Source organism: Cupriavidus lacunae (assembly GCF_003353055.1).
GTDB lineage: Bacteria > Pseudomonadota > Gammaproteobacteria > Burkholderiales > Burkholderiaceae > Cupriavidus > Cupriavidus lacunae.
The window spans coordinates 1-41,142 of sequence record NZ_QKWJ01000064.1; the positions used below are offsets into that span (position 1 = coordinate 1).

Genomic DNA, 41,142 nt, shown 5'->3' on the forward strand with positions numbered 1-41,142 from the left:
TCGTATTCTGCCCCTGAAGGGCTGTGTCAGGCATGTTCATTTGCGTGCTCCTTTCGAGAAACGAGACTGCGAATCTTCGTTTTACTCCAGGGGCTTACCTTCGCGGCCCTTCATAGTATCTATTGCTTTAGCTTGTAGCGATTGCCGGCGTCGGCGCTCTTGCGTCCGATCGGCGTGGCCTGCCAGGGTCACAATGCTGCAATCGTTATCCACTCGATTTCCGTCCCGTCGGAGCTCTCATCGGATAGCTCAGGTGGCGGGTCGCATTTAGGAGACGCAAGATGACGCAGTGGTCCCCCGAGCAATTCATTAAGGTCCAAATGGCAGGCATTGAAACCTTGACCGGGCTGACCGGCAAGGCCTTTGAGGGCTTCGAGAAACTGCTGGAGTTGAATCTGCAAACGGTGAAGACGGCGCTGGCGGAGACACGAGAAGGCGCAAAGAAAGCGCTCTTCGTCAAGGACCCGCATGAATTGGTCGAATTGCAAATCGAATTACTTCAACCCGCAGCCGACAATGTATTGGCGTATCGCCGTCAACTATACGAAATCTTCGCTGCCACTCGGGCGGAGTTCGAGAAGGGCGCCGAGGTCCAATACGCGGCAGGCAAGCAGGGTCTGCAAGACTTCCTTGGAAGCGTGGTGAACATAACCCCAGCCGGCCCGGCGGCACCGTTGGCTGCTTGGCAGGAGGCCGTGAATGCGACCGCCACGCTCTATGAGTCGATGCAAACGACGGCAAAACAGGCCGTGAAATTGGCCGAGAGCAGCTTCAGTACTGCTGCAGAGGCGGCCTCGAAAGGCATGCAACGTCGTGCAACACAGGCCTCAAAGGCAGCTGTGTAAGTCGGCGTTGGCTCTCGGCATGCGGCTTCACGGTGCCGAGGGCCAACCAGATTCCTGGAGATATGGGGGACTCGGTGAGCAGGGCAGGGCGCCGCTTCTTCCAGGCGGTTGTACCAATGCTTAGGCTTAGAGACCATTTCAAAAAGACCCCGAGGGGGGCTGTTAACCCTTTCGGCAAGCTGTTAACCTTGGCCATCTGAACAACTGGAACCAAGGGGATGGGTGCGCCGATCATTGATGACGAGCTGTGGGCTTTGATCGAACCTTTGCTGCCGCCTCCGAAGCCGCGACGCAAGAAATATCCAGGCCGCCGCCCGGTTTCGGACCGGGCTGCACTGAACGGCATCCTGTTCGTGTTCAAGACCGGGATACGCTGGTGCGACCTGTCGACCAAGTTGGGATTTGGTTCGGGCCCGACCTGCTGGCGGCGCTTGCGCGACTGGCAGAAAGCCGGCGTGTGGGACCGACTGCACAAGCTGCTGCTCGCGAAGTTACGCGAGACCGGCCAACTCGATTTTTCACGAGCAGCCGTCGATTCGTCGTCGGTGCGAGCCGTTGGGGCGGGCGAAAAACTGGCCCGAACCCCACGGATCGCTCGCGACCCGGTTCGAAGCATCACATCCTCGTCGATGCGAATGGCGTCCCCATCAGCGCAATCCTGACCGGCGCAAACCGCAACGACGTCACCCAATTGCTGCCGCTCGTCGATGCCATTCCGCCGATTCGCGGCGTACGTGGCCGACCGCTTCAGAAGCCCAAAGTCATCTACGCCGACCGCGGCTACGACTCCGAACCGCATCGCCAGAAACTTCGCAAACGCGGCATCTAGCCGGTGATTGCAAAGCGCCGCACCGAGCACGGCAGTGGTCTCGGCAAATTTCGCTGGGTGGTCGAGCGCACTCATGCATGGCTCCACAACTTTCGTCGCCTTCGCATTCGCTTTGAGCGTCGGGCCGACATTCACGAAGCATTCCTCAAATTCGGTTGCTCCCTCGTCTGCTGGAACATTTTCAAGCGTACGGAGCAGTCTTTAGCGAATGGTCTCTTAAAGGATAGAGACATGACCAAGAAAGTTGCCGTAGTCACGGGTGGAATGGGCGGTCTGGGCGAGGCTATTAGCATTCGCCTTCATGATGCTGGTTATGAAGTGGCTGTCACGCATTCTCCTGGCAATACCAACGTCGCGAACTGGCTGGGGAAGATGGAGGAAAGCGGGCGCAGGTTCGAAGCGTATCCCGTTGACGTCGCCGAATACGAGTCATGTCAGCTGTGTGTGGCAGCAATTCGGGAGGAACTGGGCTCAGTCGACATTCTGATTAACTACGCCGGGATTACGCGCGACGCCAGCTTTAAAAAGATGGACAAGGTGAATTGGGATGCGGTCATGCGAACCAATCTCGACTCGGTGTTCAATATGACGAAGCCAGCGTGCGAGGACATGGTCAAGCGCGCCTGGGGGCGCATCATCAACGTGTCCTCCATCATTGGTTCCAAAGGCGGTTTCGGGCAAACCAACTACGCTGCGGCCAAAGCCGGCATGCACGGCTTCACGAAATCGCTGGCGCTCGAGGTGGCCAAGAGCGGCGTGACGGTCAACACTGTCTCGCCTGGCTTCCTTGCCACCAGGATGGTGACGGCTGTGCCACAGGAGATACTCGATACCAAAATCATTCCGCAAATCCCGGTAGGCCGTCTTGGGAAGCCAGAAGAGGTGGCGGCATTGATTGCGTATCTATGCTCGGATGAAGCGGCCTTCGTGACAGGGGCGAACATGGCCATCAACGGCGGGCAGCATATGCAGTGAGGTCCGATGCTCGGTCGAGTGCGTAGTTGGGCGGAGCATTGGATTTCGTCCGCTTGGAGTTGAGGGCGGGCGTGACCTCGCCTGGCCGCTGGCCTATGCCGGCCGGCCCCGGAAGCGCGCTGAGCATTCGTGATGCTCCGAGCCGCGGGGTAAGCACACCAATGGGCCGCGGTGATCAGTGAACAGCCCACAATATCAACGCATGGATAATTTTGTTTCTCCGTCGATCTCTTCACGCAAGGTCGAGAAACGGTCTTGTACATTTTCTCCAAATAAGGGATCGGAACTAGCCGGGACAGTGGTTGCGACCTCTGCCCAATCCTCTTCGGTCAGTCGTTGCGCGGCACGCGGCATGACGTGTTTTTCCTCAGTGGAGAGATGATTGCGATAGTAAGCAAGATACATGGCGGCGGCTGCTTCCAGGGCTGCTCGCGACGTTATGACATCTCTCTCTGCTTCACGTAGTCGGTTGACCAGTTCCTCGCCCACCGCGGCAATCACACGATGCTCCTGTAGAAGCCGGCTGACCACAATGTGCATGTCTGGATCTCGCTCAACGAGCAGGGCGTATGCAACATCCTCGCGCGGATGGTGAACACAGTCGCCATAGCTCCGCATATAATCGATGATCATTCGCATCAAGCCGTAGTTCGGCTGCTCTTCCCCGTAAAACGCGCTCACCTGCTTTTCCAGCAGGTCGAGCAGTCTGGCGAAATTGATATGGTCGGAATGCCAGACAGCAAGTTGGTTGGCCATGGCGCCCTCCAGGGGAAACTGGTCAAGTAGACCATTGAGTCCGATTCCACATCGAACTTCCGAGATCCTAGTGACACAATAGTCTTCCTTCACCAAGTGGGGCTGATATAGATCAATAAGACCTCTGATGCAATGACGGTTCACAGCCGAATCGCTTAGCATGTCGATGGAATCTTCAAGCCCGGGATGCGCGCTTCCTGCACCCTGCTACCCAATGTCAACACGGGAAGGGACGGCATGTTCTGGCGGACAACCTCAAGCGCCCTGAAGTGCTGTTCACTGCCACTTTCCGGAGCGGCAGTAGGCAACCGCATCATTGCCGACCTGCCGGTAATCGACGTGACTAGGGCGCCGGTCCCATCGCCCGGGAGAATAGCGCCGGGCGTTTCTAGGGATGTGCTGCCCAGGGCCGAGTCAACGTTGAGTTTCGATTGCCAGCCTTAGCGTGCGTCAGGTGTACCGTCTACCATGTGAGGCGCTAGGGGGCTCGAAGAGTGCGCCCATGCTGGGCGCACATGTAAAACGACCCGGCCGCTCATGCGACCGGATCGTCAAGTCCCGCCCTTCAAGCTATGCCGTTCGCTTCCGGAGCCTTAACTGAACAGCATTACTCCAGGGAGACCTCCCTGGATGCATGGGACACATCGCTTGCGCGCCGGCTGGTCGCCCGCACGCAATGTCATTGGGCCGTTCCGGCGAAATTGGACCCGTCAGGTGGGGAGTGGTTCGACAAGTTCGATCGCGTGTACAAGTTCGCCGTTCACCAAAGGTGGCGGGCGGCGTGCAATGCGGTGAGCATTTACTCGCTCATAAAGCGAGTAATGTGGCAATCTGTAGAAATACTAATGATTAGTTCTTGATGGATGTTTTAATGGAAAAATCAAGAAACTCCTGCTTCGAAAGTTTTGATAGCTTAAACTGTATAAATCCATAGCCCATTGCTGTATGGCAAGCATTGCAACCGTTTGTCGCTGCCGAGAAACGGTGATTAAATTGTTTGATGTCTTGTTTTTCGATAGCTTGCGCCAGTGGTGCGAGGTAAGTTTGCTCATTGGCCTTTAGCATTGCCGCGTGCTGTGGCCTAGTTATTTCCCCCACTTCCTGCGTCTCAAGCAACTCCTTGAGCTGATACTGCGCCAGTCCCCAATTGCCACCGTTTGCTGCCCAATAAATATTGGTGAAACGGTAAGCCATCTCATGCATCACGGCTCCAAGCCCCGGCTGAATGGATGCAAGGGCCTTAACTCGATTCTCAAGCGGCCCCTGCTCGATGCTTTTTTCTGGTTCTCCTCTGGTCTGTGCTGTAGACCAAGTTCCAAGGCCGAGTAAAAGGAGAGCGAATAGTCCGCGCAGCATGATGTTCCCTCACACGGGTGCCCAATCGGGGGTGTTTTTGGCTATGCCAGCCTCGTTGAGTTGGCGACGTGAACGCCAATTCACAATAGATCATGATGACGAAAAGACAAGACCGCGCCAGCAGATGTCCGCCGCCACGCAGAGAGGTCGGGCTTTTGCGAGATGCGGCAGAGCGTCGAGTCCGATCAACGACTCCCAGGTTAAAGCGGAACACCGAAGGGCTAACCTTGCCACTTATGCCAAGGTTAGCCTTGTCACGAGCAGTTCAGCATCATCGAGGCGTGTCGTCGCCGCAAGGCTGCTCGCGTCACACTGAGGCGGTCGCACCGGCGGTGCCGGTCTGATGCAGGGGGAGCACTCCCGTCGGATCTACCCTAAGCAGGTTCTCATGCCTGGCCCAGTGACCGGACGCACTCGTCCACGCTCAGTTCATGCAGCGACTCGCGCGGCAGGGTCTCGCTGGCCGCGCGTGTCAAGACAGCCAGCACGGGTGGCTTAAGCCGCACCAGCAGCAGGCGCTGGCCCTTGGCGGCCACCTCGGACGCGAAAGTATGCAGCGCCTCGATCGTCGAGCCATCGATGTCCGGCGTCTCCTCCAGGCTGAAAACAAGCGTATGGAGCCCCGGCCCGGCCGCCTCGCGCAGGTGTCGCGCCGTGGCCAGCATGCGTTCTGCATTGGCAAAGAACATCGGTGCTTCCGGTCGTACGATCAGCACGCCCGGCAGAGTCCGGGCCTCAGGGTGAGCCGCGATGTCAACGTAATCGTGGCTGGAGCCAAGGCGCCCCAATTCGCTGACTCTTGGCTCGGAGAAACTACGCAGTGTCAGCATCAGGCTGATCCCGATTGCCACCAGCAGTCCGTCGAGCACGCCGAGCAGGAGCACAGCGACACATGCTGCGACCACCAGCAACCGGTCGCGGCGCCATGTCCAGTAGGGCCTGAATGCATCGATACGCAACGTATGGCTCACGGCATGTATCACGATGGCCGCGAGCACGGGCTCGGGCGTTCGTGCAAGCTGTGGCAGCAGCGCGGCAACAATCAGCGCGATGACTGCTGCGGCGCACCAACCCGCCAGGCGAGACTGGGCCCCGGCAGCTTCATTAGCAGACGTAGCGGAATAGCCCGCCCCGACTGCCATGCCATGCAGCAAACCTGAGCCAATATTGGCCAGCCCCAGTGCGACCAGGTCGCGGTTGGGTGAGGTCACATCTCCGTACTTGAGCGCAAAGCTGCGGATCGAGCCGTACGACTCCGCATACAGGATCAGCACCAGCGCGAAGGCGAGTTCGCCAACGCGCAACCACTGTACGCGCTGCAGGTCGGGCAGGCCGATGGTGACGTCTGCCAGGTCGATCGTGCCGACTTCGGCAATGCCGTAGTGCGTCAGATCGGTGGCATAGGCTGCGGCGATGCCCAGCACGATCACCACCAGCGGTCCCGGCACCCGCCGCAAGCGCGCCAACGCGAACAACAAAGCCAGCGCCGCCAGGCCCGCGGCGAGCGCGTTGAGGTTCCATGCCGCCGATTCGTGCAGGAACTGGTAAGCGAAACGTGGCAGGTCGCTATGCGTCGGGTGGATGCCGGCTACGCCCGCAATCTGCTTGAGAATGATGGTGGCGGCCAGGCCGAACGTGAAGCCGCGCAGCACCGGCTTGGCGATGAAGTCGGTAATGCCGCCCAAACGCGCTATGCCCGCAAGCACCATGAAAACACCGGCAAGCGTCACGATCCCGGCGGCGAACGCCAGGCGCAGCGCAGCATTGGCACCGCTCGTTGACAGCGTGGCCGCGGCCAGCACCGCGGCGGAAGACGAGGTGGCCGACACCACCGCGAAGCGGCTCGCGCCCGCAATACCGTATATCACCAGCCCGACCAACAGGCCGACCAGGCCGGCTTGTGCAGGCAGATTGGCGATGCCAGCGTATGCAACGGCTTCCGGCAGAAGCAGGCCGGCAATAGAGCAGCCGGCGACCGCATCTCGCCCGAGCCGTTGGCTTCGCGTCAGCGCCGCGTCATTGGCCCTGGCGGAATCCGGCGGGGTGGACGAACCGGGGGCATCAGACGCAGGACACATAGTCAGTGTAGTTCGGGCGGTCGGCGGTCCGCCTATTCTGCCACTGATGGATGCCATCAGAATGACGCCGGCGTCGTTGTGCACGGGTCTCCCTTATGACAAAGCCCCGGTGGTGTCCGGGTGACTGGCGTCCTTCTGTGGCATCCATGATCGGTCTGACCAATGCCGACGCGTCAGCCAGAATCTGCTGTCTTGGGACAAGCCCAAATACAACAACGGGGTCATCCCTCTTTCAAGATCACATCATGCAATGCCCCGACTGTGGACAGGCCGAACTGGTTCCTGTCTCACTCCCGCTGCCCATCACTGTAAGGGCCGGATGCGATACGACGAATCATGTTGCCCATGTGTGGCGATGTCCCGTGTGTGAGACGGGGATCATCAGCGATGAGGAACTGCAACTAGCGATCTCCGCCGTTCCCGAGCATTGGCGGATGACCGGCACCGCGTAAGTCGTCACTTGACAAGAGCAAGACGGACGCGTTTCGCCACGCCGGGCTGACAGAAACATAAGCGGTTGCCGTCCGGTCGCCGATCTTCTTCGCCAAGTCGGCGGCGGACTGATGGACTGGCTTAGTGCTATTCGGCAAACAGGTCTGGGCCGAACACTTCATAGTGGATACGTGCCTCGCGAATACCCAAATGCTTCAGCGCGTCATGTTGCATCCGCATGAACGGGATCGGTCCGCAGATATAGTAATCGGCGTCAGGCAGCAGGATCGAATCCTTGATCGACTTGACATCAACAAGCCCTGCGTAATCGTAGTCCCGGCCTGCGACATCCTGCGGCAACGGCTCGTCATAGAACACAATCAAATCGAAGTTAGCATACGTCTTGGCGGCCTCACGCAGTCGGTCACGCATGGCGTGAACCCCACTGTTTCGTGCGCCATGAACGAACACCACTTGCCGTTGCGGGTCCTGTATTGCCCGCTTCAGCATGCTAATCATCGGGGTCAGACCCACGCCGCCGCTGATCAGAACAATGGGCGTCTTGGCGTTAACGTCGATATGGAAGCTGCCATATGGCGCGGCCAGCTTCACCTCGTCCCCCAAATTGACGTGATCGTGCAGCAGACAGGAGACATAGCCCGCTGGCTGTGTTCCGCCGCCTTCGCGCTTCACCGAGATGCGATAGCTGCGCCCGTTTGGCATGTCGGACAGGCTGTACTGGCGAATCTGTTGCAGCCCGAGTGTGGGCACATTGACCGCGACGCTGATGTACTGACCGGGTTCGAAGTTCACCACCGGCCCACCATCAGCAGGTTCTAGGATGAACGACGTGATCACGCTGCTCTCAGGCCGTTTCTCTCGAACGACAAAGGTACGCCAGCCCGTCCAGCCACCGGGTTGTTCTGCCGAACGCTCGTACAACTCGCTTTCCATGCCCATCAGGACATCGGCCAGATTCCCATAGGCTTGTGCCCATGCGGAAATGATGTCGTCGGTTGCAGCGTCGCCCAAGACTTCCTTGATGGCCGCCAGCAGGTGTTCCCCAACAATGGGGTACTGTTCCGGTTTGACGCCGAGACTGGCATGCTTATTGGCAATGTTCTTCAGCACGGCCATCAGGCTGCTCGGGTCCTCGATATTTTCCGCATACGCATAGACTGCACGTGCCAGCGCCTGCTGCTGCTGGCCCTGTTCCTGGTGGGCCATGTTGAACACATTCTTCAACTCGGGATGCGCTTCGAACATGCGTTTATAGAAGCACTTGATGATGTCAAAGCCGTGTTCGGCCAGAACCGGTGCCGTTGCTTTTACGATGTCCTTCGTCTTCTGGGTCAGCATTGCTTCTCTCCGTTGCGCGGGCATGGGGGTCGCCAAATCGGGAAGGCTAGACGATGGCCTACCTCGTCGCCTTGACCAACGTCAAGTCTAGGTGAGGCGGCCTTGATGGGGCAACGCGCAGCCGTTGTTGAAGGCTTGAACGCAGGCACTTCCATGGCGGAGATCAAAGTCGTCTACGCTGCGTCACTTCGTCGTTTCGCCATCACGGCTTTTTCCCAATAGGCGAACGTAAGCCGCTGCTCGTAGACTGGCCCCAAGTCGGAACGAATGTACCCAAAGGCGGCCACCCATACCGGGCCGCAACCCCACTTCTACTTCGTTCCGACGCCCTACCCACCAACCCGCTTCGGAGGGTTGCTTGTTTGTACTTCCGAATCGATCGATCAGGAGGGGCATCGGCGTTAAGACGTACATCAGTCGAGGCGGCCCTGTTCGGTCAACCAATCTTCTTTGCCAGTTCGGCGGCGGACGAGTGGTAGTACCTTTTGAGCACGGTCAGGCTGCGGTGCCCAAAGACTGCCGCCAGTTCGATCCGGTTCGGTAGTTTTGCCGCCAGTCGAGTGATCGCTGTATGACTAAGATCGTGCCAGGGAAGATCGGTCAGTCCCGCCTGTTTGCATGCTTTCTTAAAGGCGGTATGGTGGGCCGCTGCTTCAATCGGAAACACCCGTCCATCAATGCAACGCAGTAGGAACGGGTGCAGTCAGTGAGTAAGCCGGACAAGTGGCAGCGTCAAACTAAGTCTAATAAAACAATCACTTAGTGTCGCGCGCCACCCAGTCCCCCGACTTGCCCCATGCTTTTACAGCAACTTCACATTGCCGATGACCATCCCCCGATCCACCGCCTTGCACAGGTAAGTGAGAGCGGGTTCAGTGCTTTCCATCCGGTCCGGCAGGTCCACGGGGGCGTCTGACGACGGCGGCACTTCGACCCACTCGAACACCTCCGACGCTTCGCCAAGCGCGCGATCCAAGGTTTCGATAATGTCACCGGTGCAGCGGCGCTGTTGACCCGTACGCGGCAGGCGACGCGGATTGCCAAGCGTAAGGCGGGCCGCCGCTTGATCTTGCGCAAGCGCGCGCCCCTTATTCCTTGCTTTGAGCGGTGGGACAAATAGAGTCCTGAAGGAAGCGCTAGATAGTCGTTTGTCCAGGAGACATCTGCCATGACCTTCGCAAGCATTATGGTCCACATGGACACTGGCCGCCGCAGCCACCTGCGATTGTCGCTCGCGGTGAAGCTGGTGCACGAATACCAGGCTTCGCTGACCGGCTTGCTGGCGGTGTACGCGGCGGACCCGGCCTGGGTGCATCGGGTACCCGATGGAGGGCGCTACCTTGAAGCCTACAGGCAACGGATGGAGGAAGCATGCCACGTCGCCCAGTGTGCCTTTGACCGGGCGACCGAGGAACTGCTGGTACCGGTGGAGTGGCGGATTGCCGAAGGCCCGCCGCTGGTAGCTGTCCAGCGTGAGGCGCGGCTGGGCGACCTGCTTATCATGGGGCAGGACGATCCCGACGACCCGACGGCGTTTGTCGCCAGCCACTTCGTCGAGACGATCATCTTGGAAGCCGGCCGACCGGTGCTGGTCATCCCAAGCGCAGGCTGGTTCCGCCAGATCGGCAGGCGCGTCATGGTCGCCTGGAACGGCAGCCGCGAATCCACCAGGGCGATTCATGACGCCTTGCCGTTCCTGCGGCGTGCCGATTCAGTCGATGTGGTGTCATGCGCTGTCGTGGGCAAGCGCCGGGATGACTGGCTTGCGCCGGCGCAGTATCCCGTTGCCTGGCTAGCAAGGCATGGTATCGCCGCCCGGGTGCATGAAGTACCGGTGGGCGTGGATCTGAGCACCGGGGAGGCGTTGCTGTCCCAGGCCGCTGACCTTTCGGCCGACCTCATGGTCCTTGGTGCCTACGGGCACTCCCGGATGAGCGAGCTGGTGCTTGGCGGTGTGACGCAGACGCTGCTCACGTCGATGACCGTGCCGACGCTTTTCTCGCACTAGCCGTCGGCTCCCGCGGGACGACAGTACGCAAATCGTGCTGCCGAAGCGCCAGCCCGTTGACCTGTATCAAGTGCCCGTCGGCCTTGCTGTCTAGACTGGGCTTGTGGCTTGAGCAAGGGGCGAACATCGGGGCCGGAGGCGATCTGATGGATTACCGAACGATTCTTGTCGAGCTTGGGTCCGACGCCGGTTGCGCCGCCCGTATCCACATGGCTGCCGACCTGGCTTCGTGCTTTGGCGCGCATGTCATTGGCGCCAGCGCGACTGGACTTCGCATCGATCCCGTGCGTGGTGCCGGCGACGACGCGGCGCGGTATGCGGAGCTTGCACGCCGCCGCTTGCTGGGCCAGGTTGCATCGCACGGGGAGTTGCTGGGCAATACGCTGGCTGATACAGCCCCCGGGATCACGTTCTCGCATCACGTGGTGGAGGAAGAGACCGGCTGGGTCCTGGCGCAGGAGGCGCGTGTAGCCGATATCGTCCTGCTCGCACAGCCAGGCGCTACGGGGAGCGGCGTTCCATCGCTTGCGCCCGAGGTGGCCGAGTATGTAATGCTGAACGCAGGGCGGCCGGTGATTGTCCTGCCAGCCGAGGTTCGCCGCCTGCATGGCGGCCATGTCGTGATTGCGTGGGATGGCCAGCGCGAAGCTGCGAGGGCGGTAGCCGATGCGATGCCACTGCTTCTCCGCGCCAGGCAGGTGACAATACTCGCCGTTTGGGGCCGGCCCGGCACGCCCGATGGGAATTCGGAGCCGGTCGCAGGGCTGCGTCACTATCTGCAGCGGCACGGTATCGTCGCTGCCGTGCGGACCGAGCAGACTTCCCTGCCGGTTGGTCCTGTCATTTGCGATGTACTCGAAGAGCTTGGCGCAGACTTCCTGGTGGCGGGGGGCTATGGCCACTCCCGCATGCGCGAGCTTGTGATGGGCGGGACAACGCGGACGTTGATGCGTCAGACCAAAGTTCCTGTCCTGTTCTCGCACTGACAAGAGGACACTCGCATACCATTGCAATGCCTCGGAGGGACCGATGAAGGAACGGGCTGGCGCACGCCACATCTGGTTCCGAGGCCCATTCTTCAACCTGGCAGGATGACTCGATGACCTTCAGGACGATCCTCGTCGACCTTCGGGAAGACAGCGCGAGAGCGGCTCGCATTGAAGCAGCGGCAAGACTTGCCATGCTGTTCGATGGTAGCGTCGTCGGACTGACAGCGACGGGCACGCAACTGGAGCCTTTTCGTGGCGCGGGCGAGGACGCGGGGAAATATGCAGCGCTAGCGGCCGGGACGATCCGCAGGCTGGCAGCCGAGCACCACGCCGTCTTGCAAAAATTGGTGAAACAGGTGGGGCCATCTATACCAGCCAGGCAGGTTTTGATGGAAGCCGAAGCGGGCTGGGCACTTGCCACGGAAGGCCGCTTTGCCGACCTCATCCTTCCGGCGCTGCCATTGGCCGATGAGAGCGTGCCGGCCCCCATGGCCAAGGCCGCCGAGTATGCGCTGCTGAATTCAGGGCGGCCTGTAATGCTGGTGCCGGGCAAGGTTGGGTTGCATGTTCCGGGCCGCATTGTGATTGGCTGGAATGGCAGTCGGGAGGCGGCGCGGGCGGTTGCCGATGCGCTTCCAATGCTTCGGCTCGCGTCCAGGGTTTCGATAGTTGTCATCGCGACAGGCGAGGGCGAGTCGGACGACGACGGCGTGCGCCTGACAACCTGGCTGGCCAGCCATGACGTGGAGGCTGCGCTGCACGTGGAAGACGGGGGCGATCCAGATCATGCGCTGCTTCGGGTCGCCAGGGACTTACAGGCGGATCTGCTCGTCGCGGGTGGCTATGGCCGTCCTCGCCTGAGCGAGCTTGTCCTGGGCGGCACGACACGCGCACTGACGCGGCAATCAGAGATGCCCGTGTTCATGTCGCATTGAAGATCCGGTCGGGCGCACGAAAGCGTCGCAAAGGCGGGAACAAAAGGACATAGGTATGCGTTTGCAATGCCTCGGTGCGACTGATACGGTCACCGGCTCCAAGTACGTACTCGATACCGGTCACCACCGTGTCATGGTCGATTGTGGCCTGTTCCAGGGGTACAAGACCTTGCGGCTGCGCAACTGGGATCCGCTTCCGCTTGAGCCTGCCAGTATTGATGCGGTGGTGCTGACCCATGCTCACATCGATCACAGTGGCTACCTGCCGTTGCTGGTGCGAAACGGGTTCCGAGGTAGGGTCTCCTGCACCACGGGCACTGCGCAGTTGTGCGGCATCCTGTTGCACGACAGCGCCCATCTCGCGGAGGAAGACGCCGCTTATGTGAACCACAAGGGCTTCTCACGCCACCGACCAGCAATGCCGCTCTACACCAGTGCTGATGCCGAGCGCGCCCTACGGCGGCTGCAGCCGATCCAGTACGGTAAGCGCTTCACGGTAGTCCCGGGCGTGGAGGCCGAATTCTGCCGGGCTGGGCATATCATTGGCTCGGCCATTGTTACGCTGTTTGTCCAGGGCAAGCGCATCGTGTTCTCGGGCGACCTCGGGCGCCAGCAGGATCTTGTCATGCGCGCGCCAGAGACGGTCCGGCAGGCGGATTACCTGCTGGTGGAGTCGACCTATGGCAACAGGCGGCATCCGGACACCAATCCGCTTAACTTGCTAGGGGAAATCGTCAGTCGGACTATTGGTCGCGGCGGCAGCCTGATCATTCCCGCCTTCGCGGTGGGCCGCACGCAGAGCCTGCTGCATTGCCTGCACCGCCTGCGCGAACTGCAACGGATCCCGGACGTGCCGATCTACGTCAACAGCCCCATGGCGATCGACGCGACCACGATCATCTCGCTGCATCCTGAAGAGTTGCGCATTGACCGCACCGAGTGCGCCGCAGCCTGCAGCCTCGCAACACCGGTGCAGAGCATGGAGCATTCGATCCGGCTGAACCAGGATCACAGCCCGAAGATCATTCTGGCTGGCAGCGGTATGGCAACCGGCGGCCGGGTGGTGCATCACCTCGCGGCGTACGGACCGGATCCGCGCAGCACTATCCTGCTGTCTGGCTTCCAGGCGGCGGGCACGCGTGGCGCTACCCTGGCGTCGGGCCGGCGCGACATCCGCGTACATGGCAAGGACATTGTCGTGCGGGCGTCGGTCGAGCAGATCGAGAACCTGTCCGCGCATGCGGACGCGGCGGAACTCATGACGTGGCTCGGTGGCTTTTGCGAGGCGCCCCGACGTACATTCGTCGTGCATGGCGAGCCCCAGGCCAGCGATGCGCTGCGCCAGCGCATCGAGCGCGATCTCCACTGGGCGGTCACCATGCCGGAGTACCGGCAGACATATCAGCTCGACTGACACGCGAGGCCTGCAATCTTCGGTGACGTCAATCGACTTCGCCATCGACTGCAGGGCAATCCTTCTCGACCTTTGCAAAGAGGCCGTGAGGGCTGCCCCGTAGAAGCGGCGGCACGGCAGGCCATGGAATGTCAGGCGTGAGGCCGCGCGGGCGGTCGCCGATGCATTGGTGTGGAGTTCGCGCGCACTACCCCCAAAGGCAGTGCGTCTCGACTGAACGTTGGCTTGCCGACAGACGCCAGGCGTTTCCTCGACCACTATCAAATGTGCGGTCTAACGCGCGTCAGATTGTGCCGCCACGCGATTTGACACAAACAATTGTGCAGCGACCGTGGAATGGCGTCTAGATGTCTTGTATAGCATATTTGACGGCGGACACCATTGCCTTCTCAGGCACAAACTCTATAGTCCATTCGCAGGCCAACCGAAACGTGAACATGTCTCAGCAAGCGCCTTCCCTCGATACACATCCGAGGCGCCTGGCCAGTCCACACGCTAGGTGGCGGGCGGCGGACGTCGCCGTCGGCCTGAGTGCCGTGCTGCTTTGCGTTGGGCTGGCGTACTTGCTGCAAGCCGTCGTGGAGCGCTACCGCAATCTGGTACTCGGCCCGATGGTGCCCGTCCTGGGCGCAGGCAGCGGGCTGCTGCTGGGACTCTACCTGATCCGTATGCGCAGGCTCAGGCAGACAGCCGCGGACAACCTTCAGCGGGTTGCCGAGAGCGAGGCGCGGCTGGCCGGCATTATCCGGTCCTCGATGGAGGCAATCATCACGGTGGACAGCGAACAGCGGGTCCTGTTGTTCAATCCCATGGCGGAGAGCTTGTTCGCCTGGACGGCCGCTGAGGCGATCGGGCGCAAGCTCGGTGACTTCATCCCACAGCGCTTTCGCGCCGTCCATGAGGAGCACGTGCGGCGCTTCGGCATAACGGGCGTGTCGGAACGCCAGATGGGCACGCAGCGCACGCTGCGTGCCTTGCGCAGGGACGGTAGTGAATTTCCAATCGAAGCGTCGATCTCTCAAACGTCTGACCGGGGCGGCAAGCTTTACACCGTGATGTTGCGCGACACGACTGAGCGGGTCCGCGCCGAAGAAGCGCTACATCGCTCTCGGGAAGAGTTGGAACAGCTTTCTGACGGCATCCTGACGGCACGTGAAGAGGAAAAGCGCCGCATCGCCCGCGAATTGCACGACGACCTCGGCCAGCGCCTCAGTGCCCTGAAAATGGATCTCGCCATGCTGGAGGCCGATGTGGCAGAAGGAAGAAATGCTGCCGGCCTGTCGAAGGAAATTGCTGCAATGCATTCCGTCATCGACGACACGGTGGCGTCGGTCAGGCGTATCGCCACGGACCTGAGGCCAGCACTACTGGACGAGCTCGGGATGGTCCCGGCGATTGAATGGCTGGCCAACGATTTTTCGAACCGGTACGGCTTGGCCGTATCCGTGGTCGCCGAGGACGACGAGGTACCGGAAAAGGTCGCTGTCGCCGCGTTCCGTATCGTCCAGGAGGCGCTCAGCAACGTTATCCGACACGCCGATGCCAGTAGGGCAACGGTTTCCATCGGCAGCGAAGGACCAATGCTGCGGCTCGAGATTCATGACGACGGTACTGGGTGGAAGGAGCGGCCAGCGGGCGATGGACAGCGCAAATCGCTGGGGCTGCTGGGAATCCGCGAGCGGGCACGGCTTCTCGGCGGCGACGTACTCGTCCAGAGCGCGCCGGGTGAGGGGTTCCGCCTGATTGTTCGCTTTCCACGCGAACAGGGAGACCGTGCATGACACGCGTGATGATTGCGGACGACCATGCCGTGGTGCGGGACGGCCTGAGGCACATCCTGGAACGGGCGGGGGTGTTCCAGGTGGTCGGCGAAGCGGCTGACGGCGCGCAAGTGCCAAGAATGGTGAAGGAATGCAGCCCGCAGGTCTTGCTCCTAGACCTGTCTATGCCTGGCAGGAGCGGCCTGGAGTTGATCCGCCTGTTGCGCAGCGAAGCCCCCGCCGTGCGTATCCTCGTGCTGACCATGCATGCGGAGGAGCAATATATCGTCCGTGCGTTTCAGGCCGGAGCGGCGGGCTACCTGACCAAGGAAAGCGCGGCCACGGAATTGGTGTCTGCCATCGGGCAGGTAGCTCGGGGCGGTACCTATGTGAGCCAGGCGATTGCAGCCAAGCTGGCAAGCGGTCTGAAGGACCGGAGCGACGACTTGCCGCACCTACGGCTATCCGATCGCGAGCTGGAAGTGTACCGGCGGCTGGTGCTGGGCGAGCCGATCACGGCAATTGCCACGGCACTGTGTGTCAGCGCCAAGACCGTGAGCACCTACAAAATGCGCCTCATGGAAAAGATGCAGATGCCCAATGAGGCCATGTTGCTGCGCTACGCGATGCGCAATCATCTGTTCGACGACGACGCCGACGTGTAGCGAGTGTCGAGACCGAGCGAGGGCGCGCTTATCGTGGCGCGGCGAGCGCTGACAGGGCGAGTCGCAATGCCTGCAGCCCCAGTGTCTTGTCAAAGCAGTAGTTCGCCCCCGCCGTCAGGCAAGCGCGCCTGAGGGGTAGACCGACTCGGATCTGGCATGCCCGACCGCCGCAGTTGCCGCCGCGGCGTGGCCGGCGACGGATCGGGCTGGGCCTGCGTCGGCACCGTGCAGGCGCAAAGCAAGCCGCCAGCAGCAGGGTCCGGCAGCCAAATTCACGTTGAAGCTTCATGGTAGGACAGGTCCGCGCGGGTTCATGAAAGAGAGAGCCGCCTCCTCGCCTGCTACCAGCGTAGGCCAGGGCAGGGCACGCCAATTGCGATGGCGCAACCCTAAGCGGGAACGCCGGCATCCCCATCGCCCAGCGCAAGGTGCAGACTGACGCCATCATCGCCCGGTGCCGCGCTGGTCTTGAAACCGCAGGCGCGCGCCAGCGTCAGCATGGGCCGGTTGTTATGCATGGTGCAGCCCACCAGTACGCCGATGCCTTTTGCGCGCGCGTAGCGGATCATCTTCTCAAGCAGCAGCTTTCCCAGTCCTTGTCCCTGGCAGTCCGAGCGCACGGCGATGCCGAACTCTGCCTGCATATCGTCCGGATCGGCGACTGCCCGCACCTCTCCCAGGATGGAAGTCTGACCGCACGCATCGGTCGCCGTCGCGATGAACGCCATCTCACGCGCATAGTCAATCTGCGTGAGCCTTGCCAACTGGCCGTGTTCCGGCTCGCGGAACGTGCAGAAGTAGCGTGCATGGATATCTTCCGGCGTCAGCTGGCGGAAGTAGGCCTGGTAGGCCGCTTCGTCGGTCGGCTGCACCGCCCGCAGCACGATGATGCGGCCGTTCCGCTCGACGCGTTCCTCCAGCGACTCCGGATAGGGCTGGATGGCTAGCCGCAGGCGCGTGCCAGACACCGGCACCTTGATGGCGATGCGAGCATCGAGTGCGATGACGCCTGCCGCGCTCGCCAGCAGCGGATTGATATCGAGTTCCGCGATCTCGGGAACATCGCAGACCAGGCGGGATACCTGTACCAGGACCTGGAGCAAACCGTCCCCGTCGACGCCCGGGTGTCCGTGCCAGCCATCCAGCAGGCGCCCGATGCGGGTGCGCGACACCAGGTCTTGCGCGAGCAGCGTGTCGAGCGGCGGCAGCGCGACCGCATGGTCGCGAATGCGCTCGGTATTGACGCCGCCATGGCCGAACAGCAGGACCGGCCCGAACACGGGATCGGTGGTGGCGCCGACGATCAGCTCAAAGCCATCGCCGCGCCTGACCATCGGCTGGACGGTAAATCCTTCCACCCGTGCCTCCGGGGCTTGCTGCCAGATCCGACCCAGCATGGCGCTGCCGGCGCTGCGCACCGCGGCGGCGTCGGCGAGGTCCAAGGCCACGCCGCCCGCAGCGGACTTGTGTGTGATATCCGGCGACAGGATCTTGAGCGCTACCGGATAGCCGATCCGCGTGGCCTGGTCGACAGCGTCATCGACACTGGCGGCGGTTCTGGTCGCAACAACGGGGACGTCATAGGCGGCCAGCGCGGCCTTGGCCTCCGGCTCGGTCAGCAGCTCCCTGCCGGCGCGCAGGGCATTGCCGATGATCGTGCGTACCCGGTCTTTGTCTGCCGGCGCGTGCATGTCGGCGGCGGGCGGCGTGCGCATCAGCAACTGCTGGTTCCTGTGGTATTCGCAGGCCTGCAGGAAGCCGCGCACCGCTTGCTCCGGAGTGTCAAAGGTCGGCAGGCCGGCATGCTGGCACAAGCGCCGTGCCTGCTGCACGGCATCGGCCCCGAGCCAGGCGGTCAGCAGCGGCTTGCCGCCCGCCGGCGCGCTGACGAGCGCGGCAGCGATCTCCGCCGACGGCACGATGGCGGTGGGCGCGTGGATCATCAGCACGGCGTCGGTCTCCGGCGCCTCGCACAGGATGGCGTATGCCTGCAGGTAGCGCTCGACGGGCGCGTCGCCGATGATGTCGACCGGGTTCGCGCGCGGCCAGGTGGCGGGCAGCACGGCGTCCAACCGGGACAAGGTCTGATCTGATAGTCGGGCCACGGTCCCGCCGGCGCCCGCCAGCGCGTCCGTCGCCATCACGCCGGCGCCGCCGCCATTGGTCAGGATGGCCAGGCGCTCGCCACGCAGGCCACGCATGCGGGCAAGCATCTCGACGGCGTCGAACAGGCCCTCGGTGCTGTCCACGCGCAGCATGCCGGCACGGCGGATGGCGGCGTCATAGACGTCGTCAGCGCCGGCCATGGCGCCGGTGTGGGACGCGGCGGCACATGCTGCCTGCGCAGTGCGTCCGGCCTTGACGATCAGCACCGGTTTGTTGCAGGCGGCGGCACGCGCTGCGGACATGAACCTGGCGCCATTGCGGATCGCTTCCACATAGAGCAGGATGGCCTGAGTGTCGGCGTCGCCGGCCAGGTAGTCGAGTACGTCAGCGACGTCCACATCGGCGCTGTCGCCCAGCGAGATGAAATGGGAAAAGCCGATCTGCCGGGAACGCGACCAGTCCAGCACGGCGGTGGCGAGCGCGCCGGATTGCGTGGCGAACGCAAGCTTGCCTTGCCGGGCTGCGCCGGGCGCGAAACTGGCATTTAGGCCGATCCCCGAAGCGATCAGCCCGACGCAGTTAGGCCCGAGTATCCTCAGCAGCGAGGGCCGTGCCGCGTCCAGCATGGCTTGCCGCAAGGCGCCTTCGGCACTGTCCGGAGGGCCCTCGAAGCCGGCGGTGAGTACGATGGCCGCGCGCGTGCCTGCGGCGCCGAGCTCGGCGATGAGTCCCAGGATGGTAGTGGCGGGCGTGCACAGCACCGCCAGGTCCGGAGGTGCCGGCAGCACGCCCACGCGCGCGTAGCAGGGCTTGCCCGCCAGCGTCGCATACTTAGGGTTGACCAGATACAGCTGGCCGGAAAAGGCGCCCGCGCACAGGTTCGCCAGCACGGTCGCCCCCACGCTATGCGGCCGCAGTGTCGCGCCGATGAGCGCAACCGACCGCGGACGGAACAGGGCATCGAGGTTACGAACAGTCATGGCTGGCTCTCATGGCAACTGCCGGCAGCCCCAGCGTTCCGGGCCCGGTCGGGAGGGTCAGAGTTCACCTGGATGATGTTCGTCACCTCGGTGACCCCCCGGCGCCGCCCAAGAGGCCTCGAACGTGGCCTGAACCAACATCACGGTCTCCTTGTCGGGGCCGGGCTCAGCGCACCGTCACGCGCTGTTGGGGCGAGGCTTCCTTCTTGGGCAGCACCACCCGAAGCACACCATCCTGGAAGCTTGCATCGATCTTTTCCGTATCGATGTTGCTGTCCAACGTGAACGCGCGCTGCATTGAGCCGCTGTAGCGTTCCTGACGGATCACACGGTCGCCTTCCTTCACCTCGGTAGCCTTCTCGAGCTTGGCCGAGATCATCACCGTTCCACGGTCCACGCTGACGTTGATGTCTTCCTTCTTCACGCCGGGCAGGTCGGCGGCAATAGTGTAGCTGCTCTCGGACTCGCTGACGTCGACCTTGAACGGCAGTTCGGCGTATGGTGCAATCCGCCAGTTGCGCAGCATGCTCTGCAGCATGTCGCCCATCGGTTCGATAGAGAAAGGGTCGTAGCGCTTGATATTGCTCATCTTGGTCTCCTGGGATGCCGGCACGCAGCGCGTGCTGGATGCTTCTTACTTTGGCAAGTCGGGGCCATCGCGATTTGCTTTGCATCAAGAAGGCGGCTGATTGCCTCGTGCGTGGGCGACGGACACCGGCGTTGCGTCATATGCGATATATCCGGGACGCCGGATGTTCTGCATGGTTTGTCAGTCGATCCTGACAAACCATGCTGCATTCCTGACAGGCAACTCAGCACAGTCCTCTAGGCGCGGAGCCCGTGCCGGCCAATACTTCTGTCAAACACACAGCGGAGCGCATGCAGATGCGGACCGCCATACGAAGGGCGAATGAGGGTCGGAACCAGGGAGAGGGCCTGCGGGCCGGAGGCAAACCATGTTTGACATGCATACTGGGGTAGATGCCGCTTGGGACTCAACCGACATGTCCGGCACGTTCGCCAGGCGCGAAGATGCGATGCCTGCGGAGCAGGCGCCTAGCCATGCCCGGACCCGTTGCGCGACTTGCATGATGCGGAGCATCTGCATGGCCGCCAGCCTGGAGGCGAGCGAAGTCGCTCGCCTGGACAATGTCGTGCAGAGCTGGCGTTCGGTCAGGCAGGGCGAGCGGCTGTACCGGGCGGGCGATCCGTTTCGCAGCATCTACGCAGTCCGGGTCGGCTCGTTCAAGACCGTGGTGGCGCCCGCACGGGGCAAAGAGACCATCTCTGGCTTTTTCATGGCTGGCGATTCCCTCGGCATGGATGGCATCTGCCTGGAGACCCATAACTGCGATGCCATCGCCCTGGAAGACAGCGTGGTCTGCGTGATCCCGTTCCACTTGCTCGAGGCGCTTTGCCGCGAGATCAAGCCGCTGCAACGTCAGTTGCACAAGATGCTCAGCGCCGAGATCGTCAGGGAATCGCGCCAGATGATGCTGTTGGGCAGCACGTCCGCCGAACAGCGCGTGGCGGCATTCCTCCTGAGCGTCTCGGCGCGCTACCGGGAACGTGGCTATTCGGCAACGTCCTTTGTGCTGCGTATGACGCGTGAGGACATCGGCAGCTTCCTCGGGGTGACACTGGAAACCGTGAGTCGGACCCTGTCAAAGTTTCAGCAGGAAGGGCTGCTCACCGTGCAGGGCAAGTCCATCGAGCTGTTGAACCTGGACGCCCTGGATGCGCGGTAACACCGTCATACCCGACAAGGCATGATGTGAGCGATCCCAGCCCTGCGCCCGGATATTCTGGCCTGCCTGTCAACGCCGCGGTCGCCGCCACCCGCGAAGTCGGCGTACTGGTGTTTCGGCCGCTCGAAATAGATACCTGGCAGGAGCATGTTATCTACATGCATCCGGATTGCACGGTCTGCCGCGCCGAAGGATTTTCCGCCCAGGCGCGCGTACGCGTGCAGATTGGCGACAGGTCGCTGATCGCCACGCTGACGCTACTGGGGGCGCCGCTCCTGAGCATGTGCGAAGCGAGCCTGTCGGCGAGCGCGGCACGAACGCTGGCGGCACGTGCGGGCGATGTCGTGCATGTCACGCATGCGCCCGCGCTGGAGTCGGTGCGGGCACTACGCGCCAAGATCTATGGCTGCCACCTGGACAGCGCCCAGCTGGATGGAATCATCGGTGACATCAGTGCCGGACGGTATGCCGACGTACATATTGCAGCATTCCTCACCGCTTGCGTAAATGGTCGCATGAGCCTGCGCGAGACCGTCGACCTGACCCGGGCCATGGTCCGGTCCGGGGAACGCCTCAGCTGGAGCCGCGAGGTGGTTGCCGACAAGCATTGCGTCGGCGGGCTCCCGGGAAACCGCACCACACCGATCGTGGTGGCCATTGGCGCGGCGGCAGGACTGCTGCTGCCTAAGACCTCGTCTCGCGCGATCACGTCGCCCGCCGGCACCGCGGATACGATGGAAGCCCTGACCCGCGTGACGCTGGATGCAGCGGAATTGCGGCGCGTGGTGGAGCAGGTGGGGGCAGCGCTGGTCTGGGGCGGTGCACTGAGCCTGAGTCCCGCAGACGACGTGCTGATCCGCGTGGAACGCGCCCTGGATATCGACAGCGATGCGCAGTTGGTTGCATCGATCCTGTCGAAGAAAATCGCCGCCGGCTCCACCCACGTACTGATCGACGTGCCGGTGGGCCCCACGGCAAAAATCCGCGAAGATAGCGAACTGGAGCGCCTGCATATCGCCATGGTCAAGGTCGCGCACGCTTTCGGGCTGAAGATCCGGATTCTGCGCACCGACGGCTCGCAGCCGGTGGGCCGGGGCGTCGGGCCAGCGCTTGAGGCACTCGACGTGCTGGCGGTGCTGCAATGCCGGCCAACGGCGCCCGTCGATCTGCGCGAGCGCTCGCTGCTGCTGGCGGGCGAACTGCTGGAGTTCTGCGGCGTGGCGCCGGCAGGGCAGGGGCAGTTGCAGGCCGGCCGCCTGCTCGACAGCGGCGCAGCCTGGGCCAGGTTCCAGGCAATCTGTGAAGCGCAAGGGGGGCTGCGCACCCCGGGGCAGGCCGTGTTCCGCCGCGACCTGGCCGCGGCCCGCGGCGGCATCGTGACGTCCATCGACAACCGGCATATCGCGCGAGCTGCAAAGCTGGCCGGCGCGCCGCGCCGGCAGGAGGCTGGGCTGGAACTGCACGTCCGCACCGGCGACGAGGTCGCGGCCGGCTCGCTGCTCTGCACGTTGCACGCCCAAGCGTCTGGCGAACTTGAATATGCGTTCAGCTACGCGCTGGCGCATGACCCCTTCCGCATCCAGTAACCCGGCGGCCCATTCCCCTCCGTCCGCCTTAGCCCACCGGCACCCACCTTGCCAGCAGGCGGCGCGCGGCAAACGCAGCGCCAGCGTAGCCCAGCAGGATGGCCGCGAGCAGGGGCCAGTAAGCCGCCGGCAGTGGCTGCATGCCCAGGAACGCAGCTATCAGCGAACACGGCAGCCAAACGCCGACGAGGCAGAGCCCGATCGTGGTGGCCAGCAAGGCCTGGCTAGGCCGGCCCTCAATGAAGGGCAGCCTGCGCGTGCGGATGATTGGCCAGGGTTGCGAGCCAGTGCCGCCCCTGATTGGCGCCAATGCGGTTGGGGCCGCAGTTGCCCAGCCGCGCGGTAGCTTCGCGTTCGGTCAGCCCCGCCTCGGTCGCGGCCAGCCTGTCCAGGACTTCTATGGCTTCATGCGTGGCCGCCCATGATAGGGCAGGCGGCACGGACGCGGCGTGGGCGGTTCCTGGTCGGCGGCGGCCTGGCGGTGGTGCGCCGGTGGTCCGCCGCCGTCTCCGGGCCGGCGGCTTCATCCACATCGGCGAGTACTGCCATGCCTTACGCGGCCTGAGGTGTCCGCACCAGCAGCACCGGCACCTTCGATTCCCGCACCAGGCCCTCAGCTACGCTGCCCATCACCAGGCGCCGAACACCGCGTCTGCCATGGGTGCCCACCACGACCAGGCCGGCGTGGGTGCGCTGCGCCTCGCCGTTAATGGATGTGGCGATGTCGCCGAGCGTAAGGACCTCGTCAACCAGTTGCGTGTGACATGCGACGTGGCCGGCACGGGCCCTGGCCTCGGCCTCGGCCAGCAGCTTGCGTCCGCCCTCAATCAGCGCCGGTCGCAGGTCGGCCAGGTTGCCATACCCCATGTCGTACATGAGATAGCTGTTGTCGACGACGTGGACGATTTCCAGGGTTGCCTTGCACAGCGCCGCGAGGCGGATAGCCTCGTCAAGGGCGCGATTGCCACAGTCGCTGCCATCGATGGCGACGAGGATGGTCTGGTACATAGTATTGCCTCCCCTGGATGCATGCCCGCAGGCATCGGTTAAGCGGTTCAAGCGGTTCCCGTGTGCAGGAGCGCAGACACTACTTCCAGCTTAGGCGCGCGATGCGCTGGTCAGTTGATGCATGTCATGGGGAAGGCAATCGGCCGCCCATGGGAACGTCGGCCTTCGTTGACTGGCATCAAACCGCATGCCCTTGCGGCCGCTACCTTGGAAGAACCATAGCCGAAGCCGAGGTTGTCATGTACCGCCGCATTCTTCTAGCCATCGATGGCAGCCGCTCATCCTTGCACGCGCTGGAACAGGCCGTGTCGATGGCGCTGGCCACGCATGCCGAGGTCAGCGCCATGTTCGTCGCGGACGACAGCGACCTGTTCTTCGAGATCAGGCCAGCAGACCGGCCCTGGCTGATGGCCGAAGTCATCGCCTACGGCGAGCGGGTGCTGACACGCGCCAGCGAGCGCCTGAGCGCCGCCGGCGTTCGCTCGAGCAGCCAGCTGGCAGAGGCGCCAGGCCCCCCCGCGAAGATTGCCGAGGCCATCGTTGCGGAAGCGGACCACTGGGGCGCGGACCTGATCGTGATGGGCACGCACGGCCGCCGCGGCGCGCGGCGCATGGTGCTGGGCTCGGTCTCGGAGCATGTCGTCAGCAAGACGGTTCGCCCCGTGCTGCTCGTTCGTGATCGTTGGGAAGGGGACGCGCTCTGACTGTCCCAGTCCCGAGACCTCCCAACAGTTTTTCGGAGTGACGCAGATGCCAGTTTTTTCAAGAAGCCTTCGCATCGCGCTGTCGTCGCTGGTCGCTGCCGTGTCGGCGGCTGGTTGCGCGACCGGTGCCGCGACCTCGGGTGGCGACGCCCCTGTGCAGATCATGGAGCAGCACGGCATCACCTATGTATCGGGTGGTGACGACGACGCGGGCAGGCAAGCGATGCAAACCGTCGCCGCGCGTTTCAATGTCCGGCTGTTGATGGTGGATGCCGGGCGCGGCAGGCCACTTGGCGGCGCCACGGTGGTCGTGGCCAGGTCGGACGGCCGAGCCGTGCTGAACACAACTGCCAGCGGGCCACTCTTCTACATGCAACTCAAGCCGGGTTTCTATCGGCTCGCAGTGGGCTACCAGGGACGGGACCAGATGCGCGACATTGTCGTCAATGGCCAGCCGCTCGACATAACGTTCCCGCTGCCGGTGAATACGCTTGAGGACGACTGGCTCTTCTGCGCAACGGCCACATGCCCGCGTCGCTGAGCCACCGCCGGACTTGCCGCACGCAGGGGCACAGTAGTGCGCAGTGCGCCGGCGGCCCAAGGGGCACTGAAAGCGTGAAGAAGCAGGGCTCAGGTCTCGTTAGGAAGACAACCAGACCGGGCGCTCGGCGTGCGCTGGCCCGGAATCCCCAAACCGGAGGGCTCGCACGAAGTCATCGATCTCGGCGGCGGCTTCGCCGCTCATCACATCGCGCTCCAGCAGCACGAGCGCTGGTGCGGGCTTCTTGCCCGTCAGCCGGGCGATCTCTGCCTCGGCCTGGAACCCCCCGCGCGCCGCCATGACGCAGATCGCCGACACGCGCGCGGCCAGCGGCGGCGTGCCCACACTGGCGGCGAGGAAGCTGCGCATCGGGGCCGCCAGCCGGCCCATCCACACCGGTGCCAGGACCACGACGTGTTCGTAGCGATCGAGCGCAGGACCGTTGTAGCGGTACTCGACCTGACGTTGAAATAGGTTATCGATGACGCACCGGAGGTCGCCCAGGATCCCGGCCCGGGATTTCGTGTCGGCGACCTCGGCCAGTGGCCATCCCGAACGCGCGGCAATGGCCTCGGCTACCTGGCGGACAGTGCCAGTGCGGGAGTAGTAAACAATCGCGGCTTGGGTCATCACAGGCTCCGGTCAGCTTGGCTGCGCATGTTTGCGCTGTTTCTGCAGCGTAGGCCTTGCGTGGCAGCCGCCATTGATATGCATCAACCGGGAAATGCGCGCGCCTGCCGCGGCAGGTGGGGACATTCGCAGCGGCTTTGATACATATCAACAGCAGCTGGACCGGCTGACCTACGCTGGATTCAACCAGTTCAGACCCGAGCCGCCACAGGCTCCCATTGCCGGAGAGACTGCCATGTACCAGCGCATCCTTGTCGCCATGGACGGTGGCGCCGCTTCGGAACTGGCTCTGGAACAGGCAATAGTTATTGCGCTGGCCGCCGACGCGGAAGTGGAGGTGGTCCATGTGGTCGATGACCGAAGCCCGTTCCTGGATGTCACCGGTCTGGATCCGGTGAGGTTGATAGAGGATCTCTCGACTGCGGGTGAAAGCGTACTCGCCTCCGCCGCCAGCCGGCTTGCCGCCGCGCGCGTTCGCCATGAAACGCGGCTGCTGGGCAAGCCGATGGTCGAGGGCGACATCGCCGCCACGATCGCGGCGGAAGCCAATGGCTGGGGGGCCGACCTGGTCGTGATGGGTACGCATGGTCGCCGGGGAGTACGGCGGCTCATTATGGGCAGTGTCGCGCGGGGCGTGATCACGCAGGCCGTCGGGCCCGTTCTGCTTGTGCGCGCCGAAGAGGCGTAGGCAGGCGATCAGACTTTTGGGGGGCGTCACGCCAGTTAGCTATGCACAAGATCGATTTTGCCAGCGAGACGCCGGATTACTGCCCGACCGGCCCCAGCCTGCAGTGCGCCGCAAAGGTGGATGGCGCGCCGGCAACCTATGAAATCACTGCTGAGGCGCTTGAGGATCATTTCGGCGCGAGATCCTACCGCAACGAGGACTTGCTGCCGGCGTTCCTGAGCAATCGCCAGGATATCGAACGTGTGGCCGGCGCATTGTTCGAAATGACCGGGGCGCATCACATCGTCCTCCACAGCGGCCACTTTCGCTTCGCGGTGTGACATGGAGCCCGTTGCCACGACATGCGGTCGCCAGGTCGCCAACGTATGCGGCGTGACCATGACCTGCAGCGGAGGAGATGAGGCCATGAATCAGACTATGCAGCGCAGCCACCCGACCAAGCGGTGGGGGCGGTGGCAGATAGTGATCTGCCTTCTCCTTCCGCTTTGCGCCGGATGTACCTCCGCGCCAGACCTGCTACGCCCACCGAAGCCGCGCACGATCGCGTGGGTGCCGGCTGATTCGGAATCGCGGGTGCCTGGCATGGCTGGCGACGAGGTCACGCGCCCGGCTGGCCGCGGCGCTCAGTCGTAACGCAAGTCGAGGCGAAAGCCACTAGCAAGCTCGCAGTCGACAATTCCCGCACGATATGGAACCCCTTGTAAGACCGTTTCACTTCATGCATGCCAGTCTCCGGCTGGTTGGGCCACGGGACTTCGGGGGCGCTGCTGCTGCCCCGTCCCTACGGCAATCATAGTCGCGCAAACATTGAGGGAAGCGTTGCTTGCTGCTGCTCGCAGCGGTTTGATGCACAACAAGTTGGGTTCGCGCCAGCGACATAGTCTTCCGCCCCCGCTGCTTATCGGAGATGCCCCATGGACTACGCCACAATTCTGGTTCACCTCGATGCGAGCCGGCACATGTACCAGCGGCTGCACCTTGCCGCGCAGCTGGCACTGGAGTTTCAGGCCACGCTGGTCGGCTTGCTGGCGGTGGGCAAACCTGACCCGACCGCTATGCGCTACTTGGTGGACGGTGACCGTTATCTCGCCTCTTACACGGAATGGCAGCGTGAGGTTGGCGAGCGGGCGCGCCAAGCCTTGATGGGGGCAACCGACGAGTTGTCCATCAACGCAAAATTTCGGGCGCCGGACTGGGCTACCGCCGCGACCCTCGAGGCCGAGGCGCACCGGGCAGATCTGGTCATACTCGGACAGCACGACCCGGCTGACGATGCAGCCTATGCCGAGCGGCACTTTATCGAGTCTGTCGTGCTGCAATGCGGGCGACCCGTGCTGGTTGTGCCTTATGCGGGCTGGTTTCCGAATATTGGCAAGACCGTGATGGTTGCGTGGAATGGGACCGGCGAATCCGCACGAGCCATTCGCGATGCGCTGCCGCTGCTGCGGCGCGCCAACACCGTTGACGTAGTTTCGTGCCCGCAACCGGACGCCTTGGGCGAACCGTCTGGATCGCCACCGCAGTATGCCCATGACTGGTTGGCCAGTCATGGGGTGACTGCGCATCTGCACACCTGTGCCGCAGGCAATCCCGACGACACTGGGGAGATGCTGCTTTCGGAAGCTGCCAACCGGAACGCCGATCTGATTGTCATGGGTGCCTACGGGCACAGCCGCATGCGGGAACTGGTGCTGGGTGGCGTTACCCGTACGCTGCTCAGGTCAATGACCTTGCCGGTGCTCATGTCCCATTGAGGATTGCCAGGCCGTCCCGGCGTTGCCAGGAAGGGCAGATGCCCGACCTGTGCAAGGCTGAGTGTTCGCTACGCATTGGTTGCATGGAGGAATTGAGGGAGATCAAGATTCAGAAGTCTGGCAGTTGGCGAGGGGATTTTGGCTTGAGTTCCTGCTGCGTCGGCCTGCATTTTCGAAATCCGACGGCATGTTTCCTTTCGATCCGGCCACACGGGTGCGCTACATCGAGATCCAGGGGAGAACTTGCGCTGCCTGGCAAGCGCGCGCGATGGCGGCCGGTCTTGCTCGCGACGATTTCTTCCGCGCCTGTACTCGTGTACGGGCCGCGATGTACTGATGCTCTTGGGTAATCGCGCGGCATGTTCCGTCACCACGTGGTGTCCAGGTGAAACCGTGTTCACAGTTCGCTGTGCACTTGCGACACACATCACTGGCACGACGTGAAGTCCGTTACGTCAACCGGGAGCGCCGAACTCACTCCCTCCCGGCGTTGCGTTGCGGCGAGCCATTGGGCCACGTGGTCATTGTGTTCGGAGTGCGCGACAGCAACACGCACGTCATCGGCCAGCAGCCGCACGGCAATGGCTTCGCGGACCCCGCCCACACCTCCCGTCACCAGCTATGCGTGGACCGATCATTGCCTCAGATCTGCGCGGCGGGGCGGCGCTCGGAGGCCGTAGCGCCAGGGGAGGGAACAGCCATCATGCGGCCGACATTGTCGAAGATTACGCGGGCGGATTCCGAAAGCGGCGCATAACAGGCGCCTTCCACCATGACCTTCTTCTGGTAGTCCTGCCAGGCTTCGGCCGACTCGCGCAGGTGCTCCATGAAGGTCGAGGCCATTTCGACGTACAGGGAGCCAAACTCGCGGGCATGCGCGGCGTTGCGCTCAATCTGGGCGGCTGCAATCTGGGCAGGCAGCCCGTGGAAGGAATTCCAGTCGGGCGCATCGGTGATGCGGGAGAGTGCCTGGCGGGCACCCTTGATGTTCTCATCAAGCCCTTTGAGGCGCAGTCGGAGCAGCATCTGGCGTGATTCTTCCCACCGCAGCCACGCGCGCAAGGTGAACTGCTGGGCGCAGCGCGCAAGCTCGAAGGCGGGATCGGTCTCGTCTGGCATGGTCGAACTCCTGTAGACAATCGGGGCGGCCTGCCATAGGGGGCAGGCCACGACAAGTCTAGGGGGAGGCAGCCTGGCGGGGATTGACGTATCGCAAGCAGGGCGCAACGCGTCGGGCGGCACGGCATGGTCAAGTCGCACCTGCGCTCGTGAGTGCACATTGATCATCGGCGAAGACCGGCGTGCGGCCATCGGCCTATAGGACTATGTTGCCGAGGCACCATTGAAGCTCGTCTACGTCAGCCGGCTCTCCAGGCTCGACGAGACCCACAAACCGCTGTGCGAGCTCTGTACCGCACTGTATATCAGTCAGAACGTCTCCCTCTTCTGCGCCGCGTCCGCCCTGGCCACGGTGGCGCGGAGCCTGGTGGACCGCCGCGCAGGGGCCACCGACATGCGGCTGAAGCCCGCCCATTGCCGGCATTGAGCAGCCGACTGCGACGGACCATGTAGGCAGTATCGGTCCCAGGTGTCTGGCCATTGTTTGATCCAGCCCAAGTCGACAGCCGTGCAGGCGCCTAGCTTTAACAGTGTGAGCGCGCCGGACCGGGACCGGCGTGCGGAATGGTGCAGGGACGCCGCTCGCGCTGCAGCGGGCCAGCGCCCCCGCGTGCATGTCCATGATCAACGAGGCATCAAGATGAAAGTCCGTGCACAGTCAATCAAGGTACGGCCGGTCCGCTGGCACCCGTTCCCTGTCGAGCACATGCCCGACCGCTACAAGCAACCGGCGGCAGCCCCGGCGGTGGCGAGCTGTACGGTCTGCCATGCCGTATTCATGCGAGGACACTGGCAATGGCGCGCCGTACCGCCGGGCGCCGCCACCTTGGTCTGCTCCGCCTGCCAGCGCATCGCCGACAAGATCCCGGCCGGTCGGGTGGCCCTGAACGGCGTCTTCGCGGCGGCGCATCGGGCCGAGATCTTGGCGCTGGTGCGGCACCGCGAAGGCCAGTTTCGGGCACAGCATCCGATGGAGCGCGTGATGGCAACCGAGTCAGACGAACAGGGCACGGTGGTCACCACGACCGGGCTGCACCTGGCACGGGACATTGGCAACGCCATCCACCATGCCTACCGGGGAACCCTGACGATCGACTACAGCAATGCCGAGACCCAGCTGAACGTGCACTGGCACAGGGCCTGACGGTGGCGAGGCTGGCGAGGCCACTGGCAAGGACGAGAAGAGGGGAAGGGGAAGGGGAAGGGGAAGTCTCATGGAGCACATCACAACCGAACAGGTGCGGATCCATATCGGCCACATCGCGCTGCTGGGCGACCTTGCCCTGCCGGAGGCGGCATCCGGCCTGATCCTGTTTGCTCATGGCAGCGCCAGCTCGCGCCACAGCATGCGCAACCGCGAGGCCGCATCAATACTGAATCGGATGGGCCTGGGCACGCTGCTGTTTGACCTGCTGGCGCCCGAGGAGGACGTCGGGATGTCGAGGCGGTTCGATATCCCCCTTCTTGGTGCGAGGCTCAGGGCTGCCACCGGCTCGGTGGCGCACCTGGCGCGCGAGCGCCACTTGCGGCTCGGATATTTCAGCGCCAGCACGGGGGCCGCTGCGGCCATCCGTGCCGCTGCGGAGCCGCCACCGCACATGCGGATCGACGCGGTGGTGTCGCGCGGCGGCCGTGTCGACCTGGCCGGCCACGAAGCGCTGTGCCAGCTGCAAGCGCCGACGCTGATGATTGTGGGGGAAGCGGATCCTTTGGTGGTGAAGCTCAACGCGCACGCCACCGCATGGATGCAATGCGAGAAGCGGCTGGAGGTGGTCCCTGGCGCCAGCCACCTGTTCGAGGAGCCGGGCGCACTGGAACAGGTCGGAAAACTCGCCGGCAAATGGTTTTGCCAGCATTTTGCGACGCAGTTCGCGCCGCGTGGTCACGCCCGCTAACCGCCGGGCTGCCGCCACAGCAGCGGTCAGCAGGGACATGCAGTTCGACAGAATTTCCATGGTGCCGTGTGACGCACGGCGATGACGCAGTGAAAAAGGAGAATGACATGAACGATATCCGTGCCGACCGCTTGATACACAAGGATGCGCTGATCCGTGATGCCAACACGCTGCTGGCCGATGTTCAGGCGTTGTTGCGGGATGTCGCCGACGAAGCCGGCCTGGAGACAACCCAGGCACGCGCGCAGCTGGGCGCACGCCTGCACGCGCTCCAGGATCGCCTGAATGCGCAACGCCAGGCGGCGCAGATGCGGGTGTCGCAATGGGTGGACACCACGGATCGCTACGTCCATGCGCATCCCTGGGAGAGCATCGGCTCCGTCGCCGCGGTCGCGGCCGTGGCCGGCGCTCTGGTCGCACTGGCTGTCGGCCGCCGGTAGCGCAAGCCCGGCACGCCAGGACGCCAGCCGGCAAGAAACCTCTGCACGGACCCGATCGTGCTTGCCATACCCGGCAATGAGCATCAGGCCGTAGCAATTGCTGCATGCCTACCGGGCTGGCCGGGCGAAGCCGAGGTCCGCCGCTTTCCCGACGGCGAATCCTATGTCCGGCTGCTCACAGCGCGGGAAACCGTCTCGCTGGCGGCGCAGTTGGACGCGGAAGAAGCGCGTATCCACGCCGCTGTCGGCTCCGCAGACACGCCAATGACCCCGCTGGCGCAACGCGAGCCGCAGGATAAGAGCGACCTGGCCGACGAAGAAATCACGCAGCAGCAGGACGACGCGATGCTGGACCACTACCGCATGCAACTGGCCGACATCGCCGCCGCGCGGGCGCGGATGCAGCACGGCCAGTACGGCATCTGCATCGATTGCCAGCAGCCGATCCCGTTCACGCGCCTGCAGGCCCGCCCGACCGCCATGCGTTGTACCGCATGCCAGTGCCGGCGCGAGCATCTCTATGGGTGACAGCCGAGGATACGGAGCGAGGCCGTAGGCTGCCGATACAACTGACCGCGTGGCGGGCTGCCAACGGGGAAACGACGCCTCCCGGGACCGCGGCCGGGAGGCTGGCGCTGACCGGCTAGCGTAGGTCGTATTCGCGCATCATTTCCGTGGCCAGGCATGCTGGCGGGACAGCGGGGAAGGCCTCGATGGCCCAGTTGCATCAGCGGTTGGCAGCCGCTTCGACACGCTGCGGCAATGGGATGTAGCAGTCGCGGCAGGCGTTGCCGAGGTCGGCGTATTCCTGCAAGTGCCGCAGAATTTCATTGCGAACCTGTTCCGCACTACCGAGGTTCTTGATCATGTCGGTGTCTCCTGTTGTCTGTTAGTGGTGATACAGTCAGGAGGTTTAGACTGGCGCGCGGTGGTGCGGGGCCGGACGCCCAATGGTCTGGGACAGAATCGGCTCCTCGTCCTCGCTCAGCGACATATGCTCGGCCAGTTGGCGCCGGTTGAGCCAGCCGCGGACCACCGCGCCCAGCCCGGCCGAGGCGCCGTAGAGATAGACGTTCTGGACCATGGCGCCCGCCGCGGCGGCAGCGAACGTCTCGCGCAGCTTGGGTGGGACGTCCTGCATCCGGCCGTGGTTGGCGACGTAAACAAGGTCCAGCGGCGCCATGCCGACGAAGTCCTGGAAGCCGGTCATGCTGCGCACGTCCGCAGCGCGCTTCAGCGCCAGGCAATGGTGGATCGGGTCGTAGCGGTAAAGGCCTGCCGGCAGCGCCGCGTAAACGTCGATCACTGCCTCGCCATGCGGCGAAGGGACGGTGCGGCCGCCACAATAGGAGCGGTTGACGCCCGCCGCGGCCCACAGCAGTTCACTCAGTTGCTGCAGCGGCAATTGCTGCTCGTCGAAGTCGCGGGTGCTCATGCGCTGCCACAGCTCCCATCAGCGGCAGGCCATTGGTGAGGTCCGGCTGAGGGAGAGCGATGATCCGCTCACTCGTGCCGCTCGCGGGGCGTGGCAGCAAGTCCTTGACGGGTTGGTAGGGAATGCGCTTCAGATCGTCCATGGGGTGCTCGCAGTCGTTGCAAGGATCGGTGCCCGCGCTCCGCGCACAGCACCGGAATGGACGAATGTAGGCGCTGCCCGGAGCCATGGGTTGCGCTTCGTCAAGCGAAGTCCAGCGGAGGCGCGCAAAGCAAAATGCTATCGATCCCGGGTACAGCGCGCGGTGATCCAGCCTCCTCAAGGCGTCAGGGATGGTCGGCTGCGACACCTTCCATGAATCTCCCTGGCACGGTGATGCAGGCACGCTCGGCCTCGTTCAGTGGCTCTTGGATGCGTATCTGCCACGCCAGCACGTCGACATCGGCATCGGACAAGTCCCCGCCGGTCCGGGCGCGGGCGGCGATGCGGGCGCGCAGTGTCTCCGGGCTGGCTTCGCAGGTCACGATGGCGAAGGACGTGCCCAGGCGGCGGGCCTGGGCCGCAAAGCGCTCGCGATCTGCGCGGACCAAGAAGGTGGCGTCGGCAATCATCGGGAAGCCCGCGCGGCAACCGAGCCGGCAGATGGCGAGCAGGCGGTGGTAGGTCCGTGCCGTCTCACTAGCGGCATACCAGCCACTCGCCGGTGCCACACCGCGGTGCAGGCCCTTGCGTACTGCGTCGGAGCGCACGCGTACCATCGACCCGGCCTCGCTCATCTGTGCGGCCACCGTGGACTTGCCGCTGCCGGACAGGCCATGCATCAGCACCATCGGCCCGCGACCGCGGCTGAGGCAACGCCATGCCAGGGCCAGCAGCCTGCCTGCCTCGGCCTGCGCCGGTGCCATGGACGCGCCTGCGGCATGCTGCTGGTGCGCGCGCTCCAGCATTACGCGCGCGCGCACCAGCGCCCGTATGGCGACATAGAAGGGCAATACGGCCAGCGCGCCGTAGTCGCCCGATTGCTCCAAATAGCCGTTGAGCAGTCGGTAGGCCAGCGCCTGCCGGCCGTGGTGCAGCAGGTCCATGACCGGGAAGGCCAGGTCGCTGATGGTGTCGGTCCAGCGCAGGGCGGGATCGAACTCCAGGCAATCGAACGGTGTCGGCACGCCATCCAGCAGCACGATGTTGCCAAGATGGAGGTCGCCATGGCACTCGCGCACATGACCGTTGCGCAAACGTGCCTGGAACGCGCCCGTTAGGCGGGTAGCCGCGCTGCGCGCCCGCATGGCAACGCGGCTGGCCAGATGCGAGGCCTGCGCTAGCCGGCCGATGCCGCCCAAGCACTCCGCCAGGGTCGCGTCGATGCGGGCCGGCGTGCCAAAGCCATCGGTCGGCGCTGCAGGCGGCTGCGCGCGGTGAAAGGCCACAAGGCTGCGCGCCAGTGCATCGATATGGCCCGGCTCCAGCCGGCCCGCAGCGATCCTTGCGCTGAGCAGGTCCTGCTGGTCGAAGCGCCGCATCCTGACCGCATGCTCGATCGGCGTGCCGCTGCCGCCGATGCGCACCGAGTCGGATGTGGGGCCTGCCACGACCGGCACCACATCCAAGTACAGCGCAGGCGCAAAACGGCAGTTCAGGCGCAACTCGGTTTCACAATCGTCGCGGCGTGCCTGCGCGGTGGAGAAGTCAACAAAGTCAAACCGCACTGGCTTGCGCACTTTATAGGCGAAGCCCCCGGCCAGGAAGACACGGGAGATGTGTGTCTCGATGACCTGTACTGCCGGCGCCGGGTGGGGGTAGGCGTCCGGCTGCTGCAAGGCAGCCGTCAACGCCGCGTCATCCCATTGACTCTCCATGTCCCTTGCCTCTGTATGCCTCGAGTGGCGCCGCCATCGCAGCTTCCCGCTTGCCGGAAGACAATGGGGAATCGCCGTTCCGCGCGATTGCATTATCTTCGCTTACTTGGCCTTGGTATCGGGGGAAGGGTATGTCTTCACCCTCAGAACGCTATAGGCAGGGCAGACGCGCACGATGCCGGTTATGAGTGGCAAGATGCCAATCCAGCCCCACGGTCCAATACGCCCTGCCGCGGCTAGACCAATCAAAGCCAGTCCAATCACAATCCGAAGGAACCGGTCAACGGTTCCAACATTTGCTCGCATGGCGGACTCCTTTGCTAGATTTTGAGGGAAATATTACGCGCCAACAGGGCATAACTGGCTGATCTGGCGCAATAAGTTGTGAATTGGCGTCGAGACAGGTGTTCCCGCGTTTATCGAGTTGAATCATATTGCCAGTCGGGATGCGCTGCACTATGCAGATGGAAGGACGGCCCTAGCGTCGGGTGGCACGTGCGCGGTCGACGTGTGACATTACCGTACACATCGCAGGGCGTTGATGGCTTATATCGTTTTGAAATAACGAGGGCGAGTAACCGAGGAAAGAAATATTACGGATTTCTGGGGCTTGGGGCGGCATGGTGCCAATACGCATCTGAGCTGTGCCCTTCATCGGCCAGCGTCGACACACAACATTGGGCGTGTTCATGCGGCGCTTGAGGTCAAGCGCCATTTCGGGCTGGACGCTGCGCTGGCAAAGGACAACTTTGACCGTGAGGTCCCCCGATGAGCTCGACTGACTGAGAGAGGCCATCAATCGGCACTCCACAGCCGTGGGGTATATTCGAGCCTTCGACAATACACGGAGGACGGACGGCATGGCCCAGAAATCGATTCGGGTATCTCATGTTGGGGTACCCGGCGACCTCAGCGTCCTCAAATTGAAGGGCTATCTGAGATCTGCACTCGCTGGTGTGGCGGAAAGTACTGGCGACGATGAAATCCTGCTGGTTAAGGTGCTGGTGCCACGGCCACTGGGCCTGCGTGCCGGTGAAAAACTGTTCGACAAGATCTTGCAAGGGATCCTCGACAAGGATCCACGCGTGAACCGGGTGTCGGTTGAGTTCATCGACGGCGAAGTCACACCCGAGAAAATCGCGGCAAGCGAGGCCCGAACGCAGGAGGAAATTGACGCGTACGGGCACCTGCTCCGGCAATCGACAGATAACGAACAACCCGGCTGAATATCTAGGGTGGCACGGCCATTCGTGGGGGGCGACGAGTACTCGATAGGCGCCATCAAGCCGAGAGGGGCGCAGTTCAACGAGCGTCCAAAGGTCCTGGAGCGCCTGCCTAACGTGGCGTGGGCTGACATTGGGGAAGAATGCGTGCAGGCAATGAGAGCTTGGTTCGGTCGGGCTCACCAGGCACGAGGATTTCGGAACGAGTATGTCCGCGGTCTCGATGTCTCTGAACTCTCGAGGAGTTGGCGGACTAGGTGAATGAAGCCGAACTCCTAGCTGCTGAGTATTGGGCGCTAACCAATAAGTACGGAGCGCAAGCTTACAGCGCACACAGATTGGGCTAGGTTTGAGGCTTCTGCAACCCTCCTTGCAAGGATCGATGACATGGCAACCTACAAGCAACTGATGGTATTGTTCAGCAGATTCAAACGTTGATGGCCGAGTATGGCCGGTCGACGACATTGCACTGAAGCGCCGCCGCAGACGCCCTGCAGATAGCAAGGCGGCTAGTAGCGACAAGCAATCGCTCCCGCCGAAGTACCGAGACCCCACGACTGGCAAAACGTGGTCGGGGCGTGGGCGGGCACCGGCGTGGATCGGAAAGAATTGGAATCGATTCCTCATCGCCGAGGAGTGAGGAAGGCGTAGGGAGAATTGCAAGCCTTGGCCGGAGCGCGGTAAGGAAGGGCGCTCGCTGTTAAAGCTCCTGCCCTGGCTGCCCACCCGCGGAGCGGTACGAAAACGTGAAGCAGCAGAGACCCATCATCAGGTTATTCCTGCACCAATCTTTAAGCAAAGATGGATGCTCTGGAATAACTCAGTACATATGCTCACGCAAGGAGATGCACATTGTTTTGTGAGCATATCCTACTTGAGGGATGAGAGGGACAGCCGAGGGCCCCCGGCACGGTTAGCGCAGGTGCCTTCCACCATCGCAGCTTGGGTGATTCCGACAGTCATTCGAGTCACGCGCTATCTTCGCCCGCGTGCCGGTCGTCTCAACTCTTCCCCCACAGAGACCAGTCTCCCCCTGTCGCTGCCGTTTCTAGCCGACCGACAGGGCGGTCACTCACCGAAGCCTTTCAATGGAAAGGGCGGCCCCGCAGTCGGGCGGCAATGTGCTCGGCCGACGTGTAACATTAGCGTATATCTCCAAGAGGGATTCATGGCTTAGATCGATTTGCTATGTCACGCGCCCAAGTTCGCCAACAAAAGCATAAGGAGTTCGGTCTGCTTGCGGCGGGACGGATCCAATGCGTTTAAGAGCTTACGTTTATTCAGTTACCGCGGGAGCGTTGGGGTAGCGTCATCGGCTTTTCGCTGGCCTGTTGAGCTTCCGCCCTCAGCCGGGTATGCCACCGTGACCATCGCCCTCAGCGGCGCCGCGATCCCTTTCGCAGTCTTGAATCTGCGCGCCCCCGAACGGTCTCTTACCGACTGCGGATTCAACCAGTTGCATCGGCCAGTTGAATCCGCAGACCCATCTCGGTCATTCGCGCTACTTCTGGAGAACGGCCGAAGATCGGCGCATAGCGGACTCGAGCAACCGCAAAGGTGAATTGTCGCTTGGTGGCGCTATCCAAAGAAGTCCCCCTGTTACGTGCGTGGACGTACATACGCGGCTTCATGGCGGCATCATAGATTGGCCTGGCTGCTCGTGAGGTACCTGCGTCACCCTCGACGGAGTAGTCCAGGAAAGCTGCCTTCTCTTCATGCCGGAGTCCAACGGAGCATTCTCATGAGATTAACCAATCTCGTTGTGTCGGCATCCTTCTCGGCCTTGATGCTGGCTGCACCTCCGGCGTTAGCACAAGACGGTAACGTGGAGCAGCAAATCTCTGCGTTGTCAGACGAGATGATCCAGGCAAACCTGAAAGGCGATGCCAGCTTCTATCGGAAGTACTACGCCGACGACGCCACAATCGTTCACGGCAACGGCAAGCTGTTCACGAAGGATCAGGACATCGCGGATCTCAAGTCCGGTGCTCTAAAGTACGAGGCAATCGACGTGCGAGAAAAGACGATTCGTGTGTACGGCGATACGGCGGTCGTTCACCTTCTGCTCACCTTCAAAGGCTCGCTCAGCGGACAACCGTTTGATCCGATCAACCTTCGCAGAACGGTGGTTTGGGTCAAGCATCAGGGAAACTGGAAGGTTGTCGCGTGGCAGGTAACGCGAGCAGAGAACAAGTAAGCATTTGCCTGACATTTGCCGGGTGCGGGAGTCCACCGGGTCCTGTCAGCCATCGATGTCACCCGGCTTCCGGGGATGGTCAACGAAAGGTTGCGGCAACGCGTGCGCGCCCCAAGTACTGCCGATCTAAACGTCCGCCACTCGGTGCGGATTCAACCGGCCGGTGGCTCGTCGTATGTGGACCGTCTAAAACTGGCCGAACTCCGCAGTCGGCTCATCCTTGTTGGCACGCCGGAGGCCGACTACCCGCTCCGACTTGCCAGGACGTAACGGTCACTAACCATGCCGAGCTGTCTTCGGCTCGGGACCGTGGTGGCCATGGCCACCAGTTCATGTGGCGCCCCATACATCACCTTGTATGTGCCTGACAACTAACAACTTACGCTCTAGCCACCATGGCAATCCTCTCATCTTGGCACGTTGAGGCCGATAGTTGACCTGGATCTGGTCGTCACTGCCTTTGATGCAGATATTAGGGTTACGCGACGTGCCCTCTATACTTACATTGGGCTCAAGAGATGCGCCGTCCAGAAGTAAGGGGGATGATATGCAAACGCCGGCAGCGAGAAAAGCCGAACTGGTCATCCATAGGGAACATCAGCAGCTATCGATGGTCGTCACTGGCATGCAACGCCTGGTCAAACTGTTCGGTGCCGGCGTAGATGTGCCTAGGCCGGTGATGTTTCGGTCCATGCTGTTTTACATTAGCGAATATCCGGAGCGGCTACATCATCCCAAGGAAGAGCGCTATCTGTTCGCGCGCTTGCGGCACCGTGCTAACGACCTCGAAAAAACCATCGACGAGCTAGAGGAACAGCACGTTCAGGGCAAAGCGCGGATGCGAGACATCGAACATGCGTTCACCCGATACGAGCTGGTTGGCGAGTCCGCGCTCCCGGTGTTGCGCGAGATGGTCGAAGGATACGCTGCGTTCTCCGCAAATCACAGGCGTCTGGAAGAAGAGGTGATTCTGCCTGCCGCGCGTCAATGGCTGACGGAGGAGGACTGGAAGGAACTGGATGAGGCGTTTGGCTCAAACCGCGATCCGTTCGGCGGCGTCAAGGTAGAGGCAGATTTCGGCCGCCTCTTTGCAACGATCGTCAGGGCCATAAGGGAACCTTAGGTCAGAGCGCCGAACGGCCGCTTCAGGGGGCGCAGGTGCTATGTCCATAAAGCGGCGAGAGCCCCCGTTTATTTTTGGGCCGTTCTATCGTGATGGACGCGTATGGTCATGAGCGCATGCGAGAACTTGTGCTGGGCGGGGTCACGGGGACCTTGCTCGCATCGATGACCATACCGGTGCTGCTCTCGCACTGAGGCGTTGCCGGGTGAGGGCAGAGGGCGGGTTCCGCGTCCAGCAGTCGAACCTGCGATTGGATCGCCGCGACCTTAGCAGGCGACCCGGCAGCTCGTGAAGCGCCCCGGCCGCCCGGCTTCGGGCGGCGCTTGGTGCAGCGCGAACTCAGTCGACGGACTTCTTGGTCTTGGCGCCATCGGTGTAGGGGTTAGTGGTCAAGTTTTTTCGGACAGGCGGATAGGTTGCTTTGCTGTCAGCTTGGCCTCGTAGGCTTGAGGCGACAGATGGCCCAGGGTTGAGTGCAAGCGGACTGGGTTGTAGAAGCCGACGATGTACTGAGTGATGTCGCGCCGCGCCTCATCATGATTGGCGTACTGGCGCTGCCACATCCGTTCCATCCTCAGGTTCAGGAAGAAGCGCTCCATCACCGAATTGTCCCAGCAATTTCCCTTGCGGCGCATGCTGCAAACCACGTGATGCTGCTTGAGCAACGCCTGGTATTCATCGCTCGCGTACTGGCTGCCGCGGTCTGAATGCAGGACCAGTTCCGGTGCTGGCTGGCGCTGCTGTAGCGCCAAGGCCAGTGCCGCCATGACCAGCCCGGCCGGCATGGTTGGCGCCATGGACCAGCCAACGACCTTGCACGAGTGCAGGTCCAGCACGACCGCCGATGCAGCCAGCCCTGGGCCGTGCGGAGTAGAGTAAGAGACAGGGCGTAGTCGGACTATTTCCCTGCCTCTCCTCTCCGAACCGGACTTGCGCCTCTCAACGCATCCGGCTCTCCGTTCAAGTGTTGCTCATAGCAAAGGCGACATCGGGGTAGCGCGACTCGATGGTACGGCGTGTCTCACCGCGCAGGATGTACGGATTTTCCATCAGGGTGCGCCAGGTAAAACGACCTTTGCGACTGGTAACCAGACGCCGAAGCGCCACCGCTCCATACCATCCCCGACTATTCAGGCCCTCCAACACCCATGTTTTCGCCTGTCCCGGCGCTGGCGCCAGAACATGGTCGCGCATCAGCGAGCGGAACCCCCGCCTATATTTGCGCGCAAGCCAGTACCCGAACTTCCAGAAGACAGATCGGTCCAGCTTTTTGAACATGGTGGCTGTGTAGTCGGTGTATTGATAGAAGGCAGCCCAGCCAACGATCTGCCGATTCAGGCTTTCCATCAGGTCCATCCGGTTCATGCCGTAGTTGCCCGACAGTTGCTTGACGAGCCTCCCGGCAAAGCCGCGATACTTCTCCCACGGTATGGTCGTCACAGGCCTCATGCTGCCGCGTGGCCCACGCTTGCGAATGATCCGGTGGCCGAGGAAGACAAAGCCGTCGTTCACATGCGTGATATGGGTTTTCTCCATATTCAGCGTGAGTTTCAACTCGCCTTCAAGGAACCCACGACATGCTTCGCGTACTGCCTCGGCATGTTCGCGTGTGCCCTTTACCACAATCACAAAGTCGTCCGCGTATCGACAGTAGGCCACTGCTGGCTTCCACTGCCGGCTTTCTCGAACAGCAATGGGTCGCTGTTTA

The 41,142-nt window shown here is 62.7% G+C and carries 41 protein-coding genes and 5 pseudogenes; 27 read left to right on the forward strand and 19 right to left on the reverse strand.

Annotated elements, in window-relative coordinates:
- The first annotated feature begins 281 nt into the window (after positions 1-281).
- From DN412_RS31615 to phbB, 3 genes and pseudogenes are all read left to right on the forward strand, one after another.
- On the forward strand, positions 282-845 hold the full coding sequence (locus DN412_RS31615) for a phasin family protein (protein WP_115215181.1): 564 nt from the start codon (positions 282-284) through the stop codon (positions 843-845).
- A gap of 218 nt (positions 846-1,063) precedes the next feature.
- Positions 1,064-1,875 (forward strand): annotated as a pseudogene (locus DN412_RS31620) (IS5 family transposase); the annotation flags it as partial.
- A 30-nt stretch (positions 1,876-1,905) separates the two neighbouring features.
- Positions 1,906-2,649, forward strand: a complete 744-nt coding sequence (phbB, locus tag DN412_RS31625; RefSeq protein ID WP_115215215.1) for an acetoacetyl-CoA reductase — start codon at positions 1,906-1,908, stop codon at positions 2,647-2,649.
- Positions 2,650-2,844: 195 nt separating this feature from the next.
- Here phbB and DN412_RS31630 read toward each other — a convergent pair whose 3' ends face one another.
- The 6 genes from DN412_RS31630 to DN412_RS43570 all read right to left on the reverse strand — a co-directional run bounded on the left by DN412_RS31630 (position 2,845) and on the right by DN412_RS43570 (position 9,606).
- Positions 2,845-3,405, reverse strand: a complete 561-nt coding sequence (locus DN412_RS31630; RefSeq protein ID WP_115215182.1) for a hemerythrin domain-containing protein — start codon at positions 3,403-3,405, stop codon at positions 2,845-2,847.
- A gap of 849 nt (positions 3,406-4,254) precedes the next feature.
- Complete coding sequence (locus DN412_RS44830) at positions 4,255-4,761, reverse strand: hypothetical protein (protein ID WP_244222852.1); 507 nt, start codon at positions 4,759-4,761, stop codon at positions 4,255-4,257.
- Between the two features lie 386 nt (positions 4,762-5,147).
- Positions 5,148-6,839 (reverse strand): SulP family inorganic anion transporter, encoded by a 1,692-nt coding sequence (locus DN412_RS31640; RefSeq protein ID WP_115215183.1) that lies wholly within the window; start codon positions 6,837-6,839, stop codon positions 5,148-5,150.
- Positions 6,840-7,418: 579 nt separating this feature from the next.
- Positions 7,419-8,630 (reverse strand): NO-inducible flavohemoprotein, encoded by a 1,212-nt coding sequence (gene hmpA, locus DN412_RS31645; RefSeq protein WP_115215184.1) that lies wholly within the window; start codon positions 8,628-8,630, stop codon positions 7,419-7,421.
- Positions 8,631-9,066: 436 nt separating this feature from the next.
- Positions 9,067-9,297 (reverse strand): tyrosine-type recombinase/integrase, encoded by a 231-nt coding sequence (locus tag DN412_RS31650; protein WP_244222853.1) that lies wholly within the window; start codon positions 9,295-9,297, stop codon positions 9,067-9,069.
- Between the two features lie 135 nt (positions 9,298-9,432).
- The gene (locus tag DN412_RS43570) at positions 9,433-9,606 is read right to left on the reverse strand and encodes a hypothetical protein (RefSeq protein ID WP_161564078.1); all 174 of its coding nucleotides are present in this window, start codon (positions 9,604-9,606) and stop codon (positions 9,433-9,435) included.
- A 192-nt stretch (positions 9,607-9,798) separates the two neighbouring features.
- On the opposite strand from DN412_RS43570, the gene DN412_RS31655 reads away from it, so the two are divergent.
- The 6 genes from DN412_RS31655 to DN412_RS31680 all read left to right on the forward strand — a co-directional run bounded on the left by DN412_RS31655 (position 9,799) and on the right by DN412_RS31680 (position 16,401).
- A complete protein-coding gene (locus tag DN412_RS31655; protein WP_115215186.1) occupies positions 9,799-10,638 on the forward strand; it encodes a universal stress protein in 840 nt (279 codons plus the stop codon).
- A gap of 146 nt (positions 10,639-10,784) precedes the next feature.
- Positions 10,785-11,624 carry a universal stress protein gene (locus tag DN412_RS31660; RefSeq protein WP_115215187.1) on the forward strand — a complete coding sequence of 280 codons (840 nt, stop codon included), beginning with the start codon at positions 10,785-10,787 and terminating at the stop codon, positions 11,622-11,624.
- 113 nt (positions 11,625-11,737) lie between these two features.
- A complete protein-coding gene (locus DN412_RS31665; protein WP_115215188.1) occupies positions 11,738-12,562 on the forward strand; it encodes a universal stress protein in 825 nt (274 codons plus the stop codon).
- A gap of 55 nt (positions 12,563-12,617) precedes the next feature.
- Positions 12,618-13,976: an MBL fold metallo-hydrolase RNA specificity domain-containing protein gene (locus DN412_RS31670; RefSeq protein WP_115215189.1), complete on the forward strand. Its 1,359-nt coding sequence runs from the start codon at positions 12,618-12,620 to the stop codon at positions 13,974-13,976.
- Between the two features lie 437 nt (positions 13,977-14,413).
- The gene (locus tag DN412_RS31675; protein WP_115215190.1) at positions 14,414-15,757 is read left to right on the forward strand and encodes a PAS domain-containing sensor histidine kinase; all 1,344 of its coding nucleotides are present in this window, start codon (positions 14,414-14,416) and stop codon (positions 15,755-15,757) included.
- Positions 15,754-16,401 carry a response regulator gene (locus DN412_RS31680; RefSeq protein ID WP_115215191.1) on the forward strand — a complete coding sequence of 216 codons (648 nt, stop codon included), beginning with the start codon at positions 15,754-15,756 and terminating at the stop codon, positions 16,399-16,401. The genes DN412_RS31675 and DN412_RS31680 overlap by 4 nt, the downstream gene beginning before the upstream one ends.
- 389 nt (positions 16,402-16,790) lie before the next feature.
- Here the strand turns inward: DN412_RS31680 and DN412_RS31685 are convergent, their stop codons facing one another.
- Entirely contained in the window at positions 16,791-19,487 is a 2,697-nt protein-coding gene (locus DN412_RS31685) for a bifunctional acetate--CoA ligase family protein/GNAT family N-acetyltransferase (protein WP_115215192.1), read from the reverse strand.
- Positions 19,488-19,653: 166 nt separating this feature from the next.
- Positions 19,654-20,076 (reverse strand): Hsp20/alpha crystallin family protein, encoded by a 423-nt coding sequence (locus tag DN412_RS31690; protein ID WP_115215193.1) that lies wholly within the window; start codon positions 20,074-20,076, stop codon positions 19,654-19,656.
- Positions 20,077-20,593: 517 nt separating this feature from the next.
- On the opposite strand from DN412_RS31690, the gene DN412_RS31695 reads away from it, so the two are divergent.
- The gene (locus DN412_RS31695) at positions 20,594-21,235 is read left to right on the forward strand and encodes a helix-turn-helix domain-containing protein (RefSeq protein WP_425267459.1); all 642 of its coding nucleotides are present in this window, start codon (positions 20,594-20,596) and stop codon (positions 21,233-21,235) included.
- A gap of 158 nt (positions 21,236-21,393) precedes the next feature.
- The gene (locus tag DN412_RS31700; protein ID WP_244222857.1) at positions 21,394-22,821 is read left to right on the forward strand and encodes a thymidine phosphorylase family protein; all 1,428 of its coding nucleotides are present in this window, start codon (positions 21,394-21,396) and stop codon (positions 22,819-22,821) included.
- A 236-nt stretch (positions 22,822-23,057) separates the two neighbouring features.
- Here DN412_RS31700 and DN412_RS31710 read toward each other — a convergent pair whose 3' ends face one another.
- Both DN412_RS31710 and DN412_RS31715 read right to left on the reverse strand, forming a co-directional pair.
- Complete coding sequence (locus tag DN412_RS31710) at positions 23,058-23,261, reverse strand: cation-transporting P-type ATPase (RefSeq protein ID WP_208647693.1); 204 nt, start codon at positions 23,259-23,261, stop codon at positions 23,058-23,060.
- Between the two features lie 112 nt (positions 23,262-23,373).
- Positions 23,374-23,829 (reverse strand): universal stress protein, encoded by a 456-nt coding sequence (locus DN412_RS31715; protein ID WP_115215198.1) that lies wholly within the window; start codon positions 23,827-23,829, stop codon positions 23,374-23,376.
- 239 nt (positions 23,830-24,068) lie between these two features.
- Between DN412_RS31715 and DN412_RS31720 the strand changes: the two genes are divergently transcribed.
- Positions 24,069-24,533: a universal stress protein gene (locus DN412_RS31720; protein ID WP_115215199.1), complete on the forward strand. Its 465-nt coding sequence runs from the start codon at positions 24,069-24,071 to the stop codon at positions 24,531-24,533.
- Between the two features lie 46 nt (positions 24,534-24,579).
- A complete protein-coding gene (locus DN412_RS31725; RefSeq protein WP_115215200.1) occupies positions 24,580-25,074 on the forward strand; it encodes a carboxypeptidase-like regulatory domain-containing protein in 495 nt (164 codons plus the stop codon).
- Between the two features lie 99 nt (positions 25,075-25,173).
- Here the strand turns inward: DN412_RS31725 and DN412_RS31730 are convergent, their stop codons facing one another.
- Positions 25,174-25,704 carry a flavodoxin family protein gene (locus tag DN412_RS31730; RefSeq protein WP_115215201.1) on the reverse strand — a complete coding sequence of 177 codons (531 nt, stop codon included), beginning with the start codon at positions 25,702-25,704 and terminating at the stop codon, positions 25,174-25,176.
- Between the two features lie 235 nt (positions 25,705-25,939).
- On the opposite strand from DN412_RS31730, the gene DN412_RS31735 reads away from it, so the two are divergent.
- The 4 genes from DN412_RS31735 to DN412_RS43145 all read left to right on the forward strand — a co-directional run bounded on the left by DN412_RS31735 (position 25,940) and on the right by DN412_RS43145 (position 28,483).
- Positions 25,940-26,392 (forward strand): universal stress protein, encoded by a 453-nt coding sequence (locus tag DN412_RS31735; protein WP_115215217.1) that lies wholly within the window; start codon positions 25,940-25,942, stop codon positions 26,390-26,392.
- 41 nt (positions 26,393-26,433) lie between these two features.
- Positions 26,434-26,712, forward strand: a complete 279-nt coding sequence (locus tag DN412_RS31740) for a DUF1488 family protein (protein ID WP_115215202.1) — start codon at positions 26,434-26,436, stop codon at positions 26,710-26,712.
- 594 nt (positions 26,713-27,306) lie between these two features.
- The gene (locus DN412_RS31750; RefSeq protein WP_115215204.1) at positions 27,307-28,146 is read left to right on the forward strand and encodes a universal stress protein; all 840 of its coding nucleotides are present in this window, start codon (positions 27,307-27,309) and stop codon (positions 28,144-28,146) included.
- A gap of 61 nt (positions 28,147-28,207) precedes the next feature.
- Positions 28,208-28,483 (forward strand): hypothetical protein, encoded by a 276-nt coding sequence (locus DN412_RS43145; RefSeq protein WP_133303112.1) that lies wholly within the window; start codon positions 28,208-28,210, stop codon positions 28,481-28,483.
- Positions 28,484-28,788: 305 nt separating this feature from the next.
- Here DN412_RS43145 and DN412_RS31760 read toward each other — a convergent pair whose 3' ends face one another.
- Complete coding sequence (locus DN412_RS31760; RefSeq protein ID WP_115215205.1) at positions 28,789-29,265, reverse strand: hypothetical protein; 477 nt, start codon at positions 29,263-29,265, stop codon at positions 28,789-28,791.
- Positions 29,266-29,488: 223 nt separating this feature from the next.
- Between DN412_RS31760 and DN412_RS31765 the strand changes: the two genes are divergently transcribed.
- The 5 genes from DN412_RS31765 (at position 29,489) to DN412_RS31785 (ending at position 32,128) form a co-directional block, all read left to right on the forward strand.
- Positions 29,489-29,692 carry a hypothetical protein gene (locus DN412_RS31765; protein ID WP_244222854.1) on the forward strand — a complete coding sequence of 68 codons (204 nt, stop codon included), beginning with the start codon at positions 29,489-29,491 and terminating at the stop codon, positions 29,690-29,692.
- A 213-nt stretch (positions 29,693-29,905) separates the two neighbouring features.
- Positions 29,906-30,409: a BCAM0308 family protein gene (locus DN412_RS31770; RefSeq protein ID WP_115215206.1), complete on the forward strand. Its 504-nt coding sequence runs from the start codon at positions 29,906-29,908 to the stop codon at positions 30,407-30,409.
- 70 nt (positions 30,410-30,479) lie between these two features.
- Positions 30,480-31,160, forward strand: coding sequence for a dienelactone hydrolase family protein (locus DN412_RS31775; RefSeq protein WP_115215207.1), 681 nt, complete (start codon positions 30,480-30,482; stop codon positions 31,158-31,160).
- 107 nt (positions 31,161-31,267) lie between these two features.
- Positions 31,268-31,600 carry an ElaB/YgaM/YqjD family protein gene (locus DN412_RS31780; protein WP_115215208.1) on the forward strand — a complete coding sequence of 111 codons (333 nt, stop codon included), beginning with the start codon at positions 31,268-31,270 and terminating at the stop codon, positions 31,598-31,600.
- A 57-nt stretch (positions 31,601-31,657) separates the two neighbouring features.
- The gene (locus tag DN412_RS31785) at positions 31,658-32,128 is read left to right on the forward strand and encodes a TraR/DksA family transcriptional regulator (protein ID WP_341868083.1); all 471 of its coding nucleotides are present in this window, start codon (positions 31,658-31,660) and stop codon (positions 32,126-32,128) included.
- Between the two features lie 199 nt (positions 32,129-32,327).
- Here the strand turns inward: DN412_RS31785 and DN412_RS44835 are convergent, their stop codons facing one another.
- The 4 genes and pseudogenes from DN412_RS44835 to DN412_RS31805 form a co-directional block, all read right to left on the reverse strand.
- Positions 32,328-32,468, reverse strand: a complete 141-nt coding sequence (locus DN412_RS44835) for a hypothetical protein (protein ID WP_244222855.1) — start codon at positions 32,466-32,468, stop codon at positions 32,328-32,330.
- A gap of 45 nt (positions 32,469-32,513) precedes the next feature.
- Positions 32,514-33,177: pseudogene (locus DN412_RS31795) on the reverse strand (SagB/ThcOx family dehydrogenase).
- Positions 33,178-33,361: 184 nt separating this feature from the next.
- Positions 33,362-34,891, reverse strand: a complete 1,530-nt coding sequence (locus DN412_RS31800; protein ID WP_115215209.1) for a bifunctional aminoglycoside phosphotransferase/ATP-binding protein — start codon at positions 34,889-34,891, stop codon at positions 33,362-33,364.
- A gap of 102 nt (positions 34,892-34,993) precedes the next feature.
- Entirely contained in the window at positions 34,994-35,197 is a 204-nt protein-coding gene (locus DN412_RS31805; protein WP_115215210.1) for a YgaP family membrane protein, read from the reverse strand.
- 554 nt (positions 35,198-35,751) lie between these two features.
- Between DN412_RS31805 and DN412_RS31810 the strand changes: the two genes are divergently transcribed.
- Together DN412_RS31810 and DN412_RS31815 are read left to right on the forward strand one after the other, a co-directional pair.
- Entirely contained in the window at positions 35,752-36,117 is a 366-nt protein-coding gene (locus DN412_RS31810; protein WP_115215211.1) for a hypothetical protein, read from the forward strand.
- A 407-nt stretch (positions 36,118-36,524) separates the two neighbouring features.
- Positions 36,525-36,754: pseudogene (locus DN412_RS31815) on the forward strand (H-NS histone family protein); the annotation flags it as partial.
- An 808-nt stretch (positions 36,755-37,562) separates the two neighbouring features.
- On the opposite strand, the gene DN412_RS43150 reads toward DN412_RS31815, so the two are convergent.
- The gene (locus DN412_RS43150; protein ID WP_133303113.1) at positions 37,563-37,745 is read right to left on the reverse strand and encodes a hypothetical protein; all 183 of its coding nucleotides are present in this window, start codon (positions 37,743-37,745) and stop codon (positions 37,563-37,565) included.
- Between the two features lie 110 nt (positions 37,746-37,855).
- Here DN412_RS43150 and DN412_RS31820 point away from each other — a divergent pair, with 110 nt between their 5' ends.
- From DN412_RS31820 to DN412_RS44840, 3 genes and pseudogenes are all read left to right on the forward strand, one after another.
- Positions 37,856-38,311: a nuclear transport factor 2 family protein gene (locus tag DN412_RS31820; protein ID WP_115215212.1), complete on the forward strand. Its 456-nt coding sequence runs from the start codon at positions 37,856-37,858 to the stop codon at positions 38,309-38,311.
- A gap of 547 nt (positions 38,312-38,858) precedes the next feature.
- Complete coding sequence (locus tag DN412_RS31825; RefSeq protein WP_115215213.1) at positions 38,859-39,434, forward strand: hemerythrin domain-containing protein; 576 nt, start codon at positions 38,859-38,861, stop codon at positions 39,432-39,434.
- Positions 39,435-39,520: 86 nt separating this feature from the next.
- Positions 39,521-39,628, forward strand: a pseudogene (locus DN412_RS44840) (universal stress protein); the annotation flags it as partial.
- 195 nt (positions 39,629-39,823) lie between these two features.
- Here DN412_RS44840 and DN412_RS31835 read toward each other — a convergent pair.
- Positions 39,824-40,326, reverse strand: a pseudogene (locus DN412_RS31835) (IS3 family transposase); the annotation flags it as partial.
- A gap of 68 nt (positions 40,327-40,394) precedes the next feature.
- A partial coding sequence (locus DN412_RS31840) for a group II intron maturase-specific domain-containing protein (protein ID WP_115215219.1) occupies positions 40,395-41,142 on the reverse strand: 748 nt, incomplete at its 5' end.

Excerpts from the sequence above, each read along its gene's own strand:
- DN412_RS31615 (WP_115215181.1), top strand. The coding sequence starts at position 282 with ATGACGCAGTGGTCCCCCGAGCAATTCATTAAGGTCCAAATGGCAGGC.
- phbB (WP_115215215.1), top strand. The coding sequence starts at position 1,906 with ATGACCAAGAAAGTTGCCGTAGTCACGGGTGGAATGGGCGGTCTGGGC.
- DN412_RS31630 (WP_115215182.1), bottom strand. The coding sequence starts at position 3,405 with ATGGCCAACCAACTTGCTGTCTGGCATTCCGACCATATCAATTTCGCC.
- DN412_RS44830 (WP_244222852.1), bottom strand. The coding sequence starts at position 4,761 with ATGCTGCGCGGACTATTCGCTCTCCTTTTACTCGGCCTTGGAACTTGG.
- DN412_RS31640 (WP_115215183.1), bottom strand. The coding sequence starts at position 6,839 with ATGTGTCCTGCGTCTGATGCCCCCGGTTCGTCCACCCCGCCGGATTCC.
- hmpA (WP_115215184.1), bottom strand. The coding sequence starts at position 8,630 with ATGCTGACCCAGAAGACGAAGGACATCGTAAAAGCAACGGCACCGGTT.
- DN412_RS31655 (WP_115215186.1), top strand. The coding sequence starts at position 9,799 with ATGACCTTCGCAAGCATTATGGTCCACATGGACACTGGCCGCCGCAGC.
- DN412_RS31660 (WP_115215187.1), top strand. The coding sequence starts at position 10,785 with ATGGATTACCGAACGATTCTTGTCGAGCTTGGGTCCGACGCCGGTTGC.
- DN412_RS31665 (WP_115215188.1), top strand. The coding sequence starts at position 11,738 with ATGACCTTCAGGACGATCCTCGTCGACCTTCGGGAAGACAGCGCGAGA.
- DN412_RS31670 (WP_115215189.1), top strand. The coding sequence starts at position 12,618 with ATGCGTTTGCAATGCCTCGGTGCGACTGATACGGTCACCGGCTCCAAG.
- DN412_RS31675 (WP_115215190.1), top strand. The coding sequence starts at position 14,414 with ATGTCTCAGCAAGCGCCTTCCCTCGATACACATCCGAGGCGCCTGGCC.
- DN412_RS31680 (WP_115215191.1), top strand. The coding sequence starts at position 15,754 with ATGACACGCGTGATGATTGCGGACGACCATGCCGTGGTGCGGGACGGC.
- DN412_RS31685 (WP_115215192.1), bottom strand. The coding sequence starts at position 19,487 with ATGACTGTTCGTAACCTCGATGCCCTGTTCCGTCCGCGGTCGGTTGCG.
- DN412_RS31690 (WP_115215193.1), bottom strand. The coding sequence starts at position 20,076 with ATGAGCAATATCAAGCGCTACGACCCTTTCTCTATCGAACCGATGGGC.
- DN412_RS31695 (WP_425267459.1), top strand. The coding sequence starts at position 20,594 with ATGGCCGCCAGCCTGGAGGCGAGCGAAGTCGCTCGCCTGGACAATGTC.
- DN412_RS31700 (WP_244222857.1), top strand. The coding sequence starts at position 21,394 with ATGCATCCGGATTGCACGGTCTGCCGCGCCGAAGGATTTTCCGCCCAG.
- DN412_RS31715 (WP_115215198.1), bottom strand. The coding sequence starts at position 23,829 with ATGTACCAGACCATCCTCGTCGCCATCGATGGCAGCGACTGTGGCAAT.
- DN412_RS31720 (WP_115215199.1), top strand. The coding sequence starts at position 24,069 with ATGTACCGCCGCATTCTTCTAGCCATCGATGGCAGCCGCTCATCCTTG.
- DN412_RS31725 (WP_115215200.1), top strand. The coding sequence starts at position 24,580 with ATGCCAGTTTTTTCAAGAAGCCTTCGCATCGCGCTGTCGTCGCTGGTC.
- DN412_RS31730 (WP_115215201.1), bottom strand. The coding sequence starts at position 25,704 with ATGACCCAAGCCGCGATTGTTTACTACTCCCGCACTGGCACTGTCCGC.
- DN412_RS31735 (WP_115215217.1), top strand. The coding sequence starts at position 25,940 with ATGTACCAGCGCATCCTTGTCGCCATGGACGGTGGCGCCGCTTCGGAA.
- DN412_RS31740 (WP_115215202.1), top strand. The coding sequence starts at position 26,434 with ATGCACAAGATCGATTTTGCCAGCGAGACGCCGGATTACTGCCCGACC.
- DN412_RS31750 (WP_115215204.1), top strand. The coding sequence starts at position 27,307 with ATGGACTACGCCACAATTCTGGTTCACCTCGATGCGAGCCGGCACATG.
- DN412_RS31760 (WP_115215205.1), bottom strand. The coding sequence starts at position 29,265 with ATGCCAGACGAGACCGATCCCGCCTTCGAGCTTGCGCGCTGCGCCCAG.
- DN412_RS31770 (WP_115215206.1), top strand. The coding sequence starts at position 29,906 with ATGAAAGTCCGTGCACAGTCAATCAAGGTACGGCCGGTCCGCTGGCAC.
- DN412_RS31775 (WP_115215207.1), top strand. The coding sequence starts at position 30,480 with ATGGAGCACATCACAACCGAACAGGTGCGGATCCATATCGGCCACATC.
- DN412_RS31780 (WP_115215208.1), top strand. The coding sequence starts at position 31,268 with ATGAACGATATCCGTGCCGACCGCTTGATACACAAGGATGCGCTGATC.
- DN412_RS44835 (WP_244222855.1), bottom strand. The coding sequence starts at position 32,468 with ATGATCAAGAACCTCGGTAGTGCGGAACAGGTTCGCAATGAAATTCTG.
- DN412_RS31800 (WP_115215209.1), bottom strand. The coding sequence starts at position 34,891 with ATGGAGAGTCAATGGGATGACGCGGCGTTGACGGCTGCCTTGCAGCAG.
- DN412_RS31805 (WP_115215210.1), bottom strand. The coding sequence starts at position 35,197 with ATGCGAGCAAATGTTGGAACCGTTGACCGGTTCCTTCGGATTGTGATT.
- DN412_RS31810 (WP_115215211.1), top strand. The coding sequence starts at position 35,752 with ATGGCCCAGAAATCGATTCGGGTATCTCATGTTGGGGTACCCGGCGAC.
- DN412_RS43150 (WP_133303113.1), bottom strand. The coding sequence starts at position 37,745 with ATGAAGCCGCGTATGTACGTCCACGCACGTAACAGGGGGACTTCTTTG.
- DN412_RS31820 (WP_115215212.1), top strand. The coding sequence starts at position 37,856 with ATGAGATTAACCAATCTCGTTGTGTCGGCATCCTTCTCGGCCTTGATG.
- DN412_RS31825 (WP_115215213.1), top strand. The coding sequence starts at position 38,859 with ATGCAAACGCCGGCAGCGAGAAAAGCCGAACTGGTCATCCATAGGGAA.